55 protein-coding genes (2 of these 55 running past the window's edge) are annotated in these 56,224 nt (G+C 60.4%); 26 read left to right on the top strand and 29 right to left on the bottom strand.

Going from position 1 to position 56,224, the window contains the following annotated elements; translation table 11 throughout:
• The 4 genes from DBP26_RS04120 to DBP26_RS04105 form a co-directional block, all read right to left on the bottom strand.
• Positions 1–113 carry the start of an acyltransferase family protein gene (locus DBP26_RS04120; RefSeq protein WP_108236128.1) on the bottom strand. It extends 1,852 nt beyond the left edge of the window, so 113 of the gene's 1,965 nt are visible here — the first part of the coding sequence; the start codon lies at positions 111–113; the stop codon falls past the left edge of the window.
• Positions 114–223: 110 nt separating this feature from the next.
• Complete coding sequence (gene rho, locus DBP26_RS04115) at positions 224–1,483, bottom strand: transcription termination factor Rho (protein ID WP_108236129.1); 1,260 nt, start codon at positions 1,481–1,483, stop codon at positions 224–226.
• A gap of 227 nt (positions 1,484–1,710) precedes the next feature.
• On the bottom strand, positions 1,711–2,040 hold the full coding sequence (gene trxA / locus DBP26_RS04110) for a thioredoxin TrxA (RefSeq protein WP_081564805.1): 330 nt from the start codon (positions 2,038–2,040) through the stop codon (positions 1,711–1,713).
• Positions 2,041–2,207: 167 nt separating this feature from the next.
• A complete protein-coding gene (locus DBP26_RS04105) occupies positions 2,208–2,912 on the bottom strand; it encodes a FadR/GntR family transcriptional regulator (protein ID WP_108236130.1) in 705 nt (234 codons plus the stop codon).
• Between the two features lie 262 nt (positions 2,913–3,174).
• On the opposite strand from DBP26_RS04105, the gene DBP26_RS04100 reads away from it, so the two are divergent.
• The 5 genes from DBP26_RS04100 (at position 3,175) to ppx (ending at position 7,605) form a co-directional block, all read left to right on the top strand.
• The gene (locus DBP26_RS04100; RefSeq protein ID WP_108236131.1) at positions 3,175–3,960 is read left to right on the top strand and encodes a transporter substrate-binding domain-containing protein; all 786 of its coding nucleotides are present in this window, start codon (positions 3,175–3,177) and stop codon (positions 3,958–3,960) included.
• Between the two features lie 15 nt (positions 3,961–3,975).
• Entirely contained in the window at positions 3,976–4,641 is a 666-nt protein-coding gene (locus tag DBP26_RS04095) for an amino acid ABC transporter permease (RefSeq protein ID WP_108236132.1), read from the top strand.
• The gene (locus DBP26_RS04090) at positions 4,638–5,288 is read left to right on the top strand and encodes an amino acid ABC transporter permease (RefSeq protein ID WP_177411003.1); all 651 of its coding nucleotides are present in this window, start codon (positions 4,638–4,640) and stop codon (positions 5,286–5,288) included. Before DBP26_RS04095 ends, DBP26_RS04090 begins: the two co-directional genes overlap by 4 nt.
• Positions 5,275–6,009 (top strand): amino acid ABC transporter ATP-binding protein, encoded by a 735-nt coding sequence (locus DBP26_RS04085; RefSeq protein WP_108236134.1) that lies wholly within the window; start codon positions 5,275–5,277, stop codon positions 6,007–6,009. Before DBP26_RS04090 ends, DBP26_RS04085 begins: the two co-directional genes overlap by 14 nt.
• Before the next feature lie 93 nt (positions 6,010–6,102).
• Positions 6,103–7,605, top strand: coding sequence for an exopolyphosphatase (gene ppx / locus DBP26_RS04080; RefSeq protein WP_108236135.1), 1,503 nt, complete (start codon positions 6,103–6,105; stop codon positions 7,603–7,605).
• On the opposite strand, the gene ppk1 is transcribed toward ppx, so the two are convergent.
• Positions 7,592–9,814, bottom strand: a complete 2,223-nt coding sequence (gene ppk1, locus DBP26_RS04075; protein ID WP_108236136.1) for a polyphosphate kinase 1 — start codon at positions 9,812–9,814, stop codon at positions 7,592–7,594. The two genes, ppx and ppk1, sit on opposite strands and share 14 nt — an antisense overlap.
• Positions 9,815–10,143: 329 nt before the next feature.
• Here ppk1 and DBP26_RS04065 point away from each other — a divergent pair, with 329 nt between their 5' ends.
• Both DBP26_RS04065 and elbB read left to right on the top strand, forming a co-directional pair.
• Positions 10,144–10,770 carry a DedA family protein gene (locus tag DBP26_RS04065; protein ID WP_256601084.1) on the top strand — a complete coding sequence of 209 codons (627 nt, stop codon included), beginning with the start codon at positions 10,144–10,146 and terminating at the stop codon, positions 10,768–10,770.
• 321 nt (positions 10,771–11,091) lie between these two features.
• The gene (gene elbB, locus DBP26_RS04060; protein ID WP_108236138.1) at positions 11,092–11,763 is read left to right on the top strand and encodes an isoprenoid biosynthesis glyoxalase ElbB; all 672 of its coding nucleotides are present in this window, start codon (positions 11,092–11,094) and stop codon (positions 11,761–11,763) included.
• A 22-nt stretch (positions 11,764–11,785) separates the two neighbouring features.
• On the opposite strand, the gene DBP26_RS04055 is transcribed toward elbB, so the two are convergent.
• The 5 genes from DBP26_RS04055 to DBP26_RS04035 form a co-directional block, all read right to left on the bottom strand.
• A complete protein-coding gene (locus tag DBP26_RS04055) occupies positions 11,786–12,238 on the bottom strand; it encodes a YaiI/YqxD family protein (RefSeq protein ID WP_108236139.1) in 453 nt (150 codons plus the stop codon).
• 114 nt (positions 12,239–12,352) lie between these two features.
• A complete protein-coding gene (locus DBP26_RS04050; RefSeq protein WP_108236140.1) occupies positions 12,353–14,248 on the bottom strand; it encodes an FTR1 family protein in 1,896 nt (631 codons plus the stop codon).
• 153 nt (positions 14,249–14,401) lie between these two features.
• Positions 14,402–15,028, bottom strand: coding sequence for a LysE family transporter (locus DBP26_RS04045; RefSeq protein ID WP_108236141.1), 627 nt, complete (start codon positions 15,026–15,028; stop codon positions 14,402–14,404).
• Positions 15,029–15,133: 105 nt separating this feature from the next.
• On the bottom strand, positions 15,134–15,739 hold the full coding sequence (locus DBP26_RS04040; RefSeq protein WP_108236142.1) for a mechanosensitive ion channel family protein: 606 nt from the start codon (positions 15,737–15,739) through the stop codon (positions 15,134–15,136).
• On the bottom strand, positions 15,739–17,649 hold the full coding sequence (locus DBP26_RS04035) for an ATP-binding cassette domain-containing protein (RefSeq protein WP_108236143.1): 1,911 nt from the start codon (positions 17,647–17,649) through the stop codon (positions 15,739–15,741). Before DBP26_RS04035 ends, DBP26_RS04040 begins: the two co-directional genes overlap by 1 nt.
• A 46-nt stretch (positions 17,650–17,695) precedes the next feature.
• Between DBP26_RS04035 and DBP26_RS04030 the strand changes: the two genes are divergently transcribed.
• Positions 17,696–18,163: a TIGR02444 family protein gene (locus DBP26_RS04030; RefSeq protein WP_108236144.1), complete on the top strand. Its 468-nt coding sequence runs from the start codon at positions 17,696–17,698 to the stop codon at positions 18,161–18,163.
• On the opposite strand, the gene DBP26_RS04025 is transcribed toward DBP26_RS04030, so the two are convergent.
• The gene (locus DBP26_RS04025; protein ID WP_108236145.1) at positions 18,160–19,236 is read right to left on the bottom strand and encodes an AlgP family protein; all 1,077 of its coding nucleotides are present in this window, start codon (positions 19,234–19,236) and stop codon (positions 18,160–18,162) included. The genes DBP26_RS04030 and DBP26_RS04025 overlap by 4 nt on opposite strands.
• A 181-nt stretch (positions 19,237–19,417) precedes the next feature.
• Here DBP26_RS04025 and DBP26_RS04020 point away from each other — a divergent pair, with 181 nt between their 5' ends.
• Positions 19,418–20,095, top strand: a complete 678-nt coding sequence (locus DBP26_RS04020; RefSeq protein ID WP_108236146.1) for an FKBP-type peptidyl-prolyl cis-trans isomerase — start codon at positions 19,418–19,420, stop codon at positions 20,093–20,095.
• A 79-nt stretch (positions 20,096–20,174) separates the two neighbouring features.
• On the opposite strand, the gene rsd is transcribed toward DBP26_RS04020, so the two are convergent.
• From rsd to DBP26_RS03980, 8 genes are all read right to left on the bottom strand, one after another.
• Complete coding sequence (gene rsd, locus DBP26_RS04015; RefSeq protein ID WP_108236147.1) at positions 20,175–20,633, bottom strand: sigma D regulator; 459 nt, start codon at positions 20,631–20,633, stop codon at positions 20,175–20,177.
• A gap of 184 nt (positions 20,634–20,817) precedes the next feature.
• On the bottom strand, positions 20,818–21,345 hold the full coding sequence (locus tag DBP26_RS04010) for a disulfide bond formation protein B (protein ID WP_108236148.1): 528 nt from the start codon (positions 21,343–21,345) through the stop codon (positions 20,818–20,820).
• 250 nt (positions 21,346–21,595) lie between these two features.
• Positions 21,596–22,843, bottom strand: coding sequence for a heme biosynthesis HemY N-terminal domain-containing protein (locus DBP26_RS04005; protein WP_108236149.1), 1,248 nt, complete (start codon positions 22,841–22,843; stop codon positions 21,596–21,598).
• Entirely contained in the window at positions 22,840–23,982 is a 1,143-nt protein-coding gene (locus DBP26_RS04000) for a uroporphyrinogen-III C-methyltransferase (protein ID WP_108236150.1), read from the bottom strand. The genes DBP26_RS04005 and DBP26_RS04000 overlap by 4 nt, the downstream gene beginning before the upstream one ends.
• Positions 23,983–24,030: 48 nt before the next feature.
• On the bottom strand, positions 24,031–24,810 hold the full coding sequence (locus DBP26_RS03995) for a uroporphyrinogen-III synthase (protein ID WP_108236151.1): 780 nt from the start codon (positions 24,808–24,810) through the stop codon (positions 24,031–24,033).
• The gene (hemC, locus tag DBP26_RS03990; RefSeq protein ID WP_108236152.1) at positions 24,807–25,748 is read right to left on the bottom strand and encodes a hydroxymethylbilane synthase; all 942 of its coding nucleotides are present in this window, start codon (positions 25,746–25,748) and stop codon (positions 24,807–24,809) included. Before hemC ends, DBP26_RS03995 begins: the two co-directional genes overlap by 4 nt.
• A 300-nt stretch (positions 25,749–26,048) precedes the next feature.
• A complete protein-coding gene (locus DBP26_RS03985; RefSeq protein ID WP_108236153.1) occupies positions 26,049–26,795 on the bottom strand; it encodes a LytTR family DNA-binding domain-containing protein in 747 nt (248 codons plus the stop codon).
• Positions 26,792–27,874: a sensor histidine kinase gene (locus DBP26_RS03980; protein WP_108236154.1), complete on the bottom strand. Its 1,083-nt coding sequence runs from the start codon at positions 27,872–27,874 to the stop codon at positions 26,792–26,794. The genes DBP26_RS03985 and DBP26_RS03980 overlap by 4 nt, the downstream gene beginning before the upstream one ends.
• A gap of 139 nt (positions 27,875–28,013) precedes the next feature.
• On the opposite strand from DBP26_RS03980, the gene argH reads away from it, so the two are divergent.
• The 4 genes from argH (at position 28,014) to DBP26_RS03960 (ending at position 33,234) form a co-directional block, all read left to right on the top strand.
• Positions 28,014–29,408, top strand: coding sequence for an argininosuccinate lyase (gene argH / locus DBP26_RS03975; protein WP_108236155.1), 1,395 nt, complete (start codon positions 28,014–28,016; stop codon positions 29,406–29,408).
• A 66-nt stretch (positions 29,409–29,474) separates the two neighbouring features.
• A complete protein-coding gene (locus DBP26_RS03970) occupies positions 29,475–29,768 on the top strand; it encodes a hypothetical protein (protein WP_108236156.1) in 294 nt (97 codons plus the stop codon).
• Positions 29,769–29,949: 181 nt separating this feature from the next.
• Positions 29,950–30,198, top strand: a complete 249-nt coding sequence (locus tag DBP26_RS03965; RefSeq protein ID WP_108236157.1) for a TIGR02647 family protein — start codon at positions 29,950–29,952, stop codon at positions 30,196–30,198.
• 186 nt (positions 30,199–30,384) lie between these two features.
• The gene (locus DBP26_RS03960; protein WP_108236158.1) at positions 30,385–33,234 is read left to right on the top strand and encodes a class I adenylate cyclase; all 2,850 of its coding nucleotides are present in this window, start codon (positions 30,385–30,387) and stop codon (positions 33,232–33,234) included.
• A gap of 55 nt (positions 33,235–33,289) precedes the next feature.
• On the opposite strand, the gene DBP26_RS03955 is transcribed toward DBP26_RS03960, so the two are convergent.
• Together DBP26_RS03955 and cyaY are read right to left on the bottom strand one after the other, a co-directional pair.
• Complete coding sequence (locus DBP26_RS03955; RefSeq protein WP_108236159.1) at positions 33,290–33,511, bottom strand: DUF1289 domain-containing protein; 222 nt, start codon at positions 33,509–33,511, stop codon at positions 33,290–33,292.
• Between the two features lie 2 nt (positions 33,512–33,513).
• Positions 33,514–33,855: an iron donor protein CyaY gene (gene cyaY / locus DBP26_RS03950; protein WP_108236160.1), complete on the bottom strand. Its 342-nt coding sequence runs from the start codon at positions 33,853–33,855 to the stop codon at positions 33,514–33,516.
• Between the two features lie 238 nt (positions 33,856–34,093).
• On the opposite strand from cyaY, the gene DBP26_RS03945 reads away from it, so the two are divergent.
• The 6 genes from DBP26_RS03945 to DBP26_RS03920 are packed head-to-tail and all read left to right on the top strand — an operon-like array spanning position 34,094 to position 38,692.
• Positions 34,094–34,258, top strand: coding sequence for a lipoprotein (locus DBP26_RS03945; protein WP_108236161.1), 165 nt, complete (start codon positions 34,094–34,096; stop codon positions 34,256–34,258).
• Positions 34,259–34,267: 9 nt separating this feature from the next.
• Positions 34,268–35,515: a diaminopimelate decarboxylase gene (gene lysA, locus DBP26_RS03940; protein ID WP_108236162.1), complete on the top strand. Its 1,248-nt coding sequence runs from the start codon at positions 34,268–34,270 to the stop codon at positions 35,513–35,515.
• 4 nt (positions 35,516–35,519) lie between these two features.
• Positions 35,520–36,350, top strand: a complete 831-nt coding sequence (gene dapF / locus DBP26_RS03935) for a diaminopimelate epimerase (protein ID WP_108236163.1) — start codon at positions 35,520–35,522, stop codon at positions 36,348–36,350.
• A gap of 13 nt (positions 36,351–36,363) precedes the next feature.
• A complete protein-coding gene (locus DBP26_RS03930; protein WP_108236164.1) occupies positions 36,364–37,101 on the top strand; it encodes a DUF484 family protein in 738 nt (245 codons plus the stop codon).
• Positions 37,102–37,103: 2 nt separating this feature from the next.
• The gene (gene xerC / locus DBP26_RS03925; protein ID WP_108236165.1) at positions 37,104–38,000 is read left to right on the top strand and encodes a tyrosine recombinase XerC; all 897 of its coding nucleotides are present in this window, start codon (positions 37,104–37,106) and stop codon (positions 37,998–38,000) included.
• Positions 37,997–38,692, top strand: a complete 696-nt coding sequence (locus DBP26_RS03920; protein WP_108236166.1) for an HAD family hydrolase — start codon at positions 37,997–37,999, stop codon at positions 38,690–38,692. The genes xerC and DBP26_RS03920 overlap by 4 nt, the downstream gene beginning before the upstream one ends.
• A gap of 115 nt (positions 38,693–38,807) precedes the next feature.
• Here the strand turns inward: DBP26_RS03920 and sutA are convergent, their stop codons facing one another.
• From sutA to glnK, 4 genes are all read right to left on the bottom strand, one after another.
• Complete coding sequence (sutA, locus tag DBP26_RS03915; protein ID WP_108236167.1) at positions 38,808–39,140, bottom strand: transcriptional regulator SutA; 333 nt, start codon at positions 39,138–39,140, stop codon at positions 38,808–38,810.
• A 93-nt stretch (positions 39,141–39,233) separates the two neighbouring features.
• Positions 39,234–39,665, bottom strand: a complete 432-nt coding sequence (locus tag DBP26_RS03910) for a secondary thiamine-phosphate synthase enzyme YjbQ (protein ID WP_108236168.1) — start codon at positions 39,663–39,665, stop codon at positions 39,234–39,236.
• 252 nt (positions 39,666–39,917) lie between these two features.
• Positions 39,918–41,255: an ammonium transporter gene (locus DBP26_RS03905; protein WP_108236169.1), complete on the bottom strand. Its 1,338-nt coding sequence runs from the start codon at positions 41,253–41,255 to the stop codon at positions 39,918–39,920.
• Between the two features lie 33 nt (positions 41,256–41,288).
• Complete coding sequence (glnK, locus tag DBP26_RS03900; RefSeq protein ID WP_002555808.1) at positions 41,289–41,627, bottom strand: P-II family nitrogen regulator; 339 nt, start codon at positions 41,625–41,627, stop codon at positions 41,289–41,291.
• 419 nt (positions 41,628–42,046) lie between these two features.
• Between glnK and DBP26_RS03895 the strand changes: the two genes are divergently transcribed.
• Together DBP26_RS03895 and DBP26_RS03890 are read left to right on the top strand one after the other, a co-directional pair.
• On the top strand, positions 42,047–42,310 hold the full coding sequence (locus DBP26_RS03895) for an accessory factor UbiK family protein (protein ID WP_108236170.1): 264 nt from the start codon (positions 42,047–42,049) through the stop codon (positions 42,308–42,310).
• A 171-nt stretch (positions 42,311–42,481) separates the two neighbouring features.
• On the top strand, positions 42,482–43,975 hold the full coding sequence (locus DBP26_RS03890) for a YifB family Mg chelatase-like AAA ATPase (RefSeq protein WP_108236171.1): 1,494 nt from the start codon (positions 42,482–42,484) through the stop codon (positions 43,973–43,975).
• Positions 43,976–44,068: 93 nt separating this feature from the next.
• On the opposite strand, the gene DBP26_RS03885 is transcribed toward DBP26_RS03890, so the two are convergent.
• Entirely contained in the window at positions 44,069–46,042 is a 1,974-nt protein-coding gene (locus tag DBP26_RS03885; RefSeq protein WP_108236172.1) for a methyl-accepting chemotaxis protein, read from the bottom strand.
• Positions 46,043–46,236: 194 nt separating this feature from the next.
• Positions 46,237–47,157 carry a LysR substrate-binding domain-containing protein gene (locus DBP26_RS03880; RefSeq protein ID WP_108236173.1) on the bottom strand — a complete coding sequence of 307 codons (921 nt, stop codon included), beginning with the start codon at positions 47,155–47,157 and terminating at the stop codon, positions 46,237–46,239.
• A 162-nt stretch (positions 47,158–47,319) separates the two neighbouring features.
• Between DBP26_RS03880 and DBP26_RS03875 the strand changes: the two genes are divergently transcribed.
• Positions 47,320–48,702, top strand: coding sequence for a NorM family multidrug efflux MATE transporter (locus DBP26_RS03875; RefSeq protein ID WP_108236174.1), 1,383 nt, complete (start codon positions 47,320–47,322; stop codon positions 48,700–48,702).
• A 280-nt stretch (positions 48,703–48,982) separates the two neighbouring features.
• Here DBP26_RS03875 and DBP26_RS03870 read toward each other — a convergent pair whose 3' ends face one another.
• Positions 48,983–50,653, bottom strand: coding sequence for a bifunctional diguanylate cyclase/phosphodiesterase (locus DBP26_RS03870; protein WP_108236175.1), 1,671 nt, complete (start codon positions 50,651–50,653; stop codon positions 48,983–48,985).
• A 203-nt stretch (positions 50,654–50,856) separates the two neighbouring features.
• Here DBP26_RS03870 and rep point away from each other — a divergent pair, with 203 nt between their 5' ends.
• The 4 genes from rep to DBP26_RS03850 all read left to right on the top strand — a co-directional run bounded on the left by rep (position 50,857) and on the right by DBP26_RS03850 (position 55,352).
• Positions 50,857–52,866, top strand: a complete 2,010-nt coding sequence (gene rep / locus DBP26_RS03865) for a DNA helicase Rep (RefSeq protein ID WP_108236176.1) — start codon at positions 50,857–50,859, stop codon at positions 52,864–52,866.
• A 39-nt stretch (positions 52,867–52,905) separates the two neighbouring features.
• A complete protein-coding gene (locus DBP26_RS03860; protein WP_108236177.1) occupies positions 52,906–53,475 on the top strand; it encodes a xanthine phosphoribosyltransferase in 570 nt (189 codons plus the stop codon).
• A 180-nt stretch (positions 53,476–53,655) separates the two neighbouring features.
• Positions 53,656–54,540, top strand: a complete 885-nt coding sequence (locus DBP26_RS03855; protein ID WP_108236178.1) for an MBL fold metallo-hydrolase — start codon at positions 53,656–53,658, stop codon at positions 54,538–54,540.
• Positions 54,537–55,352 carry a sulfite exporter TauE/SafE family protein gene (locus DBP26_RS03850; protein ID WP_108236179.1) on the top strand — a complete coding sequence of 272 codons (816 nt, stop codon included), beginning with the start codon at positions 54,537–54,539 and terminating at the stop codon, positions 55,350–55,352. The genes DBP26_RS03855 and DBP26_RS03850 overlap by 4 nt, the downstream gene beginning before the upstream one ends.
• Before the next feature lie 32 nt (positions 55,353–55,384).
• Here DBP26_RS03850 and DBP26_RS03845 read toward each other — a convergent pair whose 3' ends face one another.
• A protein-coding gene (locus DBP26_RS03845) for an acetyl-CoA hydrolase/transferase C-terminal domain-containing protein (protein ID WP_108236180.1) crosses the window boundary here: on the bottom strand, positions 55,385–56,224 show its final stretch. It continues 1,083 nt past the right edge of the window; the window shows 840 of its 1,923 coding nt (coding positions 1,084–1,923); its start codon lies off the right edge, out of view — the gene reads right to left on this strand; its stop codon occupies positions 55,385–55,387.

Here is a 56,224-nt window from a genome sequence, read left to right as displayed (position 1 = left end):
ACACCCACGAAGCCGCCGCTGAATACGCCAAATCCGAAGTGATACAGCACCACTGGAATGACGGCCAAAGCCCGCAGCCCGTCGATATCCCGACGATTGCCAAACGTGTGCATGACGCTCCCTGTCTCGCGTTGTCGCAGTACGAAAAAAAAGGGTGCCCGAATGGACACCGCTCTCTCCCACCGCCCCGCGCGCGGCGGGCAATGGGTTGTTTACCCTGTCGTTACTTGCGCTTCATCGACAGGAAGAACTCATCGTTGGTCTTGGTCGTTTTCAGCTTGTCGACCAGGAATTCGATCGCAGCGACTTCATCCATCGGATGCAGGAGCTTGCGCAGGATCCACATGCGCTGCAGCTCGTCATCGGCGGTCAGCAACTCTTCGCGGCGAGTACCGGAGCGGTTGATGTTGATGGCCGGGAAGACGCGTTTTTCAGCGATCTTGCGATCCAGAGGCAACTCCATGTTGCCGGTGCCTTTGAATTCTTCGTAGATCACTTCGTCCATCTTCGAGCCGGTTTCTACCAGCGCGGTGGCGATGATGGTCAGCGAACCGCCTTCTTCGATGTTACGGGCCGCACCGAAGAAACGTTTCGGTTTTTCCAGCGCGTGGGCATCGACACCACCAGTCAGGACCTTGCCGGAGCTCGGAATGACGGTGTTGTAGGCGCGAGCCAGACGAGTGATGGAGTCAAGCAGGATGACCACGTCTTTCTTGTGCTCGACCAGACGCTTGGCCTTCTCGATCACCATTTCGGCGACTTGCACGTGACGGGTCGGCGGCTCGTCGAACGTAGAGGCAACCACTTCACCGCGAACGGTGCGCTGCATCTCGGTCACTTCTTCCGGACGCTCGTCGATCAGCAGGACGATCAGATGGCACTCTGGGTTGTTACGGGTGATGTTGGCTGCGATGTTCTGCAGCATGATGGTCTTGCCTGCCTTAGGCGGCGCGACGATCAGGCCACGCTGACCTTTGCCGATGGGAGCGCACAGGTCGATGACACGACCGGTCAAGTCCTCGGTGGAGCCGTTGCCAGCCTCCATCTTCAGACGCTCGTTGGGGAACAACGGCGTCAGGTTTTCGAACAGGATCTTGTTTTTCGCGTTTTCCGGACGGTCGAAGTTGATAGTGTCGACCTTGAGCAGCGCGAAATAACGCTCGCCTTCCTTAGGTGGGCGGATCTTGCCGACGATGGTGTCACCCGTGCGCAGGTTGAAGCGGCGGATCTGGCTAGGAGAAACGTAGATGTCGTCCGGGCCGGCGAGGTAGGAAGCGTCTGCAGAGCGAAGGAAGCCGAAGCCATCCTGGAGGATCTCCAGCACGCCATCACCCGAGATTTCCTCGCCGCTTTTAGCGTGCTTTTTCAGCAGGGAGAAAATCACATCCTGCTTGCGCGAACGGGCCATATTTTCTATGCCCATCTGTTCGGCCATTTCGAGCAGATCGGTAATAGGCTTTTGCTTGAGTTCAGTCAGGTTCATATAGGAATGACGTAATCATGTATGAGGGGAAATTAAGCTTTTGGCTTAATGAGGCCGCGCCGCAGAGAAGGCGACAGGATCGCGAGCAAATCGAAAGGAGAACGTCGGCGACGGCTATGCAGGGGGCAACGGAGAAGCCGTTGCGGGGCCGAATGTACCACTTGATTTTCTGAGCGTCTAGTGCAGTACCAGAAAAAAGCCCCGCGTTTTGCGGGGCTTTAGCGCCATCAGATGTTGGCGTCGAGGAAGGCTTGCAGTTGCGACTTGGACAATGCGCCGACCTTGGTCGCCGCGACTTCGCCGTCCTTGAACAGCATCAGGGTCGGAATGCCGCGCACGCCGTGCTTGGCCGGCGTCTCCTGGTTTTCGTCGATATTCAGCTTGGCAATGGTCAATTTGCCTTCGTAGGTACCGGCGATATCGTCCAGAACCGGGGCAATCATTTTGCAGGGGCCGCACCATTCAGCCCAGTAATCGACCAGCACAGGGCCACTCGCCTTCAGGACATCGGCTTCGAAGCTCGCGTCGCTGACGTGTTTGATAAGGTCGCTACTCATGAGATTTCTCCGAGGTCATAGGCAAAAAAACGTGGGTCATCATAACTGTGTCAACGCGTGACAGGAAGGCTGGAGCGATTGTCTCTTGCTATGGGACGCGATGACTAGCTTTATTGAAGTGACTCCCGCCCAGCGCCCAACATTCCGGCGTCGGGCGGACCCACGCGTTAAGGGGAAGGCGCCACGAACACAATGCCAGTCCGCAACGCAGCTCCGCGGATATGCTCCTGCATCGCCTTCTGCGCCGGGCCGGACGCGTTGCGCGCCAAGGCTCGGAGGATCTTGCGGTGTTCTTGCCACGTCTCCATGGCACGTCCCGCTCGGATGAACGGCAGCTTCTGACTTTCCAGAAAAATGTCGGCGCTGGCGGTGATGATGCCGAGGATGGCCTGATTGCCGCTGGCCACGAGGATGCGGCGATGGAAATCGAAATCCAGTTTTGCAGCGCTGTCGAAGTCACCGGCCTTCAATTCCAGGCGCATGGCCTCGACGTTGTCTTCGAGCACGTCGCGCTCGTCAGCGGTCAACGTCACTGCGGCCAGCCCCGCCGCAAACCCTTCCAGCGCATAACGCAGCTGGAAGGTCTCGGAAGGCGACGCATGGGCAGCGTATGGCCAGGAAAAACCGCTCGTGCTCGTTTGTGGTTCGGAAATCGCCTGGACAAACACCCCTTTTCCAGGCTGCACGCTCACCAGGCCCAAGGCGCTGAGAGACGACAGCGCCTCTCGTAATGAGGCACGACTGACCCCCAGTCGAAGGGCCAGATCCCGTTGCGAAGGCAGGCTGTCACCGGGCCCGTAGCCTTGTTCGGCGATCAGCTTACGGATCGCCTGAAAGGCCGCTTCAGGTACTGCAATCGAGTTGGAGTGCATAGGAACTCAGGCGCAAATCGGCGGAAAAAATCTCTTTTATCGTCATCGCGAACATTCGGCAAGTGACGCCCAAGCGAGGGGCGACGCGGCCTCCAAGCGCGCCAAAGCGGGGCGCGCATGGCTTCAACTGTTCAGACCAGTTAGACCGGAATGTCCGCCCAGCCCGCATTCCCCCGTCAGAAACGGATGGCTGGCATGGGCTGTGCACTGGCGGTGGAACACTACACATCCCTCGCCTACTCCTACGATTCGGAGACGTCATATGATCAAGCGTTACAGCGCACTGCTCGCCGCCCTGTTTGCCAGCCTGATGCTGGGCCAGGCCCCCGCCCAGGCCAATGGTCTGGATGACGTGACCGCCCGCGGCACCCTGAAAGTCGCCGTACCGCAAGACTTCCCACCTTTCGGCTCGGTAGGCCCCGACATGAAGCCACGCGGCCTGGACATCGATACCGCGCAGCTGATCGCTGACAAGCTGAAGGTCAAACTCGAACTGACCCCGGTCAACAGCACCAACCGCATTCCCTTTCTGACCACCGGCAAAGTGGATCTGGTGATTTCCAGCCTCGGCAAGAACCCCGATCGGGAGAAGGTCATCGACTTCTCCCGCGCTTACGCGCCGTTCTATCTGGCCGTGTTCGGGCCACCGGAAGCCACCATCAACAGCGTGGACGACCTGAAAGGTAAAACCATCAGCGTGACTCGCGGCGCCATCGAAGACATCGAGCTGACCGCCGTCGCGCCGAAGGAAGCCACTATCAAACGCTTCGAAGACAACAACTCCACCATCGCTGCCTACTTGGCGAACCAGACCGACCTGATCGCCAGCGGTAACGTGGTGATGGTCGCGATCAGCGAGAAAAATCCCAAACGCATCCCGGCGCTCAAAGTGAAACTCAAGGATTCGCCCGTCTACGTCGGCGTAAACAAAGGCCAGCCTGAGCTTCTGGCCAAGGTCAACGAGATTATCGAGGCGGCGAAGAAAGACGGTACGTTGGAGAAAAACGCCCAGACCTGGCTGAAACAGCCGTTGCCGGCCGATCTCTGATCGGAGCTCATTCAGATGGCCTATCAGTTCGACTTCATCCCGGTTCTGCAAAATGCTGACCTGCTGCTACGTGGTGCGCTGTTCACGCTGGAATTGACGGCCATCGGCACTTTGCTGGGTGTCAGCGTGGGCATCGTCGGCGCGATTGTCAGGGCCTGGAAGATCCAGCCGTTCTCAGCCGCGTTTGGGGTGTATGTCGAGCTGATACGCAATACGCCCTTCCTGGTGCAGCTGTTCTTCATCTTTTTCGGGCTGCCGTCGCTGGGGTTGCAGATTTCCGAATGGCAGGCAGCCGTGATGGCGATGGTCATCAACTTGGGCGCTTACTCCACGGAAATCATTCGCGCGGGCATTCAGGCGATTCCTCGGGGCCAACTGGAAGCTTCGGCAGCCCTGGCGATGACACGCTTCGAGACGTTCCGTTACGTCGTGTTGATTCCAGCCTTGGGCAAGGTCTGGCCCGCGCTGAGCAGTCAGATCATCATCGTGATGCTCGGCTCGGCAGTGTGTTCGCAGATCGCCACGGAAGAACTGAGCTTCGCGGCGAATTTCATCCAGTCGCGTAACTTCCGCGCCTTCGAGACGTACATCATTACCACACTGATCTACCTGTTCATGGCCCTGCTGATTCGTCAGTTGCTGGGATGGGTTGGCCAGCGTTACATCGCAAGGAGACGCTGATGGACTTCACCATATGGGACATCGTGCGCAACCTGCTTACCGGCCTGCAATGGACGCTGTTGCTGTCGCTGGTGGCGTTTCTCGGCGGTGGCGTCATCGGCCTGCTGGTGATGACCGCCCGCATTTCGCACACATCGGCAGTGCGCACGCTGGCTCGCGCCTACATCGAGCTGTTTCAGGGTACGCCATTGCTGATGCAGCTGTTTCTGGTGTTTTTCGGGGTGGCATTGCTGGGCGTGGACATCTCCCCGTGGCTGGCGGCGGCCTTGGCGCTGACGCTCTTCACCAGCGCCTATCTGGCCGAAATCTGGCGGGGTTGCGTGGAGTCCATTTCCAACGGCCAATGGGAAGCCTCGGCGAGCCTGGCACTGACCCGTTTCGAACAACTTCGCTACGTGATACTGCCGCAAGCCTTGCGCATCGCCGTGGCCCCCACCGTGGGATTTTCGGTGCAAGTGGTCAAAGGTACGGCAGTGACTTCGATCATCGGCTTTACCGAACTGACCAAAACCGGCGGCATGCTCGCCAATGCCACCTTTCAGCCTTTCATGGTCTATGGCTTCGTCGCCTTGGGCTACTTTCTGCTCTGCTACCCGTTGTCGCTCAGCGCGCGCTACCTGGAAAGGAGACTTCATGCCTCTGCTTAGAATTTCCGCCTTGCACAAGTACTACGGCGACCACCACGTGCTCAAAGGCATCGACCTGAGCGTGGAAGAAGGCCAGGTGGTAGCAATCATCGGCCGGAGCGGGTCGGGGAAAAGCACGCTGCTGCGCACGCTCAACGGCCTGGAGTCGATCAACGACGGGGTGATCGAAGTCGATGGCGAATATCTCGACGCCGCACGCGCGGATCTGCGCAGCCTGCGGCAGAAAGTCGGCATGGTGTTCCAGCAGTTCAACCTGTTTCCACACCTGACCGTCGGTGAGAACGTGATGCTGGCGCCGCAGGTGGTCAAAAAGACCTCGAAGTCCGACGCCGCCAGACTGGCAAAACAGATGCTCGATCGTGTGGGGCTCGGTGAGAAATTCGATGCCTTTCCTGACCGCTTGTCCGGTGGTCAGCAGCAGCGTGTGGCCATTGCCCGGGCGTTGGCGATGTCGCCAAAAGTGCTGCTATGCGATGAGATCACCTCGGCGCTGGACCCGGAGTTGGTCAACGAAGTACTCAGCGTGGTACGAGAACTGGCCAAAGACGGCATGACGCTGATTATGGTGACGCACGAGATGCGCTTCGCCCGGGAGGTGGGCGACAAACTGGTGTTCATGCATCAGGGCAAGGTGCATGAAGTGGGTGATCCGCGGGAGTTGATGGCCAATCCGAAGACGCCTGAACTGGCCAACTTCATAGGCTCGGTGGAGAGCGCCTGACGATCTCCGCGCGCCCAGCGAATGCATCGCGCTGTTTGGCGACAATGGCGGTTCGTGGCACGATGTCGGGGTTATCGACCGGGACCTTTGACCATGCCGCCAATCGCCGAAAAAAATCTCTCGCTGATCGCCGCGATCGATCTGGGCTCCAACAGCTTCCACATGGTGGTTGCCAAGGCCCACCAAGGTGAAATTCGCATCCTTGAGCGGCTCGGCGAGAAGGTGCAGTTGGCCGCCGGGATCAACGACGAGCGTCAACTCACCGAAGAATCCATGCAGCGCGGGCTCGATTGCCTCAAGCGCTTCGCCCAGTTGATCAACGGCATGCCCGCCGGTTCGGTGAGGATCGTCGGCACCAACGCCCTGCGCGAAGCCCGCAACCGCAACGAATTCATTCACCGCGCCGAGAAAATTCTCGGGCATCCGGTGGAAGTCATCTCCGGACGTGAAGAAGCCCGCCTGATTTACCTGGGCGTTTCCCACACGTTGGCCGACACCTCAGGCAAACGTCTGGTCGCCGACATCGGTGGCGGCAGTACTGAATTCATCATTGGCCAGCGCTTCGAACCCCTGCTGCGCGAAAGCCTGCAAATGGGCTGCGTGAGCTTTACCCAGCGTTATTTCAAGGACGGCAAGATCACCCCCGCGCGCTACGCGCAGGCGTACACGGCGGCGCGGCTGGAAATCATGAGCATCGAGCACGCCCTGCATCGCCTGACCTGGGACGAAGCCATCGGTTCGTCCGGTACCATTCGTGCCATCGGCCTGGCCCTGAAAGCCGGCGGCCATGGCAACGGCGAGGTCAACGCAGACGGATTGGCGTGGCTCAAACGCAAGCTGATGAAGCTGGGCGAGGTCGACAAGATCGATTTCGAAGGCATCAAACCAGATCGCCGGGCTATTTTTCCGGCCGGCCTGGCGATTCTCGAGGCCATCTTCGACGCCCTCGACCTGCAACGCATGGACCATTGCGAAGGGGCCCTGCGAGAGGGGGTGCTGTATGACCTGCTCGGCCGCTACCACCACGAAGACGTCCGCGAACGCACGCTCAGCTCGCTGATGGACCGTTATCACGTCGATCTGGAACAGGCTGCCCGCGTCGAACGCAAGGCACTCTCAGCACTGGATCAGGTCGCCCAGGCCTGGGAGCTCGAAGACGACCTTTACCGCGATCTGCTCAGTTGGGCCGCCAAAGTGCATGAGGTGGGCCTGGACATCGCTCACTACCACTACCACAAGCACGGCGCTTACCTCATCGAGCATTCGGACCTGGCAGGGTTTTCTCGGGAGGATCAACAAATGCTCGCCTTGCTGGTACGCGGACACCGTCGCAACATCCCGAAGGACAAGTTCGCCGAATTCGGGGATGAGGGAGTGAAACTGATTCGTCTGTGCGTGCTGCTGCGCTTTGCAATCCTGTTTCACCACATTCGCGGCACGCAGGAAATGCCGCAACCGGTGTTGACTGCAAACGACCATCAGCTCGACATCCAGTTTCCGCACGGCTGGCTGGAAAACAACCAGCTGACTCAGGCCGACTTCGCGCTGGAAGCGGAGTGGTTGACCCGAGTCGGAATCGTCCTCAGCGTACGCTGAGGACCGGGTTGCTGAGTTTTTCCAGCAGCGCTGCCTGCACATTGCGGGCGTTCTGGTTGCCGGTCGGCGTGCTGCGGATATAGCGCCCGTCCGGCTGCAGCAGCCAGGCGTGGGTGTTGTCGGTGAGATACCCCTCCAACTCCTTTTTCACCCGCAGAATCAGCTTCTTGCCTTCGACCGGGAAGCAGGTCTCGACACGCTTGTCGAGGTTGCGCTCCATCCAGTCGGCGCTGGACAGGAACATCTGCTCGTCGCCGCCGTTGAGGAAGTAGAAGACACGGGTGTGCTCCAGAAAGCGGCCCACGATCGAACGCACCTGAATGTTGTGTGACACGCCTGGAACGCCCGGCCGCAGACAGCACATGCCACGCACCACCAAGTCGATCTTCACGCCCATCTGGCTGGCCTTGTAAAGCGCACGGATGATCTTCGGGTCGGTGAGCGAGTTGAACTTGGCGATGATATGCGCAGGCTTGCCGTCCGTCGCGAATTGCGTCTCGCGAGCGATCATGTCGAGCATGCCTTTCTTGAGCGTGAACGGCGCATGCAGCAGCTTTTTCATGCGTAACGTCTTGCCCATGCCGATCAACTGGCTGAACAGTTTGCCGACGTCTTCGCACAATGCATCGTCAGAGGTCAGCAAGCTGTAGTCGGTGTACAGACGGGCGTTGCCGGCGTGGTAGTTTCCGGTACCCAGATGCGCATAGCGAACGATTTCGCCTGCCTCACGACGCAGGATCAGCATCATTTTGGCGTGGGTCTTGAAGCCAACCACACCGTAGATCACCACGGCACCGGCAGCTTGCAAGCGGCTGGCCAATTGCAGGTTGGACTCTTCGTCGAACCGCGCGCGCAGCTCGATGACGGCCGTCACTTCCTTGCCGTTACGCGCGGCGTCCACCAGCGCGTCGACGATCTCCGAGTTCGCGCCGCTGCGGTAGAGGGTCTGGCGCACCGCCAGGACGTGAGGGTCTTTGGCGGCCTGGCGCAGCAAATCCACGACCGGAGTGAAGGATTCGAAGGGGTGCAGCAGCAGAATGTCCTGCTTGCTGATCACGTTGAAGATGTTTTCGCTGTTCTGGAGAAGCTTCGGAATGGCGGGCGTGAACGGCGTGTATTGCAGCTCCGGATGGCTGTCCAGGCCGGTGATGCTGAACAGACGCGTCAGGTTGACCGGGCCATTGACCTGGTACAGCTCGGTTTCGCTCAGGTTGAACTGCTTGAGCAGGTAGTCCGACAGGTGTTTCGGGCAGGTGTCGGCCACTTCCAGCCGCACCGCATCGCCGTAGCGGCGTGAGAACAATTCACCCCGCAACGCGCGAGCCAAGTCTTCAACGTCTTCGGAATCCAGCGCCAGGTCCGCGTTACGGGTCAGACGGAACTGGTAGCAGCCCTTGACCTTCATGCCCTGAAACAAGTCATCGGCGTGAGCATGGATCATCGACGACAGGAACACATAGTTATCCCCCGGCCCCCCGACATCTTCCGGCACTTTGATGATCCGCGGCAGCAGACGCGGCGCCGGAATGATCGCCAGCCCCGAATCCCGACCGAAGGCGTCGATGCCCTCCAGCTCCACAATGAAGTTCAGGGATTTATTGACGAGCAGAGGGAACGGGTGCGTCGGGTCCAGACCGATGGGGGTGATGATCGGCGCGATCTCGTCGCGGAAATACCGACGCACCCAGGTTTTGAGCTTGGTGGTCCAGTAACGGCGGCGAATGAAGCGCACCTGATGCTTTTCCAGCTCGGGCAGCAGGATGTCGTTGAGAATCGCGTACTGACGGTCTACGTGACCATGAACCAGCTCACTGATGCGGGCCAGGGCCTGGTGAGGCTGCAGGCCGTCGGCACCAGCTTGCTCGCGGGCGAAGGTGATCTGCTTTTTCAGCCCCGCGACGCGGATTTCGAAGAATTCGTCCAGGTTGCTGGAAAAGATCAGCAGGAACTTGAGACGTTCGAGCAGCGGATAGGATTCATCCAGCGCCTGTTCCAAAACCCGGATGTTGAACTGCAGCTGTGACAGCTCGCGATGAATATACAGGCTGCTGTCATCCAGATTCGGGATGACGACGGCTGGCGCGGCGGGCGTGTGCGCTTCAGGAACGGGCACAACCTCGATGGTCGGCTCGACCACGGAGGTGACTTCCTGAGACATGACCGGGGGGTCGATTTCAATGGCTGCTTGGGATGTTCCTTCGGTACTCATGAATAATCCTGTAAGGCAATCGCCCTTATCACAGTTGGGCCGTGGGAACGGCTGAGGAGATCAACCTGCCGGTCCCGCCACAAAAAGGGGACGAACAGCGGCGAAGACCGGTCACACCGGGCTCCTGCGGACAAACGTGACAGTTATAAGCCAGCATTGTGACTCTTGCATGACAGTTGAAAGTTCACCATACCGGCCGCGACGCAAACCTGCTCGTTAGACGACAAATCTAGCGATGTCGTAAGAAACTTTAACGTGGAGACACATTTCGACACTTTCCTGAATGTGCCCGGCGCGTTAGGCTGCGCGTTCATTTCGCCAGCACCCATATGATGCTCCAGCATTTTTTACAAGAATTTGGCTACTTCGCCCTTTTCCTCGGCACCTTTTTCGAAGGTGAGACCATTCTGGTTCTCGCTGGATTTCTGGCGTTTCGTGGGTACATGGACATCAATCTGGTCGTGGTAGTTGCCTTCTTCGGCAGCTATGCCGGGGACCAGCTCTGGTATTTCATGGGGCGCAAGCACGGCCGCAAGCTTCTGGCACGCAAACCACGCTGGCAAATGCTCGGTGATCGTGCGCTGGAACATATTCGCAAGCACCCGGACATTTGGGTGTTGAGCTTCCGTTTCGTCTATGGCCTGCGCACCGTCATGCCTGTGGCCATCGGCTTGTCCGGTTATCCACCGGGGCGCTATCTGCTGCTCAACGGCATTGGCGCCGCCATCTGGGCCGCCGCGTTGGGCGCAGCGGCTTACAAATTCGGGGCCGTGCTTGAGGGCTTGCTGGGCAACGTGAAGAAATACGAACTCTGGGTATTGGGCGCCTTGCTAGTGATCGGTGGCCTGCTGTGGATCAGACGTCGCATCAAGAACGCTCGTATCGCACGCGAAGAAGCAAGGTTGGCGAAGTCGGCCGAGGCCGAGGCCGAGGCCAAGGACCGGCCAGACGAGTGACCCCACCCCGAGCGCAACGAACGCCATTGCGTCTCACAGGCCCTTACACGCGCCTTGATCCCAAACACAGTGAATGCCATTGCGGCACGTTCCCTGCCAGCGTCTTCCCGTCCAAGTTCAAAGTAACGCCCTCTAGAGCGCCGCATGGGCGCTTCACGATGATGGAATTTCCATAAACAGGCGTTCTCAAAACGAACGTCCTGTGGCAACCAATGACAAATTAAGAGACATTGGAAGACATCGCGGGTGTCGTCCACGCCACGGAGCACGACATATCTGGCGTACCCGGCTCGACCGGATCGCCCTGAAGGGGAAAATACGATGAGCAAAAAGGTAGCGGTCATTCTTTCCGGTTGTGGCGTGCAGGACGGCGCGGAAATTCATGAAAGCGTGCTCACCCTGCTGCGCCTCGACCAGCGCGGCGCCCAGGTCAAATGCTTCGCGCCGAACATCCCTCAACACCACGTCGTCAACCATCTCACCGGCGAAGAAATGCCCGAAACCCGCAACGTATTGGTGGAGTCGGCACGGATCGCCCGGGGAGCCATCGAAGACATTCGTGAGGCCGATATCAGTGAATTCGATGCCCTGATCATTCCTGGCGGATTTGGCGCAGCGAAAAACCTCTCGAATTTCGCGACAGAAGGATCGGGCTGCAGGGTTCAGGCGCAAGTGCTGGCCATGGCCGAAGCATTCGCCGAGGCGGGCAAGCCGATCGGCCTGATCTGCGTAGCCCCTGCCCTGGCCGCCAAGATCTACGGCCCAGGCGTAACCTGCACCATCGGCAACTGCGCCGAAACAGCCGCGAAGATCACCAAGATGGGCGGCCAGCATCAGACGTGTGACGTGGCCGATATTGTCGAAGACAAAGACCGCAAGCTGGTCAGCACCCCGGCGTACATGGTCGCCAAATCAATCAGCGAGGTGGCGACCGGTATCAACAAGCTGGTGGACCGGGTGTTGGAATTGGCGATGGAAGAACCGCAACCCTGAGCCCACGAGCGGCACGTGCGATTCAGCCTCGCGCCAAGCGCGTCAGGATTCGATCCAGCGCGTTGGCGAAGGCCTGTTTTTCACGATCTCCGTAGGCGCTTTGCCCTCCTCCCACTTGGCCCTGCTCACGCAAATCGGTGAATAGGTTACGCACAGCCAGGCGCTCGCCCATGTTCTGGGCATCGAACTCTTTGCCACGGGGATCCAGAGCAGCGACCCCCTTCTTGACCAGTCTGTCTGCCAAGGGAACATCGCTGCAAATCACCAATTCACCCGGCACCGAGTGCTCCACGAGATAATCGTCGGCGGCATCAGGCCCGCTTGGCACCACGATCAGCTTGACCAACGCGAAAGCGGGTCGAGGGACGGCCTGCCCGGCGACGAGCACCACTTCGAATTGCCGCTTGAGGGCAAACTTGACCACTTGATCCCGCGCGGCCTTGGGACAGGCATCGGCGTCGATCCAAACACGCATGATTGAAAAGTCCTGGTGACGATTTTCTAGTGAACCGTATGGGCCGAACCACGACGTGTGCGTCGCGATTTGCGTGACGGAAAGGGGCGCCATGCGGCAGCCCCTTAACAGGTTTCAAGCAGCTTCGATGCGACGCTTTTCCACCAGACGACTACGGCCATACAGTATGGCAATCGCGATCAAGGCGATGGCCTGAGCGCTCAGTGAGTACGCATCGGCGTGAATGCCCAGCCAGTCGAACTCGAAGAACGGCACCGGACGTGTTCCGAAGATGCCGGCCTCTTGCAACGCTTTGACACCATGCCCGGCAAATACGACGGAAAGCGCGCACAACAGCGCGGCGTTGATACCAAAGAACATGGCCAGAGGCAGCTTCGCCGAGCCGCGCAATATCACCCAGGCCAAGCCGACCAAAAGTACCAGCGCTGTGGCGCCCCCGGCCAACACAGCGTTATGCCCGGCCGGACCTGCCTGCAACCACAGGGTCTCGTAGAACAGGATCACTTCGAACAACTCGCGATAGACCGAGAAGAACGCGAGCACCGCGAAGCCGAAGCGGCCACCACCGCCGACCAGGCTGCTCTTGATGTAGTCCTGCCAGGCCGCTGCATGGCGACGGTCGTGCATCCAGACGCCCAGCCACAGCACCATGACGCTGGCGAACAGCGCAGTGGCGCCCTCCAACAATTCACGCTGCGAGCCACTGACGTCGATCACATACGCCGCCAGCGCCCAGGTTCCCAGCCCTGCGAGCAGCGCCAAGCCCCAGCCGGCGTTTACGCTGCGCACCGCCGATTGCTGCCCGGTGTTGCGCAGAAACGCCAGAATCGCCGCCAACACCAGAATCGCCTCCAGCCCCTCCCGCAGCAGAATCAGCAGACCGGAAATGAAGCTCAACGAGGTGCTCAGGCCATCGCTGCCAAGCAAGTCCGCCGATGCCTGCAATTTCAGCTTCGCCGCGTCGAGCCTCTCGGCGGCCTGGGCAGGTGGCAACCCATCCTGCAGGGCTTGCCGGTAAGCCATCAGCGCCTTTTCGGTATCCTTGCGCACGTTGGCGTCGACGTTATCCAACGAGCTTTCCACCAACTCGAAACCTTCGAGGTAGGCGGCCACCGAAAGGTCATACGCCTGTTCGCGATCACCGGCCTGATACGCGGCAAGGCTTTTGTCCAGCGTCGCACGGGTGTAGTCGAGCAACTGCGCCGGGCCACGCTGCACCTGCGGCGGCTGAGCACGCTGGGCTCGAAACGCGGCAGCCGCCTGTGCGCCTTCGGCTGACGCGATTTCGGCAGGCGTCTGGCGTGCGAGATCAGGGAGGTTGAACGTCTTGACCGGCTGAGCCTGTTTCTCAGCGCTGAAACCCGCGATGTAGGTCGCGACGTCCCAACGCTGACGCTCGTCCATCTGGTCGGCGAACGAGGGCATGTCAGTCCCCTCGATGCCCAGACCGAGGGTGTTGAAGATATCGTAGAGACTCAGTCGGTCCAGTCGCGCCGCGTCCCGCAGATTGGCCGGAGAGGGCGTCATGCCAATGCTCGCCGGGCCATCACCGCCGCCGACTTCGCCGTGGCACACGGAACAGTTCTGTGCATAGAGCGGCGCGCCACGGGAGGGGTCCGGCGTGATGACAGGCGCCTGACTCACCTCGTAGGACGCTGCCAGCTTCGCACCGAGCTGACGCGCCTGGCGTGCGACGACGGTCCCGTCCCGCTTCTGATCGACAGCACCTTGTAATGCCTTGACGCCTTGGGCCAGTTCGCCGCGCTCCGCCCGCGGAGGCAGCGCCTCGATCAAGCCAGCCAGTGCACCCAGAAACTCCACCTGCTCTTGGTATTCGGCCTCATCGACAACCTTTCCATCAGCCACCGTCGGCGGGTAATCGGCACTCACGTAATCGAGCAAGTGCAGCGCCTGGGCAGCGCCATCGACGGCACCTGCCGAGGCAGGCGTGCTCAATAGACTCACGAGCATCAAGCCCAGGCAGGCCAAATAGCGAGAAGCGGGAAACATGAGTGGATCTCAAATAGGAATGCGAAGGGTTGCTATTGTTCATGTTGAACGTCGCGCACTCAAGCGCTCTTCTTCGCAGGTATGATTTCCCGGTGTCGGCAGTCTCAATGACGCCCCACCGGGAAAGGTATGACTGCAGCAGCGCGGGTGCGATCAAGCCCGATGCAGGGTCGCCAGAAACGCCGCCGCGCTGACGAACAAACCGGCGAAGGTGCGGTTCATCCGCCGCTGCTGCCGTGGCGTCTTGAGGGCACGTAACACCTTCGCAGCCAGCCCCGTATAGCCCGCCATCACAATCAGATCGACACTGACCATCGTCGCGCCGATCGTGAGGTACTGCGGAAGCAGTGGAAGGTGGGGGTCGATGAACTGCGGCAGGATCGCCAGCATGAACACCAGCGCCTTCGGGTTACTGATATTGACCAGAAAGCCCCGTGTCACCAACGCCAGCGGCTTGCCCACCGGGCGAGCGGAATCGCTATCGGCAAGGTCGCTCGGCAAGGCACGCCACTGCTTGATGCCCAGGTACACCAGGTAGGCGACACCAAACCATTTGATCAGCGTAAAGGCCAGCGCCGACGTCGCAAGGACGGCACCCAGCCCCGCGGCAACGATCGCAATCTGGACAATGAGCGCCAGCTGCAAGCCCAGGGCGTTCCAGTAGCCGCGCAAAAACCCATATTGCAGGCCACTGGACATCGATGCGATCGCACCGGCGCCTGGAGACAGACTGATGACCCAACAAGCAGCGAAGAAGGCCAGCCACGTTTCAAGCGACATTGCACACCTCAGGGAGAACGAAAGCTGCGCCCTAAACTAGTGCCTGTGACGGACAAAAACCAATGGTTTGTAACTGTTACGCCGAGTTCGCAGGCAACTGTGAGGCTATTTCGGCACTGCGCCGTCGCTCGCCCGGTTTTCCCCGGAAATAATGGCTACCCCGTCAGTACCGCGCCAGCGGCGAATCGACTTCTGGAAAAACTGACTATTGGGCACCTGGACCAATGTGCCACCCAGCTCGGCGGACTCGACCAGTGTGGTAAACATCAGATTGATAGCGGTCACACGACCTTTGATACCCGGCTTGTCCGTCGTGTCCACCAGTTCAACCACATCACCGATGCGAAATGGACCCATGGTGAAGATGAACACCGCGCACAGCAGATTGGAGAGCACGCTCCACATGGCGAAAAAGGCGACAGCTGCAACGGCGACGAAGCCTGAAAGCGCCGCCCACAACACCGAGGCCGATACACCCAGGCGGCCCAGCACCGCCACCAAGGCCGTCCCCATGATCAGCCAGCGCAAACCACCTCGCACCATCACCAGCAACTCAGGCGGCAACAACGGATAGCGCTCGGCGATGCGGGTGAGAAAGCGCCCGACAAAGCGCTGCAGGGCGTAGCCGATCAACAGAATCAGCAGGATTTGCAAGCCAACCAGAATCGGTTCGATCCAATAAGCGGGCACCGGCAAGGCCAACGACTCCATCAGGACAGCGCTTCCAGTTCGGCCTGCATCGACTCGAGTAACTCGAGGGCTTCCATCCAGGCTTCTTCAAGCTCGGACTCGCGACTCTTTAACTTTGCCTGATCGGCGAGCAAATCGCGCAGCTTGTCCTTGTTGGCGGCATCGTAAACCGCACTGTCGCCCAACGCCGCTTCGATCTTCGCCAGTTTCTCGTGAACCGTACCCAATTCCTTTTCCAGCTTTTCTGCTTCTCGCTTGTGCGGCGCCAACTGCTGCCGAAGGGCCGCGGCCTGCTGGCGCTGAGCCTTCTTATCGGTTTTGTCAGGGTTGACCTGCGTGTTGCTCACCGGTGCGTTGCGCTGACGATAGTCCGCCAGCCAGCGGGTGTAATCGTCGAGATCGCCGTCGAATTCCTCGACCGCCCCGTCAGCGACCAGCAGGAAGTTGTCGGTCGTGCTCTTGAGCAGGTGACGATCGTGAGAGACCACCAGCACCGCCCCGCTGAACTCCTGCAACGCCAGGGTCAGCGCCAGACGCATTTCCAGGTCCAGGTGGTTGGTCGGCTCATCGAGCAGCAGCAGGTTCGGTTTGTCCCAGGCAATCAACGCCAATGCGAGACGGGCCTTTTCGCCGCCGGAGAAATTCAACACCGGCTCTTCCAGCCGCGCACCCCGGAAGTCAAAACCGCCCAGAAAATCGCGCAGTGCCTGTTCGCGCTCGGCAGGAGCGATGCGTTGCAGGTGCAGCAACGGACTGGCCTTGGCATCCAGCGAATCAAGCTGGTGTTGGGCGAAGTAGCCGACCACGGTGTTCTCACCCCGCAACAGCCGCCCGCTCAAGGGTGACAGCTCGCCAGAGAGGTTTTTGATCAGGGTGGACTTACCTGCCCCGTTGGGGCCCAGCAAGCCGATACGGGCTCCCGGCGTCAGCTGCAGCTTGACCTTCTGCAAAATGGTTTTGTCGCCATAGCCCAGACGCGCGTCTGACAAATCCAGCAAAGGGCTGGAAATCTTGTCGGATTCACGAAAAGTGAAATTGAACGGCGAGTCGACATGGGCGGCGGACAGCTCTTCCATACGCTCCAGTGCTTTGATCCGGCTCTGGGCCTGGCGGGCCTTGGTCGCCTGAGCCTTGAAGCGGGCGATGTACTTTTCCATGTGCGCGCGCTGGGCCTGTTGCTTCTCGTAGGCCTGTTGCTGCTGAGCCAGACGTTCGGCACGGGCGCGCTCGAAGGCGCTGTAGCCACCGCGGTAGAGCGTGATTTTCTTCTGCTCGACATGCGCGACGTGATCCACCACCGCGTCAAGGAAATCCCGGTCGTGGGAAATCAGCAGCAGGGTGCCTGGGTAGCCCTTGAGCCAGTCTTCGAGCCACAAAATCGCGTCGAGATCCAAGTGGTTGGTCGGCTCGTCGAGCAATAGCAGATCCGAGGGGCACATCAAGGCCTGCGCCAGGTTCAGCCGCATCCGCCAGCCGCCGGAAAAACTGCCCACCTGACGCTCCATCTGCTCGTTGGTGAACCCCAGGCCGGCGAGCAATTTGCGTGCGCGGGCATCGGCGGTGTAGCCGTCGGCGCTGTCCAGCTCCGAATGCAGGCGTGCTTGGGCAGCCCCGTCCTGGGCCGCTTCTGCCGCCGCAAGGTCGCGCTGGACCTGACGCAGCCGTACATCCCCATCGAGGACGTAGTCCACCGCCAGGCGTTCGAGGGTATCGACTTCCTGGCGCATATGGGCAATACGCCAATCCGCAGGCAGCGAACAATCGCCGTTGTCGGGAGACAATTCGCCACGAAGCAAGGCGAACAGGCTGGATTTACCGGCACCGTTGGCGCCGATCAGGCCGGCTTTCTGACCGGCGTGCAAGGTCATCTCGGCATCTTCTAGCAGACGCTGCGGACCACGCTGTAAGGTAAGGCTCTGAAGTCTGATCATAATGGCGGCGGAGTCTACCAGCTTCGCCCAAAACAGGTAGATGACGATGCCTTCCGACCTTTGGAGCTTTACCCTTGATTTCTACGCCAGACCCGGCGTTGAGCAGGCCTGCCTCGCGCTACAAACCAATGGGGGCAATGTGTGTGCGCTGTTGTGTGGCGTCTGGCTGGACCAACGGCGCATTCCCTTCGACCCGGAACGCGCCGAAGAAATCAGACAATTGGCGACCCCTTGGCACGACGACGTGGTAGGCCCGCTGAGAGCCATCCGGACGCGATGGAAAGCAGCGGCCGCCGCCGACGAAGAATTGGGCGCGTTACGGGAACGGTTGAAGGGATTGGAGCTGGACGCCGAACGCGAACTGCTGGTCAGGCTGCAGCGACTGGTGCAGAACTGGCCCAGGCAGGACGTGCAGGCAGCGGGGGCGTGGCTGAAGGCGCTGGCGGGAAAAGCGGGGACTCAATCGCCCGACGCGCTGCAAGTGCTGCAACGCGTCGGGCTGGACGCGGCTTAAGAAGCGCTGGTCGAGGACGAGCCGGTCGACGCAGTAGCCGGCGCGGTCGGCGCTGCTGGAGCAGGGGCCGAGGTCGATGCGGCTGGCGCGGGTGCCGCAGGTTTGGCCGCCGAGGCCGCGGGAGTTGAAGGTTTGGCCGACTTTGCCGCAGGCTTGGCAGCAGCAGGCTTGCGGGCAGCTTTTACGGCGGTTTTCGCCGCTGCTGGTTTGGCCGCCGTTTTTGCAGCGCTCGTCTGCTTCGTCACGGGCTTGGCCGCGACTGGCTTGGCCGCTGCGGTGGATGAAGCCTTGGCCGCGGACTTCGCGACTGGCTTGGCCGCGGGCTTGGCAGCAACGGGTGCAGGTTTGGCGGCGGTTTTGGCAGTGGCCGCTTTTGTCGAAGCTTTGGCGGCAGCCGGTGCTTTTACGGTTGGCTTGGCGGATGCCTTGGCGGCCGGTTTGGCCGCAACGGGGGCCTTAGCGGCAGCAGCTCTAGTACCGGCAGTTTTAGCAGCGGGCTTGGCCGCAGCCGTTTTAACAGGCGCTTTACCAGCCAGCTTGGTCGCAACCGGTTTTGCGGCAGCAGGCTTGGCCGCCGCTACTTTTGCAGGTGCCTTTGTCGGTGCTTTCGCCGCGGGCTTGGTTGCCAGCTTCGAAGGCGCCTTGGACGGGGCTTTTGCCGGAGCCTTGGCCGCACGGTCACTCAACGCCTTGGCCACCGCTTCTTTTACACGACCAATGCCTTGCGCCAGCTTAAGGCTCTCCTGTGCATCGCGCTTGAGGTTCTGGATGTACGTGCGGGTTTCGGTTTGACGGTCCTTCAAAGCATCGAGCAGGGCTTCGAGTTCGGCGACGGCGTCTTTGGCTTTGGCCTGTGCCTTGGCCTTACCGGCGCTGGCGGCGTCCTGCAATTTGGTGCGGGACTTGTGCAGTTTTTCTTGCGCCTTACCGCGTTGTTTTTCAAGTTTGGCGAGCAGCTTTTCCGCATCAGCCAGGGCTTGGGAGCAGGCGTCTTCAAGGTGTTCGAGCAAGCTGCTCGAGAGGTGTTGAAGCAAATGCAACGGAGTGTTTACTGGCTTCTTGGTGGCCGACATGACGTTCCTCCTAGCTGATTTGAATGCGGCTCATACTAGACCTCTGCCCGTTACGCCGCTAGGGCATCTTGACACTACAATCTTTGCTCTGTTGCACGGCCCGCAAAATCCTCCCACATCCGCCATCACATTCCCCGTTCGGCACTGGCATAATCGCCACTTCCCAGGCCGGAGAGCATTCATGTCGCGCTACCTGTTTATGTCGTTGTTCCTCTTGGTACCCCTTGCCCACGCGACCGATACCCCGCCCGCCGACAATGCTCATGATCTGGCCTATAGCTTGGGCGCAAGTCTGGGGGAACGCCTGCGCCAGGAGGCTCCGGACCTGCAATTGCCGGCCCTGATCGAAGGTTTGCAGCAGGCGTACCAAAACAAGCCGCTGGCGATCAAGCCCGAGCGCATGGAGCAGATCCTGAGCGACCATGATGCGGCCCTTGCTCAGGCTGAAAATTCAGGCCAGACGGAGCCGCAGACCGAAGCCGCACTCAAGGAGGAACGTCGCTTCATGGAGGCCGAGAAAGCCAAGCCAGGTGTTCGCCAATTGGCCGATGGCATCCTCATGACCGAGCTGACGCCGGGGAGCGGGCCGAAACCGGATATCAATGGCCGCGTTCAGGTGAAGTACGTCGGACGCCTGCCGGACGGCACGATTTTCGACCAGAGCCAGCAGCCCCAATGGTTTCGGCTCGACAGCGTGATCGCAGGCTGGACGACGGCGCTGGCCGACATGCCAGTGGGGGCGAAATGGCGGCTCGTGATTCCATCGGCACAGGCATACGGCGCAGAGGGTGCAGGTGACTTGATCGACCCTTACACACCGTTGGTTTTCGAAATCGAGCTGCTGGCAGTGTCGCAGTGATGCGTGAGGGCACTGCCTTCGCCGTGTGAGCGGCACAAAAAAGGGTGCCACAGGGCACCCTTTTTTGTTAGCGAGCCGCTCAAGCCTGAACGGCGTCCTGTGCCTGGTGCGCGTTGTGCAGCACCTCGATCAGGCAATCTTCGAGTTCGAAGCGTTCGTGTAACAAGCCGCCCAATTCCTTGAATTTTTCTGCGACGCATTTGCCTTCATCGCACAGATCATTGAACGCGAGCAGTTTCTCAGTGATGACGTCGATGCGTGGATAGAGCGTGTCGGCCAGTTCAAGGCCGCGTTGATCGTTAAACGCCTTGGCCTCGCCGGTCAGTTGTTCGTAGATTTCGAAGTGACCGGCCGATGCATAATCGACCAGCCTGCCGCAGAACTCCTGCAGTTGCTTTCGGGTTTCAGACAGCGCTTCGGGCTCTGCGCCCAGCACATCGTAAGCCTGAATCAGTTCGTTGCGCTCCTGCAGCCAACGGTCGATCAGCTTGTGAACCCCACCCCAGCGTTCCTGAGCATTCTGGCAACTTTCCAGCATGATGTTCTCTCTTCCTTTCAGGGCTCCTCGACTCCGGAGCCAAGGGGCGATCCGGCTCGTAGCCTATGAAAACCGGCTTTGAAAAAACGTCGACAGCAGCATGATCCGATGTTGCGTGCGGCCCAGATTATGCCCGCGCGACCAGGCCTTCAAGGTACGCAGTCGATAAAGTTCATACAAGCGTTTAATCCGCATTCCCAGTATTCATTGGCTTCGGCCTACGAAACTCGACGAAAAGGTAGTACAGCGCAAACAGCGTCATGCCTGAAAACGCCAGCAGACTCCACTCGGGCAAACTGATGCCGAACAGCGACCAGTTGATTTCAGAACAGCCAGCATTTCCGGCAATCACCAATGAAAACACCTTCAACCAGGGTTGAGTATCGAGCAGGAACAGCAAGTTCTGGGCGCACGCATCAAGATTCTCAGCCGGCGCCCCCTGCAACCAGACCTGCCGGGCGGCGACCGCCGCACCTGTCAGACTGACCGCAAGGATCAGCCCTGAATAAACGCGCCAGCCGGTATTACCGGGGGCATGCAAGGCGGCAATGAGGCAGGCAGCAGAACAGATCGACAGCAAAACACGCTGAGCCTGACACAAGGGACAAGGGAAGGAGCCCAGGTAATGCTGCAGATAGACAGCCACCCCCACGATCAACGCGCAAGCGAGAAACGCCAGAAAGAACAAAGAGCGCGTGCGAGCCAGATGCATGGAGAATCCGTAACAAAAGACGAGGGCCGTAACGGTAGAGGAAAGCGAGACTCGCTTTCAAGGCAGCCGGAGGAGGACGTTTCCGAGTGCGATTAAGGATCTATTGATTACACCGATGGGAAATTTACTCTAATCACTCGATGAGCAAGGAAGCCTCTTCCGCACTTTTCGGAAAAGCCCTACACGAAGAGGCGACACCATAACAAAAAAGGCCCTGTTTCAGGGCCTTTTCTAAACTGGGTCTGTCGCCTCAAGCGCGAGCAAGGGCCGGTAATGGACGGGCGAGTAAACGTTCGTCCAGCAACCCCAGGCCCTCTTGAAACAGCTGGTTACTTCGCTCTGTTTCGCCCAGCTGCCCTAGCAGGCGAGCCAATTCGGCGCAGGCCTCAGGGTTACGCTGGAGCTTCAGACTGGCATCCAGGTAATCGCGCGCCTTGCCCCATAGACTGTTTTGCAGACACAGACGACCCAGTGTCAGCAGCAAGCCCGGATCATCGGCGTGATGCTTGAGCCAGCCCTCCGCCGTTTGCAGTTGACGCTGGGGATCCTCCCCCCGAACCAGCCCGTACAGCCGTGACAGGTGGCTGTTGTATTCACGTTTGAGCGCGTTGCGTAGCACTTCTTCGGCCTGCGCATCAGCCCCGTGCCGACGCAGTTGGTCCGCGTAGGCAAGGATCAATGCAGGCTCCTGGCGTTGAGCCGACGTCAATTGCTGCCATGCCGCTTCCAACGCAGCCAAACCGGCCGGGCCGACATCACTTTCCGCATCGCGGTAAGCCGCCAACGAAAGATTTTCGCCCCACGCGCGCTTTTCCAGTTCAGCCAGTTCCTGTGCAGGCAGAACCTTGTCCTTGCGCAATTCCGGCATGAGTCGAATCAGCTCGGACCATTGCCCTCGCTGGCGATAGAGCCGTTGCAACTGCCGTAAGACCTGAGGGTTGTGGGGATGTCGCTCGTGCATGGCCTGCAAGGTCGTCAGCGCGCCCTCGCTGTCACCCCGATCCACCTGCAATTGTGCATGGCTCAACGCGATGGCCAGTTCGGCGTGAGGCTGGCGTTCGAGGGCGCGCTCCAAAAGCATGTCGCTGTCTTCGTAGCGGCCTTGCTCGTTCGCCGCCCGCGCGGCACCCAGGTAGTACAGCAATGGCTGGCGTTCAGCCTCGGCTGCACGGTGCAAATGTTTCTGAGCGCTGGCCCAACGGCCTTCCGCGAGGTCCAACTGGCCCTGTTCGATAGCCCTTTGCACACGACGGCTACGGTTGCGGCGCGACCAGGGATTAACGACCCCACCCGAGGTGGTCAACAGCCTGATCACCCCTCGCACAAGCCAGACCAGCAAAACGACGGCGACCAACAAGGCCAGCGCTGCCCACAAGCTCGATTCGTAGCGGAAGGTGTCGTAGGCGATCAGGACATAGCCCGAATGACGAGAAATGGCGAGCCCTGCGCCTGCCGCGATAATGATCAGAATAAAGACGATCAGGTACGCGCGCTTCATGGCTTGCTCCCCGGCTTGGCCTCTTCTGACGGCTGCTCGGCTGCTGCACCTACCGGTTTGTGGCGTTGCTCAAGGTAGGCTTGCAGCGCACTGAGGCTTTGAGTCAGATCCGGCGTCGCTACGGAAACCGGTTGCTTTGCCAGCGCATCCAGTCGCTCACCGAGCGACTTGCTCTGCGGATTATCCTGGTTGAAGTTGGCGTCGAGCACGCTCCGCGCCTCGTTGACGGCTTGGACATACACCTGCTGTTGGCCATTGAGCGCGGCCCATTGAGCCTGCTCGAGCGCCAGACTCAACGCAAGACGAACTTGAGTGAGGCTTTGCCCTGCCAGTAATGGGCGAATGTTCTTGTCAGCATGGAAATCGACGCGGAAGTACTGGGAAATCTTGTCCCACCACTTCGCCCATTCACTGTCTTCGGAGCCATCGGTGAGGCCGAGCAGCGATTCGCCCTTGTCCTTGTATTCCGGAGCAAGGGCATTGAGCTGAGCCGCTTGGTCGCGCAGGGCAGCCAACTGCAGGAAAAGGCCCGTCCGATCAGGCTGGTCGACGCTTTGCAGCGCGGCCATGCTTTTCGCCAACTGCTCGCGGGCGGCATAGGCTCCCGGGTCGTCCTGCTCGCGGAGGATCTCATCGGCCCCCTGGACCAAGGCCTGCGCGCTGCTGATGTCTTGCAGCGCGGACAGACGCAAGCTCGCCAGGCGTAGCAAATGCTCGGCTTCGGCCAAGCGCCAATCCTTGCGGCTGGCGCCCAGCACGGTTTCGAGGCGTTGGCTCAGACGTTGCTGATCTCCCTGCAACTGAGTGACCAGTCGACGACGGTCCTCCAGCTCTTCGGCCGGGGGCAGAGCAGCAAGACGGGCTGCCAACTGCTGCTCGCTCTGTTTGAGGACCTGGGTCTGCGCACCAATGTCCTGCAATTGCCCGGCCTGTTGCTGGTGGCCCGTCTGCATGGCCCTGAGTTGCCATACGCTCCAGCCACCCACCGCCACTCCGGCAGCGCCCAACAGCAAGGCCAGCACAGCCAGCCCGTTGCTTGAGCGGCGGTTGGAGGGTTCTTTTTGCACGGAATCCGGCAACGGCTCGGGTTTGACCACTACCGGTTCTGCGTCATCTTTTGGCAAGACTGTTTCGCTCACGTATCCATCCTTTGCATTTGGGCGTGATCACGTCATCCGACGGGTCGATCATGACGCCGGGGAGACAGGTGCGGGGTACGCCCGCAGCGCTGTCAGCAAGGCCGAAGCGCTGGCGCCACGGCAGTCCACTACGGTTTGGGCGCCGGCTTCACGCGCCAGTTCAGCGACCCGGGGGCTCGGTACGAATAATGGCATCTGCGACAACGCTGCCCAGGCATCGCCTGCCAGTTCACGCAGATGCTGAAAACCTTGTCCACTGCTGACCACCAGCCCGTTCAAGCGTTCCGCCTGCACCATCCCAGGCAACGCAAAAGCCGGGTATTGCGGCAGAAAGCGGCGGTACAACGGGAGGTAATCGACGCTAGCCCCCCGCTCGCGCAAACGATCGGCCAGCCACTCGCGGCCCTCTTCGCCGCGCATGATCAACACTTTGGGGTCGTAAACCGCCGCGAGGGTTTCTTGCAGTTGGGGCAAGTCGAGCAGCGCTTCGCTGTCGTCGCCGCGCTCGGGGAAAAACACTCGCAAGTTGTAGTCATCGAGAATCTGCGCAGTGGCGGCGCCGACGGCAAACCAATGCTGCATCGGCGGCTGCGGCCAGACCTCGTCTACCCATTCCAGACCCAATCGTGCCGCCGGTTTGCTGACGACGATCACGGCACAGTAAGTCGCAAGGTTGTAGACGATGGCGCGCCGTTCTTCGGTCATCGGCAACGGCTCGATTTCCAGCAACGGCAGGCTGGCACTGAACACCCCCGATTCGGCGAGCGTGCGGGCAAGGGCCTGCGACTCATCCGCAGGGCGGGTCAGCAGAAGCCGCCATCCCTTCACGCTTCGTCTGCCTCGCCATAAACCGCTTTCAGGATCTTCGCCGCGCCCTGTTCCAACAGTGCCTCGGCCACCTGAACACCCAACGCCTGAGCGTCGGCTTGCGGAGCACGCCCTTCGGCGTGCAATAACAGGCTGCCTGCCGGATCACCGACCAGTCCGCGCAGCCACAGCTGCTCATCCTCGAGCACGGCATAGCAGGCAATCGGTACCTGGCACCCACCGTTCAAATGCTTGTTCAATGCACGTTCGGCAGTGACACGCACCGCAGTCTCCGCGTGATGCAGAGGAGCCAGCAACGCGTGCAGGTCAATGTCCATGCTGCGGCATTCGATGCCGACCGCACCCTGCCCGCCCGCCGGCAGGCTGTGATCGATGCTGATCGCAGACGTAATACGATCTTCGAAACCCAGCCGGATCAGGCCCGCCGCGGCCAGGATGATGGCGTCGTATTCGCCGGCATCGAGCTTGGCCAACCGGGTGTTCACGTTGCCGCGCAAGAAATGGATGGTCAAATCAGGACGGCGCGCCAGCAGTTGGGCCTGACGGCGCAAGCTGGACGTGCCGACGATGCTGCCGGCAGGCAAGTCGTCGAGGCTGGCGTAGGTGTTGGAGACGAATGCATCGCGGGGGTCTTCACGCTCGCAGATACAGAACAGCCCCAGGCCCTGGGGGAAGTCCATGGGCACGTCCTTCATGGAGTGCACGGCGATGTCCGCTTCATTCTCCAGCAACGCAGTTTCCAGCTCTTTGACGAATAATCCTTTGCCACCGATTTTCGAAAGTGGCGAGTCGAGCAGTTTGTCGCCGCGACTGACCATGGGCACCAGCGTCACGATCAGGCCAGGATGAGCCTGCTCCAGACGAGCCTTGACGTATTCGGCTTGCCACAGCGCCAAAGCGCTTTTGCGGGTAGCGATGCGGATTTCGCGAGGAGACATGGAACGGTCCGTACTGAATGAATGCGCCAGATGATAACAGTTCGGCCCCGTGGGGCCGATGGCTGTCTACGACGCTTCATGATCTCGGATCGTCCGTGCACTGCCATGGGGTGGCGTGTCGCGCGCTCCGACTGTGGGACTCCCCCGTAGGAACGCGCTTGCCCGCGATGGCGGCGTGCCTGTGACAAAATTGCTGACTGACACGATGCGTTCGCGGGCAGGCCCGCTCCTGCTGTACTCAGATCCTCACCATCGCTGCCGCCGACAAGCCGCGCTGCTACGGGAGCAGCGCCAAGCCTGTCAGAGCTGCTGCATCATCTTGCGAACGCCCGCCACATGGCGGCGGCTGACGATCAGCGCATCACCGTTCAGGCCTTTGAGAAACAGTTGGAAGTGGCCCAATGGCGTGCGCTGCAGGCGTTCGATGCGATCACGGGCCACCAGGGCGTTGCGATGAATACGCACGAACCGATCGCCGAATTCGTCTTCCAATGCCTTCAACGGCTCATCGAGCAGCACCTCGCCGTCCTCATGACGCAACGTCACATACTTGTGGTCGGCGATGAAATAGATCACATGGTCCAACGGAATGAGCTCGATGCCCTTACGGGTACGGGCGCTGATGTGGGTGCGCGGGCCGCTGCCGCTCTCGGCAGCCGGACGCGTCATTGCCGCCAGTTGCACCCGATTGGGCCGCTCGGCCTTTTTCAGCGCCTCGAGCAGGTTTTCCGGACGCACCGGCTTGACCAGATAACCCACCGCGCTGACCTGAAAAGCCTCCAGGGCGAACTCGTCATGGGCGGTGCAGAACACCACCGCAGGCGGCGTGTCGCGCTCACACAATTTCGCTGCGACTTGCAGCCCGTCCAGCCCGGGCATGCGGATGTCGAGCAACACCACGTCGGGCTTCAAACTATCGATCAGCGTCAAGGCTTCTTCGCCATTGGTGGCGCTGGGTTCAAGGACCCGGTAGCCCTCCAGGTCGCCGACCAGACGGCTCAGGCGATCGCGGGCTAGGGGTTCGTCATCAACGATCAGGACATTCATATTGCACTGGCTTCCTGCGTGAGTCTCGCACAAGGATAGCGTAGACAGGTGAAGTGACGACCGTCACGGCGTTCCACGCTCAGACTCGCATGGGGCCCAAAAAGTGCCGTGATTCGAGCGCCGATGTTTGCCAAGGCCTGTTGAGTGCCGCTTGAAGTCTGCCGTCGGGCGACTTCGTCATAGGGATTACTGACGCGCAATATGAATACTCCCCGTTCGTAGTCCGCCTCGACTCTGACCACACCGCCTTCGACACGGGGCGCGATGCCATAAATCAACGCGTTCTCAAGTAATGGCTGCAAGGTTAGCTGGGGAATCGGCAAGTCGTCGGGAATTGCGCTGACGTCCCAGTCCAACTGTAGACGCTCGCCAAGTCGATATTGCTCAATCGATAGATATCGTTTAGCCAATTCCAGTTCTTCGCGCCACGTCGTGAGGCCGCCGGGCTTGCCCAGGCTGGCGCGAAACAGGTCCGAGAGGTCCAGCACCGCCTGCTCGGCCTTGGCCGGATCGCTGTTGACCAGGCTCGCAATGCTGTTGAGGGTGTTGAACAGAAAGTGCGGCCGGATGCGCGCTTGCAACGATTCGATCCGGGCACGCAGTTCTGCCTGTTGCTGTTTGCGCCACTGACTCTGCAGGTAAAAGTAGCGCAACATCAGCGCCGACATGATCAGCGCGATCAACGAATAGCGCACATAGCGTTCAACTGGGGCATCAAGGGATGTGGCGCCTGCCGGTTGGCAGTAGTCGGTCACGGCCGTGCACATCAGCGTCACGGTCATCACCAGCAGGCAGCCAGCGGCGCCGGCAACACCCGGCCTGAGCCGTGCGAGCCAAGGGCGCAGACCGCAGAGCAGGCCCGCCGAAAGCAAGACAATCCACTGTACGAACAGCGATATGAGTGCCAGACGCACCCAGTCGAACTGCGGGTACAGCGGTTCGATCAGCACCAGCACGAGGACCAACAGCTCGGCGAGCACGACCAACACCAGCAGCGCTTGGGGCAGGCACAGTTCCGGAAGGAAGAATTCTTTACCGGGTGAAGCGCTCCGGCCCGGTGGATTGCGCTCGTTCTCCATACATTCACTCTCTGCGTACCACTGCGCGCGAGCATGCTGCCGAGCCTAAAAAACCGGCAATCCTGTTATCATCGCCCGCGCCTTTCAAAATCGGCCTCTCTCCATCCGTACAGTCAACAGTAAAGCAGCGAGCGAATCCATGAGCACCGACAAGACCAACCAGTCCTGGGGCGGCCGCTTCAGTGAACCCGTCGACGCCTTCGTCGCACGCTTCACCGCGTCCGTCACGTTCGATCAGCGTCTCTATCGCCACGACATCATGGGCTCGATCGCCCACGCCACGATGCTGGCCAAGGTGGGCGTTCTGACCGATACCGAGCGCGACACCATCATCGACGGCCTGAAGACCATTCAGGGCGAGATCGAAGCGGGCTCGTTCGACTGGCGCGTGGACTTGGAAGACGTGCACATGAACATCGAAGCGCGCCTGACCGACCGCATCGGTATCACCGGCAAAAAACTGCACACCGGCCGCAGCCGCAACGATCAGGTCGCCACCGACATCCGCTTGTGGCTGCGTGACGAGATCGACCTGATCCTCGCAGAGATCACGCGTTTGCAGGAGGGTCTGCTGGGCCTGGCCGAGCGTGAAGCCGACACCATCATGCCTGGCTTCACGCACTTGCAGACCGCGCAACCGGTAACGTTCGGGCATCACATGCTGGCTTGGTTCGAAATGCTCAGCCGTGACCACGAGCGCCTGGTCGATTGCCGCAAACGCACTAACCGCATGCCGCTGGGCAGCGCCGCGCTGGCGGGCACCACCTACCCGATAGACCGCGAATTGACCTGTCAACTGCTGGGCTTCGAAGCCGTCGGCGGCAACTCGCTGGACAGTGTGTCCGACCGCGATTTCGCCATCGAATTCTGCTCGGCCGCCAGCGTCGCGATGATGCACCTGTCGCGCTTCTCCGAAGAACTGGTCCTGTGGACGAGCGCTCAATTCCAGTTCATCGACCTGCCGGACCGCTTCTGCACCGGCAGCTCGATCATGCCGCAAAAGAAAAACCCCGATGTGCCCGAGCTGGTACGTGGCAAAAGCGGCCGAGTGTTCGGCGCGCTGATGGGCCTGTTGACCTTGATGAAAGGCCAGCCTCTGGCCTACAACAAGGACAATCAGGAGGACAAGGAGCCGCTGTTCGACGCCGCCGACACCTTGCGCGATTCGCTGCGTGCCTTTGCCGACATGATCCCCGCCATCAAGCCAAGGCATACGATCATGCGTGAAGCGGCGCTGCGTGGATTCTCGACCGCCACTGACCTGGCTGATTATCTGGTTCGCCGCGGCCTGCCCTTCCGAGACTGCCACGAGATCGTTGGCCACGCCGTGAAATATGGCGTCGAAACCGGCAAGGACCTTGCCGAGATGACACTCGACGAACTTCGGCAATTCAGCGACCAGATCGAACAGGACGTGTTTGCGGTGCTGACGCTGGAGGGCTCGGTCAACGCCCGGAACCACATTGGCGGTACCGCTCCCGCACAAGTGAAGGCCGCTGTAGCGCGCGGCAAGCAATTGCTCGCCAGCCGCTGAGCGATCGATACGGGGGCCATTCCGTCTGAATGGCCCTGATTAAGCTTCAGCACACAGAGAACTGCCATGAGCGATCAAATCGACAACGATGACGAAGCATTTGCCGAGTCGACCCTGATTCAAGCCATTGAGAACCAGATCGAAAGCGGCAACCCACCCGCAGCCAAGGCCACGTTCAACAAACTGACCCTGGTGGGGTACGAGCGTGACGATATCCTCAACATGATGGCCCATGTGTTGGCCGTGGAAATCGACGGCATCCTGGAGGACGATCGCCCCTTCAACACCGAATGGTACGAGCAGGCCCTGCGCGCGCTGCCGGAATTGCCGCCAGGCGTCGCACTGGATGACGAGCAGTAACGCGGTCCATCCGCCTGAAATTCCGCGCGCCAAGGACCATCTGACGACTGGCCAGAGACTTCCTGCAAAACCTCCAGACGCTTACTACACTCCACTTGCCCCGACTGCCAGTCGTTCCACGGGGCGGCCACGCCTGCGATTCCTTCGCCGCGTCTTCCATTACAAAAAGTCTGGAGCACCTATGTCGTTTACCCCTGAATTGGTTGCCGAACTGGAAATCCTGTCGCTGTATAACCTGCGTAATACCCAGGAGGGTCTCAAGGTCCACCATGACGCGACGCCTACCGCGGTGGCCGCCGCCAAGCGGCTGTTCGATAAAGGCCTGACGACCCAGGTCGACGGCGGATACCTCACCAGCCTTGGCCTGGACGCTGCCGAGCATGCCCAATCGCTGCTGATCATTCTGTCCACTCAGCAAGAAGCGGCCTGAGCCCGCCCCATCGCGAAATCTTTATGGACCCCTCGAAATAAAGGTTTCGCGAACCCTACTTTTATAAGATGCTGCGCCGATAGAATTTTGGCGCCAGAAAAAGAAACAGCCGCCTGCAATCGCTGAACCCTTCTTGCCTGCGCCTTGCCCCTTACCCAGCAGTGCCGCCACCCGGCTTGAGTCGAGATGATTCGCAGTTTCGAAATCCGCCCCGATCTGGATGAGGGCATAGACCGCAAGGTCCTCAGCCAGCTGCGCAACCGTTTTCTCACCCTCAACGCAGGGCGGCTCTCTCGCGCCATCGAAGGCCTGTCCACACGCCAGCAGTCAGTGTTGGCACTGCTGCCGCTGTTTTTTCATGTCAATCATCCGTTGCTGCCCGGCTACGTATCGGGTGCCACGCCTGCTGGCGTCTCGCACTACGAACCCGATCCCTCGACGCTGGCCGAAGCCCAGCGGCTCACACGGTCGTTTTCCTATAAGCCACGCCGCGGTAATCCACCTCAGCCCATCCACGGCATTTTCTTGATGGGCAGTCTTGGCACGCTGGCTCAGGCCGATCAAAGCGATATGGATGTGTGGATCTGCCATGACAGCCTTCTGTCGGCAGATGATGTCGCGGAATTGCGTAGAAAATGTCAGGCATTGGAGGCGTGGGCCGCAACCATGGGGGCCGAAGCGCATTTTTTCCTGATCGACCCCGAACGTTTCGTGCAAGGCGAACGCGATGCGCAACTCAGCGGCGAAGATTGCGGAACCACTCAACACTATCTGCTGCTTGACGAGTTTTATCGCACGGCCATCTGGCTGGCGGGTCGGACACCGATCTGGTGGCTGGTGCCCGTCTACGAAGAGTCCCGCTACGCCGAATACACCCACACGCTGCTCTCCAAGCGTTTCATCCGCGAAGACGAAGTGCTCGACCTGGGTAACCTGTCTCACATTCCGCCCGGAGAATTCCTCGGTGCCGGACTCTGGCAACTGTTCAAAGGGATCGAGTCGCCTTACAAATCGGTGCTCAAGCTGCTGCTGACCGAGGCTTATGCCAGCGAGCATCCGCACGTGCAGTGCCTGAGCTTGCGGATGAAGCAAGAGGTATTCGCCAGTCGAGTGGACCTCGACGAGCTCGACCCCTACATGATGGTTTATCGCCGAATCGAGGAGTATCTGCGGGCCCGTGGCGAACCCGAGCGATTGGAGCTGGTGCGCCGGTGCCTGTACCTCAAAGTGAACAAGAAGCTGACGGGCTCGCTTCGTCAGCGCGCCCCTGGCTGGCAGCGTCTGTTGCTGGAGCGGCTGGCCCAGGAGTGGAAGTGGGACGAGCGTCAATTGGCCCTGCTCGACAGCCGCAGTCAGTGGAAAGTCCGACAGGTTGCCAGTGAACGGCGTGCGCTGGTGAGCGAACTCAACTTCAGCTACCGCTTCCTGACGCAGTTCGCACGGACTCAGAACACCGTCAATTCGATCAACAAGCGCGACCTCAATCTGCTGGGGCGTCGCCTCTATGCCGCGTTCGAACGCAAGGCGGGCAAGGTCGAGTTCGTCAACCCGGGCATCGCGCCGGACCTGGCCGAAGACACGCTCACGCTGGTGCAATCACCCAACAAGCGCGAACCGGGCAAATACCAATGGGGCCTGTACAACGGCAACCTGGGTGTCCACGAGTGGGAATCCTTCGCCCCCATCAAGCGCAGCCGTGAACTCCTGGAATTGCTGACGTGGTGCCATCGGAACAACGTGATCGACATCAGTACGCGCCTTGCCCTGCATCCCGGCAACAGCGACCTGACCGAATTCGAACTGTTCAACCTGCAGGGCGCACTGCAACAAATTCTGCCCATGCCACTGGGTCGGGTGTCCGATGAGGCACTGCTGCGCCCCAGCGTGCCCCGCCAGATGCTGCTGCTGGTCAATGTCGGCGTCGATCCGCTCAAGCATCACAAGGACCTGAACATCCTGATGACCACCGAGCGTACCGACTCGTTGAGCTACGCAGGGGTGAGGGAAAATCTGGTGCTGACGTTCGACCAAATCACGCTCAACAGTTGGAACGAGTTGCTGGTCAATCGCTTCGACGGGCCGCATGCGTTGTTCGACTGCCTGACCGAGTTGCTGAACAGCCTGCCTGACGCCTCTCCCCCGCCCGCCATCCACGTCCGTTGCTTCTGCCATAACCGCGCGCCGGCCATCGCGCAACGGGTCGAGGAGCTGGTAAATACTGCCAAGTTGCTGTTGAGCCGACGGCTGAATCATCGCTACCTGATCCAGGTCCAGCATCGTTACCACGTTCTGGAAATGACGCCTGGCCAAGTGGGGCACGTCGCGTTGGACGATCTGGCCGAACTGTATGACTACCTGGCCGAGGAGCTACCGGCCTACAGCCCGATACATCTGGACCCTCAGGCGCTGGATGACAGTGACTTATCGTTGGTGATTCCCCACGGCCAGCCTGAATGCATTCAGGTGTTTTACCGAATCAACGAGCCCAATGCCGACCTCTATGTGTTGGACGAGCACAACGCGCTCTGGCATCAGCGGCTGCCGTACCATGACGAGCCGAGCTTGCTCACGCCGTTGCAGCGCTTCCTGCAATCATTGATGTACCGAAGGGGTGCCCTGCTGCCGCTGGATAACCCCCTCGACCCTTCGGCGCTGGAAACCCTGTATTACCGAATTACGCCGGACGGCGCGGGTCGAGCGCGACGGATCGAGCAACGGCTCGGACCGGTCACACCTACCGACAAGCCCTTCTACGACGTGCAAGCCATCGTCGAAGAAGCGGCCCCAGGGCAAGTCAGCGTTACGCTGTATTGCGACGGAAGAGAGTTTTCGGAGCTTGAATACGGTGAACAGCTTTACAGCGTCGTCGCGCGGCAGATCCTCGACCAGCGCCGCGAACCCCAGCGCTATCGGTGCTACATCACTGACCTGGATCTGTCGGGGTTGCTGGCGGACACACGCGGCGAAACCATCTTGTTCCTGCGCTATAAGGCCGAGCTGGAAAAGTCGCTGAATGCGGCCATGGACGAGGCTTGACGGCGCAACTCACGGGCTGCGGCCAAGCTCCAAAAGATTCGCCAATCGCAAAACCTCAGGATTGCACTCGGCGCTGATCGGCCTGATGCACGATTTCGCGACGCCGCTCATCCGTTGCCGCCCGCCACTCGCGGATGTCTTCGACATGGCGGAAACAGCCGGTGCAAATTCGCTGCTCATCCAACCTGCAGACACTGATACAGGGTGACGGCACCGCCGGGCTGACGTTGCTGAACAGAGGTTTCGGCGGCCGCGCCGACGTCGTGCTCGCCGTCACGATCAGTTGCCGTCGATTGCATCGAAATCCAGTTCGACGCCGGCCTGCGCCTGCGCCAGACGCGTCAGCATTTCACCCAGCAATTCTTCGGTCTTGTCGCAAACCCAGCGCTTTTCCTCTTCGTCGTAATCGAAGTGGAAACCACCGGCGACTGCTGCAAGCCAAAGCTGGCGCAGCGGCTCCTGACGGCTGAAGATGAATTGAGTACCGTTTTCGAATTTCACGGTCAGAACACCGGCCGAACTCTCGAGGTCCAGATCCAGGTCACTCTCGTCGAAGATGTCCTCAAGTTTTTCTTGCGTGGCATCGACCAGATCGTGAAAGCGGGCTTCGGTCAAACTCATTGCGGGAACCTCGAAAGTGTCTACGAATGGCGCAGCGACGCAAGATACGGTCGCTTCCGGTCAATTGCAAAGCTTACCCGCCCATTAGCACGTTGCCGCGCCAAAAAAACGCCCGTCGTGCCCTTCCCTGCCGCACGATCCGTCAAACCCCCGCCGGACGGGAGCCGTAGCGCATAGGCAATCTGTCGGGTGGTCGGTATACTCGGGCGCAATTAATGCTTATACAAAGGATTTCGCCATGAAGCGCCTGATTTCCTCCCTGGCCGCGCTCCTCGCCGTTGCGTGCCTGGTCTCTGCCTGCGGTCAGAAAGGCCCGCTGTATCTGCCCGACGGCGAAACGTCCAGTGCACCTGGCGCCGAGAATTCTTCGCACTCGCACAAGCACCAGACCTCGACTTACTAGGGATTGACCATGGACGCCTTCAACTACCGCGGCGGTGAGCTGTTCGCGGAGGGAGTTGCATTGTCTGCCATCGCCGAGCGTTTCGGCACGCCGACCTATGTTTATTCCCGAGCCCATATCGAAGCCCAGTACCGCGCCTACGCCGACGCGCTGGATGGCATGCCGCATCTGGTGTGTTTCGCTGTCAAGGCCAACTCGAACCTGGGCGTGCTCAACGTCCTGGCCCGTCTGGGCGCCGGTTTCGATATCGTGTCCCGAGGCGAACTGGAGCGCGTTCTGGCCGCGGGCGGTCAGGCCGACCGCATCGTCTTTTCCGGTGTCGGCAAGACCCGTGACGACATGCGTCGCGCCCTTGAGGTCGGCGTGCATTGCTTCAACGTAGAGTCCACCGACGAGCTGGAGCGCCTGCAAGTCGTGGCCGCCGAAATGGGCGTGCGCGCGCCGGTGTCCCTGCGGGTGAACCCGGACGTGGATGCCGGCACTCACCCTTACATTTCCACCGGTCTGAAAGAAAACAAGTTCGGCATCGCGATCGCCGACGCCGAAGACGTATACGTGCGCGCCTCACAACTGCCCAACCTGGAAGTCATCGGCGTCGACTGCCACATCGGCTCGCAACTGACCACACTGGCGCCATTCGTCGACGCTCTGGATCGGCTGCTGGACCTCATCGATCGCCTCGGCGATTGCGGCATTCATCTGCGTCACCTGGACCTGGGTGGCGGTCTTGGGGTGCGCTACCGCGATGAAGAACCCCCTCTGGCCGGCGACTACATCAAAGCCGTGCGCGAGCGCCTCGAAGGTCGGGACCTGGCGCTGATGTTCGAACCCGGTCGTTTCATCGTCGCCAACGCGGGCGTACTGCTGACTCGGGTCGAGTACCTCAAGCACACCGAGCACAAGGATTTCGCCATCGTCGACGCCGCGATGAACGACCTGATCCGTCCCGCCTTGTATCAAGCCTGGATGGACGTCAAGGCCGTCAAACCTCGCGACGGCGTAGCACGCACCTACGACGTCGTCGGCCCGATTTGCGAGACCGGTGACTTCCTGGCCAAGGATCGCGACCTGGCGCTGGCCGAGGGTGATCTGCTGACCGTGCACTCGGCGGGTGCCTATGGCTTCGTCATGAGTTCGAACTACAACACCCGTGGCCGCAGCGCCGAAGTGTTGGTCGACGGCGACCAGGCATTCGAAGTACGCCGTCGCGAAACCCTCACCGAGCTGTTCGCTGGCGAAAGCCTGTTGCCGGAGTAATCCCATGCTGCTGCGTTTTACCAAGATGCACGGCCTGGGCAATGACTTCATGGTGCTGGACCTCGTGAGCCAGCACGCGCACATCCTGCCCAAGCACGCCAAACAGTGGGGCGATCGGCACACCGGCATTGGTTTCGATCAACTGTTGCTGGTCGAAGCGCCCAGCAACCCGGACGTGGACTTTCGCTATCGGATCTTCAATTCGGACGGTTCGGAGGTCGAGCAGTGCGGCAACGGCGCGCGCTGCTTTGCCCGCTTCGTGCTGGACAAGCGGCTGACCGCCAAGAAACAGATCCGCGTCGAAACCAAAGGCGGCATCATCGAGCTGGACATCCGCAGCGACGGCCAGATCAGTGTCGACATGGGCGCGCCACGCCTGGTCCCTGCTGACATCCCTTTCGATGCGCCTCAGCAGGCGCTCAGCTACACGCTTGAGGTGGATGGCGAACCTGTCGAGCTGGCCGCCGTTTCGATGGGTAATCCCCATGCGGTCCTGCGGGTGTACGACATCAACAATGCACCGGTTCACAGCCTGGGCCCGAAGATTGAACACCATCCGCGCTTCCCGGCCCGAGTGAACGTGGGTTTCCTGCACGTCGTCGATCGCCAGCGCGCGCAGTTGCGGGTGTGGGAGCGGGGTGCGGGAGAAACCCAGGCCTGCGGTACCGGCGCGTGCGCCGCCGCCGTGGCGGCCATCAGTCAAGGCTGGATGGACTCGCCATTGCTGATCGACCTGCCGGGCGGACGCCTGTCCATCGAATGGGCAGGGCCGGGTCACCCGGTAGTGATGACCGGCCCGGCCGTCAGGGTCTACGAAGGCCAAGTTCGTTTATGAGTGAGAGCATGCAATGACCGACAAGCCTCAGACTTCAACCGACACGCCCGGTGAATCGTTCACCGACCAGTCAGTGCCTGCCCTTGAAGCCGAGGCTGTCGCGGCTTGGCTGCACAAACATCCGGATTTCTTCGCTGAGCACGATGAGTTGCTCACGACAATGCGCATTCCTCACCAACGCGGCGACACCGTTTCGCTGGTCGAGCGCCAGTTGAAACTGCTGCGTGAGCGCAATATCGAGATGCGCCATCGCCTCTCCCAACTGATGGATGTTGCACGCGACAACGACCGCCTGTTCGAGAAAACCCGTCGCCTGATTCTGGCGCTGATGGATGCCACCAGCCTGGAAGAGATTGTCATGGCCGTCGAAGACAGCCTGCGTCAAGAGTTCCAGGTGCCATTCGTGAGCCTGATTCTGTTCAGCGACAACCCCATGGTCGTGGGCCGCTGGGTCAGCAGCGCAGACGCGCAGAAAGCCATCGGCGGTCTGCTCTCAGGCGGCAAGACCGTCTGCGGAGCCTTGCGGGAGCACGAACTGGAGTTTCTGTTTGGCGCCGATCAGAGCAAGGAAGTGGGCTCCACCGCGATCGTTGCGCTGAGTCACCAAGGCCTGCACGGCGTACTGGCTATTGGCAGCCGTGACCCGCAGCATTACAAAAGCTCGGTGGGTACCTTGTTCCTCAGCTACATCGCTGACGTGCTTAGCCGCCTGCTGCCGCGTTTCACCAACGCTTTGCGCTCGGTGCGCTAGCCATGGAACGGCAACTGGACGCCTACTGCACTCACCTTCGCAGTGAGCGTCAAGTGTCGAGCCATACGCTTGAAGCCTATCGTCGCGACCTGAGCAAAGTGCTGAGTTTTTGCGAGAAACAGCACATCACCGATTGGGCAGCACTGGACGCTCCGACGATGCGCGCGCTGGTGGCGCGGCTGCACCAACAGGGCCAATCCTCACGCAGCATTGCAAGGCTGCTTTCCGCCGTCCGCGGGTTCTATCACTACTTGAACCGCGAAGGCCTGTGCAACCACGATCCTGCGAACGGGCTTTCTCCGCCCAAAGGCGAGCGTCGGCTGCCAAAAACCCTTGATGCCGATCGTACGCTGCAGTTGCTGGAGGGCGGCGTCGAAGACGAGTTTCTCGCGCGTCGTGACCATGCGATTCTTGAACTGTTCTATTCGTCCGGCTTGCGCTTGTCCGAGCTGACCGGCCTGAATTGCGAGCAACTGGATCTGGCCGACGGTCTGGTTCAAGTGCTGGGCAAAGGCAGCAAGACACGCGTGCTCCCTGTGGGTCGAAAAGCCCGCGAAGCGTTGGCAGCCTGGCTGAAACAACGGGCGCTGGCCAACCCTCGCGACGACGCCGTGTTCATCAGCCAGCAGGGGCGCCGTCTCGGACCGCGCTCGATTCAACTTCGGGTCAAGGCAGCGGGTGAGCGCGAATTGGGGCAGAACCTGCACCCCCACATGTTACGGCACTCGTTCGCCAGCCATTTGCTGGAATCGTCCCAAGACCTGCGCGGCGTTCAGGAGTTGCTTGGCCACGCCGATATCACCACGACCCAGATCTACACACACTTGGACTTTCAGCATCTGGCGACCGTGTACGACAGCGCCCACCCGCGGGCCAAACGCAAGGATCCTTCCGAATGAGCGTCAAGCTGATTACCTTCGATCTGGACGACACCCTATGGGAAACGGCGCCCGCCATCGTCAGCGCAGAAGCCATGTTGCGCGACTGGCTGGGTGAGAATGCCCCGAAACTGGGTGCGGTTCCGGTGGAGCATCTGTGGGAAATCCGCTCGCGGCTGGTGGAGGCCGATCCCAGCTTCAAGCATCGGATCAGCGCATTGCGCCGCCGTGTGCTGTTCCACGCGCTGGAGGACGCCGGTTACAGCGCCACCGAGGCGCAGGATCTGGCCGAACAGAGTTTCGAAGTGTTTCTCAAAGGCCGCCACCAGTTGGATATCTTCCCGGAAGTGGTGCCCACGCTGGAGATCCTCACCAAGTCTTACACCTTGGGGGTCGTAACCAACGGCAACGCCGATGTACGTCGACTGGGCTTGGCAGACTATTTCGCCTTTGCGCTGTGCGCGGAAGATCTGGGCATCGGCAAGCCCGATCCAGCGCCTTTCCTCGAAGCCCTCAAACGAGGCAAGGCAGACGCTGCCCATGCCGTCCACGTGGGGGATCACCCGGGCGATGACATCGCAGGCGCCCAGCAGGCCGGATTGCGCGCGATCTGGTACAACCCCGGCGGCAAGGCGTGGGAGGCAGATAAATTGCCGGATGCCGAGATCCGCAGCCTGACGCAGTTGCCAGAGGTGTTGGCGCGGTGGGGGTGAGGGTGTTTGGCGATAAATCGCTACATCGATGCCCGAAGGGCGTCGGTGTTGCGATCTAAAGCCAAAAAAAAGCCCGCAGCGACAGCGGGCTTTTTCTCAGCGGCGCCAGACGTCCTCAGATAGGACGGCTGCCGTACTTGTTGTCAGGCTTTTTGGGAGGGTCGGCGACCACATTGGCTTCGACCTCCTGAATCTTGCCACCGCGGGCAAGGAACTCTTCCATCGCGCGGGCCAGAGCATCGCGCTCTTTGTTCTTGGCTTCCACGCTGGGCAGCTCATCGACCGAGACCGCAGCCTTGGCTTTACCTTTGGCAGGGGCCGCCGGAGCGTCGGGGCTGTCTTCTATCTCCGCGCCGTCGTCTTCAGGAGCAGCCGCAAGCTCCTCACCCTCGTCCTCACCTTCCAGATCATCGTCAAGACTCTCGTTATCGATGTCGTCGTCGCTCATGTTCTACCTCATGACTTGCGAAAGCAGATTAGTTATAGCCCAGTTGCGCTTAATTTCTAAGACAGCCGGAAAAAATTCAACTACCGCCGACAATCAGCGGTCGTGCCCCTCTCCCTGAAGGGTGGCGAGGACTTTACGCGCACCGCCTGTATCGCGATGCTCTCCTAAATAGACACCTTGCCAGGTTCCCATCGCCAGTCGCCCGTCCGTAATCGGAATGAGCAACTGGCAGCCCAGCAAACTGGCTTTGAAGTGCGCTGGCAGGTCGTCCGGGCCTTCGTCATCGTGCTCGTAATCGCCGCGTCCTTGTGGGATCAGGCGATTGAAAAAACGTTCGAAGTCGCGTCGCACTGCCGGGTCGGCATTTTCGTTGATGGTCAACGAAGCCGAGGTATGCTGCAGCCACAGATGCAACAAACCGACTCGGCAGTCGCGCAGCTGTGGAAGTTGCGCAACGATTTCATCCGTCACCAGATGGAATCCTCGAGGCCGTGCCCGCAGGGTGATTCTGGTCTGTTGCCACATACGGTTCTCCGCCCTTCGGCGCGCATTCTAACGCGCTGAAAAAAAAAGCAAAGCGCGTAATGAGTGGCGTTTTCTGCAAGCCTGAAACCCGCCCGCGCAAGCTGTCTTGATCGCTCGCACGCCGACTTTCGAACCTGCATTGAACCGGATCGAGATTGCAAATTGGCGTCATCGGCCGAGCGTCCTGCCTATCGACAAACGCCAGACAAAAAAATGCCCGGAAACCCGGGCATTTTTTCGCAACCGCAGTGATTACAAGTTGTAGCCACGCTCGTTGTGTTGCGCAAGGTCCAGGCCAACCGCTTCTTCTTCCTCGGTGACACGCAGACCCATGACAGCGTCCAGCACCTTGAGAATGATGAAGGTCACGATCGCGGTGTAGATGATCGTGAAGCCCACGCCTTTGCACTGAATCCAGACCTGAGCCGCGATGTCGGTCACGGTGCCGAAGCCGCCCAGCGAAGGTGCAGCGAAAACACCGGTCAGGATTGCGCCGAGGATACCGCCGATGCCGTGAACGCCGAAGGCATCCAGCGAGTCGTCGTAGCCCAGTTTGCGTTTCAGGCTGGTGGCGCAGAAGAAGCAGACCACGCCGGCCGCCAGACCGATGATCAAGCCGCCCATCGGGCCGACAGTACCGGCCGCAGGGGTGATGGCTACCAGACCGGCAACCACGCCCGAAGCGATGCCCAGCGCGCTTGGCTTACCGTGGGTCAGCCACTCGGCGAACATCCAGCCCAGCGCCGCAGCAGCAGTGGCAATCTGAGTGACCAGCATTGCCATACCGGCAGTGCCGTTGGCCGCAGCGGCGGAACCGGCGTTGAAGCCGAACCAGCCCACCCACAGCATCGCGGCGCCGACCAGGGTGTAACCCAGATTGTGCGGAGCCATTGGGGTGGTCGGGAAGCCTTTACGCTTGCCCAGCACCAGGCACGCCACCAGGCCAGCCACACCGGCGTTGATGTGAACAACGGTGCCGCCTGCGAAATCGAGGACGCCCCAGTCCCACAGCAGACCACCCACGCCACTCCAGACCATGTGCGCGATTGGCGCGTAGACCAGCGTGAACCAGATCGCCATGAAAATCAGCATCGCGGAGAACTTCATGCGTTCCGCGAAAGCACCGACGATCAGGGCGGGGGTGATGATGGCGAATGTCATCTGGAAGGTAACGAATACGGCTTCCGGGAACAGCGCCGCTGCACCCGTGATGCTGGAAGGCGTGATGCCTGCCAGGAACGCCTTCGACAGACCGCCGACGAAGGAGTTGAAATTAACGACGTTGGCTTCCATACCGGTGGTGTCGAACGCCATGCTGTAGCCGTAGATGCACCACAGAATGCTGATCAGGCCAGTGATGGCGAAACATTGCATCATCACCGACAGCACGTTTTTCGAACGAACCATGCCACCGTAGAACAGCGCCAGGCCGGGAACGGTCATGAACAGCACGAGAGCGGTAGAGGTCAGCATCCAGGCGGTGTCGCCTGAGTTCAGTACGGGGGCTGCCACTTCGTCTGCCGCCATGGCCAGGCCAGGGGTTACGAGGGACAACAGGGCTCCTAGCCCTGCGATTTGACGCAGAGTCATATTGTTTACTCCTGGGGCGTTGGGTTTGGCGGCTTAGATTGCGTCGGTATCGGTTTCGCCGGTACGGATGCGAATAGCCTGTTCCAGATTGACCACGAAGATCTTCCCGTCACCGATCTTGCCGGTGTTGGCCGCTTTGGTTATCGCTTCGATAACGCGGTCCAGATCCTTGTCGTCAATTGCAACATCGATCTTCACCTTGGGAAGGAAGTCGACTACATATTCCGCACCGCGATACAGCTCGGTGTGGCCTTTCTGACGTCCGAAGCCTTTGACTTCAGTAACCGTGATGCCCTGCACGCCGATTTCAGACAACGACTCGCGTACGTCGTCGAGCTTGAACGGCTTGATGATGGCAGTGACTAGCTTCATGAAACTTTCTCCCGAATTGGTGGACTTGCCCCAGGAAAACAAACCCGACTCAAGTCTAAGCGCAGTGTCTGGCTTTGTAACGCGTCGATGGCCCGAAACAGACCTGACCAACTCCAGAAAACCGCTTCTGACGAAACACTTCCCCGCTCCGCCTGCCGCACTGCATTCGTCACAGCGACTGCATCAGTGCATGGGTCATAAGCCACTAAGCAGAAACCTTGCCATATCGGCAAGTGCCTCGAATTCCGCTGCTTTCGGCGGCGAAGGGAGAGGTCAGATCGCCATCACCCAGGGCGCTCGCACAACAACAGTGCGTGCGTGCACGGCGTCATGCGCGAAAACCGTGCAACGCGCGCCCGATCAAAAGAGGTTGTGCACCCCGTGTTACACTGCGGCCCACCTGATTCAGGAAGACCATCATGCTCGCACCCAAAGCTTTTCTGGACGCCCTGAGCGGCCACGCCTCCCGCCTGTTGGACGGCGAGACCCCACTCCCGCGCAACGAATTCGAAACTCAGTTCAGGGCCCTCCTGCAAAGCGGCTTCAGCAAGCTGGATCTGGTCAGCCGGGAAGAATTCGACAGCCAGATGGTCGTCCTGGCCCGCACCCGTGCCCGCCTTGAAGCACTGGAAGCGAAGATGGCAGAGCTTGAGGCGCAGTTGGCGGGGCCCGCGAAGGATTGAATCGATTGCGTGTAGTTGCCCCATGCAGGAGCAAAACTGCTCATGAATGGGGCCATTGCACGTAATCATTCCACGGCGACACACCTCGTAGAACTTGTCCCGTCCTCCCCTGCTACCCCATGACTATCCTTGAGCACGCCGCAGGACGCGGTGCCGCTATCAAGGATCTTCATGTCCCTCGCCATCGTTCTCAGCCGCGCTCAAGTGGGCGTCGAAGCCCCCGCCGTCACCGTCGAAACCCATCTGGCCAACGGGCTGCCGAGCCTGACGTTGGTCGGCTTGCCGGAAGGTGCGGTGAAGGAGAGTAAAGATCGGGTACGTAGTGCGATTCTTAACTGTCGGCTCGAATTTCCGGCGCGGCGCATCACGCTGAATCTCGCGCCTGCGGACCTGCCCAAAGATGGCGGACGATTTGACCTGGCAATTGCGCTGGGCTTGCTCGCCGCCAGTGCGCAGATTCCCATGCAGGCACTGGATAATGTGGAGTGCTTGGGCGAGTTGGCATTGTCAGGGGCAATACGGCCCGTGCAGGGCGTTTTACCTGCGGCTCTGGCCGCTCGGGATGCCGGACATACATTGATCGTCCCTGCCGTGAATGCCGAGGAAGCCTGCCTGGCGTCAGGTTTGAAAGTGATCGCGGTCAGTCATCTGCTGGAGTTGGTGTCGCATCTCAACGGCCATACGACGATTGAGCCTTACGCATCCAACGGGCTGATCCTACAGACTCGGCCTTACCCCGATTTAAGTGAGGTACAGGGCCAGACCGCCGCCAAACGTGCGCTGCTGGTGGCCGCAGCCGGAGCCCATAACCTGCTTTTTAGTGGACCGCCAGGCACCGGAAAGACGCTACTGGCCAGCCGTCTGCCGGGTCTTCTACCGCCGCTGGATGAGCGGGAGGCGCTGGAGGTGGCGGCCATTCAGTCGGTCGCCAGCCATGCGCCGCTGACCAGTTGGCCGCAGCGCCCTTTCAGACAACCCCATCACTCCGCGTCGGGCCCCGCATTGGTCGGCGGCGGCAGTCGACCGCAGCCTGGCGAAATCACGTTGGCGCATCACGGCGTTCTGTTTTTAGATGAGCTTCCGGAGTTTGACCGGCGTGTTCTGGAGGTCTTGAGGGAGCCGCTGGAGTCCGGTTATATCGTGATTTCGAGGGCCCGCGACAGGGTACGCTTTCCCGCACGGTTCCAGTTGGTGGCCGCCATGAATCCCTGCCCATGCGGCTACCACGGCGAGCCAACCGGACGCTGCCGATGCTCGACCGACCAGATTCAGCGCTATCGCAACAAACTGTCCGGTCCGCTGCTGGACCGTATTGATCTGCACCTGACCGTCGCCCGGGAAACGACCTCACTGGCGGCACCTACGCATACTGGCGAAACCAGCGCGGATGCTGCGCTTGTGGTCTCCGAGGCCCGGGAACGCCAGCAAAGACGACAAGGTTGCGCGAACGCCTTTCTCGACTTGCCCGCCCTGCGCCAACATTGCGTGTTGCTGCCTGAAGATGAAGCCTGGCTCGAAACGGCGTGTGAGCGTTTGAACCTGTCGTTGCGCGCAGCCCATCGTTTGCTGAAGGTGGCGCGCACGCTGGCGGATCTGGAGCGGGAGCACGCGATATCGAGAGCACACATTGCCGAAGCGTTGCAGTACCGGCCGTCCTTGGGGTGATGCGCTCACGCCTCTGGCCGCAGCCTGCAGGATCAGCGTGCTACGCCATTCGCAGAATCAAAAGCGGACTCCTGCCGACACGTCGAGCCCGCGTCACCTGAACCGATCCACTTCCTTGCGCAGGTCCGCCGCCAGCGCATTCAGTTCCTGCGCCGTCACGGCCAGGTTCGAGACCACTTCCCGTTGTTCGCTGTTGGCCAATGCAATGCTTTGCAGGTTGGCACTGAGCAGCGTCGCAGTATTGCTTTGCTCCTGGGTCGCGGTGGTGATCGAGGCGAACTGGTCGCCTGCCGAGCGGCTTTGCTCGTCAATCTGGGCCAACGCCGCAGCAACTTTGGCGTTACGTGACAAACCCTCCTGCATCAGCGCATTGCCGTGTTCCATGGTGCTGATCGCGTTACTGGTTTCCTGCTGGATGCTGGCGATCATGCCCGAAATTTCATCGGTGGCCTGACGGGTGCGCGACGCCAGGTTACGCACTTCGTCGGCCACCACGGCAAACCCTCGACCCTGCTCGCCTGCGCGCGCCGCCTCGATGGCAGCGTTGAGTGCCAGAAGGTTGGTCTGTTCGGCGATGGATGTAATGACGCTGACAATGCCGCCAATTTCCTGGGAGCGTTGGCCCAACGTGTTGATCACCGCTGCGGTACTGCCCAAGGAACCGGCGATCTGCTCCAGCGAAGCTGAAGCCTCCTCCATGGAGGTGCGTCCGATACGAGTCTGCTGAGCGTTACCCTGGGCCAGCCGCTCGGTACTGCCCATGTTGTCGGCGATCGTCAGTGCCGTGGCGCTGAACTCTTCGACCGCCCCCGCCATGCTGGTGATTTCCCCGGACTGCTGCTCCATGCCCTCATAAGCCCCACCGGAGAGCCCGGACAACGCTTGCGCACGCCCACTGACCTCCTGCGCCGCGGTGCGAATGTGCGACACCATGAGCTCCAACGCCTGCCCCATTTTGTTGAAGCTGCCAGCCAACTGACCGATTTCGTCATGACTCGTGATGTGCAGACGCACGCTCAAATCGCCGGCGCCCAATGCTTCGGCCTGGTTGACGAGCGCTGACAGAGGCTGCAACTTGCTACGCAGCAACCAGATTGCCGAGCCCACTGCAATCAGCATCGCCAGCAGGCTGCCAATGGCCAGCTGCATGCCGACGTTCCAGGTCACTGCGCTGATTTCATCTTTCGGCATGATGGCCAGGATCGACCAAGGCCCACCGGTGAACGGCTCGGCCACCGCATAAAAATCCTCCCCTGCGTCCTGCCAGAAACGTCCTACATTGGGCGTCTTGACGAAATCGGCCAGGGTTTTGCGCGCCTGATCCAAATCCTTCACGCCAGCGGGGGGGACCAGCCAATTGTTTTGCTCATCCAGCACGGCGAGAGAACCGGTGTCGCCAATACGAAAGCTTTTGAGGTTTTCGAACTGCGCCTTTTGCGCGTCGGTGTAATCGAAGCCCACGAACAACACCGCAATGACCTTGCCGCTGCTGTCGCGTACCGGGGAGTACTGAGTCATGTACAAGCGATCGAACAGCAAGGCGCGCCCCACATAGCCTTGCCCGGCCAGCAGTTTGTCGTAGGCGGGGTGTTTGTGGTCAAGCGCGGTGCCGATGGCGCGCGAGCCGTCCTGCTTGCTCAGCGAAGTGCTGATGCGGATGAAATCGTCCCCGCTGCGCACGAAAACGGTCGCCACGCCCGCGGTCATCTTTTTGAAGTCGTCGACCTCAGTGAAGTCGTTGTTCAACACAGTGCCATGCAGCAATAACGCCGGCGTTTGCACGCCCGCTACAGCGACGGACTGATCAGCCTGGATCGTCAGGCCATTGAACCGCTTTTCGAACAGGCCACTCAGGCGTTGGGTGCTGTCGCGCAGCGTACTGTGGAAGGTGTTGAGCTGGTCGGCCAGTAACCGCGCCTCGCTGCCCATGTGCTCCTCGCGAATGGTCAGGTTGGCCGAATCGAGCGAACGCAGGGCGAAAAGCGTACTGCCGCTGATAACGATAGCCAGGATGACGGCCAGGGCAATCCCGAGTTGCGATGCAATGCGGGCACGGGGCTTGGGCATGAAAACTCCTTGCCGAACGACCGGACCATCCTGATCGCGGGCAAACCATTCGGACTGTTTCTAATAGAGGGGATCGATGAGTCGATAGATGCGAACCGACCCTGTACTTAGGAATCGGCTGACAGCCGGAATACTTGAGTCTGACGCCGGGTTTTAGGCTTGGCAGCAGGTGCGTCTGCGAACGGGCTGCGTGCCTATTCGAGGATCGTCACCTGCGGCAATTCCATCGCCTGCACTTCGCTTTTGAGAAAGTCGCTCAATCTGCGCAGCCGCTCGCCTCCGGGTCGGGTCTTGGGCCAGACCAGGTAATAGTTTTCCCCGCTGAACACCGCCGTGCGCCACGGCAGGCTCAAGCGGCCTTGAAGGACGTCTTCGGCCACCATCAGCAAATCACCCATGGAAACCCCATAGCCCCGCGCCGCGGCGATCATGCCCAGCTCGAGCGTGTCGAACACCTGACCGCCCTTGAGCGACACCTGATCCGACAACCCCATGCGCTCCAGCCAACTGCGCCAGTCCCGGCGATCAGGTGTGGGATGCAGCAGCTCGGTGCTGGCCAACCGTGCTACATCCCAGGGCCCATCATCGAGCAAATTGGGCGAGCCGACGGGAATGAGTAACTCCGGAAACAGGTAGGTCGCTTCCCAATCAGGAGGAAAGTGACCTCGGCTGAGCAGGACAGCGCAGTCGAACGGCTCCTGGGTGAAATCCACATGGTCGATGTCCATCCAGGCGCTGGTCAGTTGGACCTCGTTTCCCACCTGCAAATGACGAAACCGACTCAGCCGCGCCAACAGCCACCGCATGGTCAGCGTCGATGGCGCTTTCATGCGCAGGATGCCCTCTTCTGCCATCAACGCGCTGCAGGCTCGCTCCAGCGCTGAAAAGCCTTCGCGTACACCCGGCAGCAGTTCGCGCGCCGCCTCGGTCAATTGAAGGTTGCGTCCCTGGCGGCGAAACAGTCGGCAGGCGAAATGCTGTTCCAGTGTATGGATATGGCGACTCACCGCACTTTGAGTGATGGACAGCTCCTCTGCCGCGCGGGTGAACGAGCTGTGCCGTGCGGCGGCTTCGAATGCGCGCAGCGCATACAGCGGCGGGAGACTACGAGGCATGAGGCGCTTCCTGTTTAAGTAGTGGCGACGCAAGAAGCGCTAATGTAAAACAGTCAGGATGAGTTTTACTCATGCCAATGATCGTATTTATCCCTTTGTGAAATGCGTGCCGAATCAACACAATGGGCTGCTCATCCCTGCCTCTCCCTTCGAGCCCCGACCATGCAACAGCACGCCTTCAAAGAACTGTGGATCATCCTGCGGCTGGCTGGGCCGCTGATCGCTTCCCAGATGGCACACATGCTGATGGTCTTCACCGACACGGTGATGATGGGCAAACTCGGCCCGGAATCCCTCGCCGGCGGCGGGCTGGGCGCCGCCAGCTACAACTTTGTGTCTTTCTTCTGCGTCGGTGTAATGGCGGCGGTTGGCACGCTGGTGGCCATTCGCAAGGGTGCCAATGATGACGCAGGCGCCACCCGCCTGACTCAGGCGGGGCTATGGTTGGCGTGGGGCATGGCGCTGATCGCCGCGCTCGTTTTGTGGAACCTTGCACCGATTTTGGCGCACTTCGGCCAAGACGAAGCCAACGTGCTCATGGCCAGCCAATTTCTGACCACCTTGCCGCTGGCGCTGCCGGGACTGCTGAGTTTCATGGCATTGCGCGGCTTCACCAGCGCTCTTGGCCGGGCCACTCCCGTCATGGTCATCAGCCTGGCGGGCGTGGTGGTCAACTTCGGTCTGAACTACGCCTTCATCCATGGCCTGTTCGGCCTGCCGCACTGGGGCCTGATGGGCATCGGCCTGGTCACCGCGATTGTCACCAACGGCATGGCGCTGACTCTGTGGCTGCACATTCGTTATCACCGTGCGTATTCGGCGTATCCGATTCACAAAGACCTGATGTGCCTTTCGCGCACCTGTCTCAAGGAACTCTGGCGGCTGGGCCTGCCCATCGGCGGGACTTACGCGGTCGAAGTCGGCCTGTTCACCTTCGCAGCGTTCTGCATGGGCGCAATGGGCAGCACGCAAATGGCGGCGCACCAGATCGCCCTGCAATCGGTGTCGATGGCCTTCATGATTCCCGTCGGGATTTCCTACGCCGTGACCATGCGCATCGGCCTGCATTACGGCGCCGGAAACCTGCTGCTGGCGCGCACGGCGGGCCGCATGGGTATCGCGTTCGGCGGCCTGCTGATGCTGACGTTCGGCATTCTGTTCTGGGTGGCGCCGCATGCGGTCATCGGGCTGTTCGTTGACCTGCGAGATCCCACCTACCAGGGCGTCGTCGAGCTGGCGGTGAAGTTGCTGGCGATAGCGGCCTGGTTCGAAATCCTCGATGGCACGCAAACCATTGCGATGGGAGCGATTCGCGGCTTCAAGGACGCCAAGACCACCTTTCTCATTGGTCTGATCAGCTATTGGCTGGTCGGTGCGCCGTTGGCGTGGGGGTTCGGTTTCCTCGGGCACTACGGTGCAGAAGGCGTCTGGTGGGGGCTGGCGCTGGGGCTGTTGTGCTCGGCGGTGGCGTTGACCCTGGCATTCGAGCGCAAGACGACCAAGCTGTTGCGCAAAGAGGCGACGGGTGTCGTTGTGATGGGCTGACGCTGAATATGTGTAGGACCCAGCTTGCCCGCGATCGCGTTGTGTCATTCAAGGTATGCGCGACTGACCGAACGCAATCGCGGGCAAGCGCGCTCCTACGAGAGAGGTGTGGTCATATCTCGGCCATCTCCCTGAAAAGAGGCAACGGGCGTCGTTGTGATGGGCTGACGCCGAATATGCGTAGGAGCGCGCTTGCCCGCGACAGCGTTGTGTCAGGCAACATATTTGTCGTAGATACACCGCAATCGCGGGTAAGCGCGCTCCTACGAGAGAGGTATGGTCATATCCGCTGCACCACCCGGCCATCTCCCTGATCGGACATCAGGTGATCGATCAGTTCCGGCAGCGCCAGCGGATGACTGATCAGATACCCCTGTGCCTGGTCGCAATCGAAGCTGCGCAGCAACGCCAGTTGTGCCGGGGTTTCGACGCCTTCGGCCACGACTTCCAGACTGAGGTTGTGCGCCAGGTTGATCATGGCGTGCACCAGCTTGCGGTTTTCTTCACGTTGTTCCATTTCGCCGACAAAGCTTTTGTCGATTTTGAGCAGTGTGATCGGCAAGCTGTTCAGGTGCACGAACGACGAGAACCCGGTACCGAAGTCGTCCAGCGAGAAGCGCACACCCAAGCGCCCCAGGGCGTCCATGGTCTGTTTGACCAAGTCACTGCGCCGCATGACCGCAGTCTCGGTGAGTTCGAATTCCAGCCACTGCGCATCGATGCCACGGTCCACGATCAGCCGGCTCAGGGTTGGCAGCAACTGGTTGTCTTGAAACTGCCGAAAGGACAGGTTGATTGCCATGTGCAGCGGCGGCAGGCCCTTTTGACGCAGGGTTTGCATGTCGCGCAATGCGCGGGAAATGACCCAATAGCCCAACGGTACGATCAAGCCGCTCTGCTCTGCCAGCGGAACGAATTCGCTGGGCGGCAGCAACCCACGCTCGGTATGCCGCCAGCGCACCAAGGCCTCCAACCCGAGAATCTTGCCTGAGTTCAGACACAGGCGCGGCTGGTAATGCAGTTCCAGCTCATCACGACGCAGGGCCCGCCGTAGCTCGCTTTCCAGATCGGCCAGACTGCGGGCATTGCGGTTGATGCGTTCATTGAAGACATGGAAGGTGCAGCCTTGGGTGCTTTTGGCCTGCTGCATGGCGATGTGCGCATGCCACATCAAGGGGTCGGCGCCGGCGTCGGCGCGGGCATGGGCGATGCCCAGGCTGCAACCGATCAACAAGCTCTCACCGTCGATCCAGTAAGGCTCGGATAGCGCCTCGGTGATGCGCTCGGCCATCCATTCAGCCCGCTGGGGCGCGCGCCGCGTGTCGATCAGCAAGGCGAACTCGTCGCTGCCCAGTCGGGCCAGTTGGTCGCACGCCTCAAGCTGACCCTTGAGCCGCGCAACCACCTGCAGAATGAGACGGTCCCCGGCCTGGTGCCCCAGGGCATCGTTGGCGCGCCGGAAGTTGTCCAGGTCCAGATGCCCCAGCGCCAGTCCGCGCCCGTCGAACTCGGCCAGGCGTGCTGCCAGCAACGTCTGGAAACCCTGCCGGTTGGCGATGCCGGTCAGCGGATCTTGCTCGGCCAGGCGCTGTAACGTGTTTTCCAGCAGCCCGCGCTCGCGCACATGGCGCAAGCAACGCCGCAGGCTCTGGGGTGTCAGCGCGTCCCGCACCAGCCAGTCGGCGACGCCGATCGGGTCGGCATCAGGCTCGACATCGAACAGCAACACGGTCGGCCAGTTGCATTGGCTTGCGAGGGGTTGCAAGTGCGGGGGTGTAAAGAGAATGAACGTGTGGGCAGGATCGACAGCATCACCCACCGCCTCCCAGCCCGGCGCACAGTCGAGATGCACGGCGCCTCCCAGCAGTGCCAGAGACTCGCGCAATAACGTCGGCCATTCCGGCGTATCCGCCAGCAGCAGCAAACGCAAGGGTTCGACAGGCGTAGACAAGCTAGCTCCCTACACAAACAAAAGGCTTCGTCGCCCACTCGATCGAATGGCGTCAAACGCGGTGATCATCGCGTGATGCGCAAATGTAACAAAACGGGGAAATATAGATAGCGTGACGCATCACAGTGTCGGACGGTCGCTGCACAATCCTCGGACCCTGTTAAAATGCCCGCCCATTTTTCTGGCTATCTCCTTTTTTCCCCATGTCCCGACTCAATCCCCGGCAACAAGAAGCCGTGAACTACGTCGGCGGCCCTCTTTTGGTGCTCGCCGGCGCGGGTTCCGGCAAGACCAGCGTGATCACCCGCAAGATTGCCCACCTCATTCAGAACTGCGGCATCCGTGCGCAGTACATTGTCGCCATGACCTTCACCAACAAGGCGGCGCGGGAAATGAAGGAACGGGTCGGCACTCTGCTGCGCAGCGGCGAAGGGCGTGGCCTGACGGTCTCGACGTTCCACAACCTGGGCTTGAACATCATCCGCAAGGAGCACGTCCGCCTGGGGTACAAGCCGGGGTTCTCGATTTTCGACGAGACAGACGTCAAAGCGCTGATGACCGACATCATGCAGAAGGAATACTCGGGAGACGACGGCGTCGACGAGATCAAGAACATGATCGGCGCTTGGAAGAATGACCTGATTCTGCCGTCCGAAGCGCTGGCCAACGCACGCAACCCCAAGGAGCAGACGGCCGCAATCGTCTACACCCATTATCAGCGCACGCTGAAAGCGTACAACGCGGTGGACTTCGACGACTTGATCCTGCTGCCGGTGAAGCTGTTCGAGGAACACAAGGACATTCTCGAAAAATGGCAGAACAAGGTGCGTTACCTCTTGGTAGACGAATACCAGGACACCAACGCCAGCCAGTACCTGCTGGTGAAAATGCTCATCGGTACGCGCTGCCAGTTCACCGTGGTGGGCGACGATGACCAGTCGATCTACGCCTGGCGCGGCGCGCGGCCAGAGAACCTGATGCTGCTCAAGGAAGATTACCCATCGCTGAAGGTGGTGATGCTCGAGCAGAATTATCGCTCGACCAGCCGCATCCTGCGCTGCGCCAACGTGCTGATCGCCAACAACCCCCATGCTTTCGAAAAGCAGCTGTGGAGTGAAATGGGGCACGGCGACGAAATCCGCGTGATCCGCTGCAAGAACGAAGACGCCGAAGCCGAGCGCGTGGCAGTGGAAATTCTCAGCCTGCACCTGCGCACCGACCGCCCCTACAGTGACTTCGCCATCCTGTACCGCGGCAACTACCAGGCCAAACTGATCGAGCTGAAGCTTCAGCACCATCAGATCCCGTATCGGCTGTCGGGCGGAAGCAGTTTCTTCGGTCGCCAGGAGGTGAAAGACCTCATGGCCTATTTCCGGCTGCTGGTAAACCCGGACGATGACAACGCCTTTCTGCGCGTGATCAACGTGCCGCGTCGGGAAATCGGCTCGACCACGTTGGAAAAGCTAGGCAACTATGCCACGGAGCGCGGCGTCTCGATGTACGCCGCGACCGACGAACTCGGGCTGGGCGAACATCTGGACAGCCGCTTCACCGATCGCCTCAAGCGCTTCAAACACTGGATGGACGGTGTGCGTCAGCAGTGTGCGCTCAATGATCCGATCGCCGCCCTGCGCAGCATGGTCATGGACATCGACTACGAGAACTGGATTCGTCAGAACAGCTCGAGCGACAAAGCCGCCGACTACCGAATGGGCAACGTGTGGTTCTTGATCGAAGCGTTGAAAAACACGCTGGAGAAGGACGAAGAAGGGGGCATGACCATCGAGGAGGCCATCGGCAAGCTTGTCTTACGGGACATGCTCGAACGTCAGCAGGAAGAGGAAGACGGCGCCGAAGGCGTGCAGATGATGACCTTGCACGCCTCCAAGGGCCTTGAATTTCCCTACGTCTTCATCATGGGCATGGAAGAAGAGATCCTTCCGCATCGTTCCAGCATCGAAGCCGATACCATCGAGGAAGAACGGCGCCTGGCCTACGTGGGCATTACCCGCGCCCGTCAGACATTGGCGTTCACCTTTGCAGCCAAGCGCAAGCAGTACGGCGAGGTCATCGACTGCTTGCCGAGCCGCTTCCTCGACGAGCTGCCGCCGGACGACCTGGCCTGGGAAGGCAACGACGACACACCGACCGAAGTGAAGGCCGTTCGCGGCAATACGGCATTGGCGGATATCCGCGCCATGCTGAAAAGATAAACCGACATTTCGCGCACTGGCGCACCGAGGACCACCCACGTGGAAGCACTGCACAAGAAAATTCGCGAGGAAGGCATCGTACTTTCCGACCAGGTATTGAAGGTCGACGCGTTTCTCAACCATCAGATCGATCCGGTTCTGATGCAGCAGATCGGAGACGAGTTCGCCACGCTGTTCGCCCACTCGGGTATCACCAAGATCGTCACCATCGAGGCCTCCGGCATCGCACCTGCCGTCATGACCGGTCTGAAACTGGGCATTCCCGTGATTTTCGCGCGCAAGCACCAGTCGCTGACACTGACGGAGAACCTGTTTTCGGCAAACGTTTTCTCGTTCACCAAGCAGACCGAAAGCACGATCGCCATCTCCACACGCCACCTGACCAGCAGCGACCGTGTGCTGATCATCGATGACTTCCTGGCCAACGGTAAGGCCTCCCAGGCGCTGATCTCGATCATCAAGCAGGCCGGTGCCACCGTGGCAGGCCTGGGGATCGTGATCGAGAAGTCATTTCAGGGCGGCCGCGCGGAACTGGACGCGCAAGGCTATCGTGTAGAGTCGTTGGCACGGGTCAAATCGCTGACCGGCGGCGTGGTTACATTCGTCTGACCTATCGACGCACGCTGTAGGAGCGTGGCTTGTCCCGCGATCGGCGACGAAGTCGTCGTAAAATCAAGCGCTGCGATAACCAGGTATACCGCGGAGGCAAGATTTGCTGCCGCTTCGCGCCAGATCGTCCAATTGCCGCCCAGAGACAAGCCACGCTCCCACAGAGAATGGAGACATCTTATGATCATTGGCGAAAAACTGAGCATCGAAGCCTTCTTCGACTCGCAGACATCGACCATCAGCTATTTGGTCGTAGACCGCTCGACCGCAAAGGCCGCCCTCATCGACAGCGTGCTGGACTACGACCCCAAATCCGGCCGCACCAGGACCGAGTCCGCCGACAAGCTGATCGCCCGAGTCCGCGAGCGGAATGTGTCCGTGGAATGGATTCTGGAAACCCACGTCCATGCCGATCATATCTCCGCCGCGGCGTACCTCAAGGAGCAACTCGGCGGCACGGTCGCCATCGGCAGCCACATCACTCGGGTGCAAAAGGTGTTTGGCACGCTGTTCAATGCCAAAGGCGAGTTCGCGCGCGACGGCAGCCAGTTCGACCGGCTGCTGGACGATGATGCGCACTTCCGGATCGGTTCCCTGAACGCCCGGGCGATGCACACGCCCGGCCACACCCCGGCCTGCATGACGTATCTGATCGAAGGGGGCGACGAGACGGTGGCCTTCGTCGGCGACACCCTGTTCATGCCCGATTATGGAACGGCGCGCTGCGACTTCCCTGGCGCCGATGCGCGTGTGCTCTACCGTTCGATTGGTCGGATTCTCAGCCTGCCGCCGCAAACTCGCCTGTTCATGTGCCATGACTACCTGCCCAATGGCCGGGAGCTGATGTACATGACGACCGTCGCCGAACAGCGCGCCAACAACATCCATATCCGCGAAGGCATCGATGAGGACGCCTTCGTCGAGATGCGTGAAAAGCGCGATGCGACATTGGACATGCCGGTGTTGATCCTGCCGTCGGTGCAGATCAACATGCGCGGCGGGCAGATGCCGGAGCCGGAGGACAACGGTGTGAGCTATCTGAAGGTGCCGATCAACGCCCTATGACAGAACACGAACTGATCGGAGCCGGCCTCGGTACGATCATGGGTGCCGTACTTGCCCTGACAGGCGCAGGCGGCGGGATTCTCGCGGTGCCGCTGCTGGTTTTTGGGCTGGGACTTTCGATGGTCGAAGCCGCGCCGGTGGGTCTGCTGGCGGTAGGCCTGGCTGCGGCCGTGGGCGCATTGCTGGGCTTGCGGCAGGGCATCGTGCGTTACCGAGCCGCGCTGTTCATCGCCAGCATCGGCATCTGTTTCACGCCACTGGGCTTGTGGCTGGCGCATCAACTGCCTAATACACCGCTGGCAGTGGGTTTTTCGCTGATGTTGGTTTACGCCTGCACCCGCATCTACCGCAAGGCCGCGCACGAACTGCATCACGGCAAGCCGCCAGCGCGGGCTGACTTTTTGCCGTGCGTGCTCAATCCTTTGGAAGGTCGGCTGCGCTGGACCCTGCCCTGTGCCCGCGCGCTCGCCATTACCGGTGTGCTATCAGGGTTGTTGTCGGGCTTGCTGGGAGTGGGTGGAGGTTTCGTGATCATCCCGGCCCTGACCCGTTACACCGATCTGGACATGAAAAGCATCGTCGCAACGTCACTGGCCGTGATTGCGCTGGTGTCCATGGGCAGCGTCATCAGCGCCAGTGTGAGCGGGCTGATGCACTGGGCTGTGGGCGTGCCGTTTGCGGCAGGTGCGGTGGTGGGGTTGATTGCAGGACGGCAGGTGGCGCGGTTTCTCGCCGGGCCAAGGTTGCAGCAGCTGTTCGCGGTGACCGGGTTTGTGGCGGCAGGGCTGTTGATCGTCAAAACCCTGTCCTGACGTTAATGCCTTTCCTTGCAGCAGCGCCTTGGTCAAGTCGTCGCGTGCAATCCCGCCAACAACAAGCGCTGATACAACTCCTCGCGCAACCCTTGCGGCTCGCTCAACCCCATACGCTTAAGGTGTTCCGGGAACGCCCCCGGCTCCGGCGCTTCCAGTGTCGCCTTGCCCAAGTCGAGGAGTTCACTGAGCTTGAATTTGCTCTTCAGCCAGTTCAGCGCCCGTAGCAGGTCACGTTCTTCGGCAGTGAAATCACTGCCTAACGGATACTCCACGAACAGCGATGGAAACTCATCACGGATCACCTTGAGCCGCTCAGGGGTGTTCTGGCTGAACAACGGGTCGAGACGAAAGCTCTTGGGCAATTTGCCCGCTTTCTGCGCCTGGTCGATCAACCCCTGCTGAAAGCGTGAATCGGTGATATTCAGCAGCGCCTCAATCACGCCTGCATCCGTCTTGCCTCGCAAGTCGGCAATGCCGTATTCGGTAATGACAATGTCGCGCAAATGCCGGGGAATCGTCGCATGACCGTATTCCCATACAATGTTCGAACTGACCTCCCCGCCCGACTCACGCCAACTGCGCAAGATCAGAATCGAACGCGCGCCCTCCAGCGCATGGCCTTGCGCGACGAAGTTGTACTGCCCACCCACACCACTGACCACCCGGCCGTCTTCAAGCTGATCCGACACCGCGGCGCCGAGCAACGTGACCGTAAATGCACTGTTGATGAACCGCGCGTCCCGCCGTTGCAGGCGTTTCAACGTTTCATCGCCATACAACTCGTTGATGTAGCTGATCGCCGTCATGTCGATCTGGGCTTTTTGCTCGGAAGAAAGCTCCCGAAGCCGCTCGTAAAAGCTGCGCGGCCC

It is taken from the genome of Pseudomonas sp. RIT409 (assembly GCF_003052515.2).
In the GTDB taxonomy this organism is placed as follows: Bacteria; Pseudomonadota; Gammaproteobacteria; order Pseudomonadales; family Pseudomonadaceae; genus Aquipseudomonas.
This window is presented reverse-complemented; position numbering and strand designations above follow the sequence as displayed.

Bases quoted from the DNA above. Each gene is read 5' to 3' on its own strand.
- rho (WP_108236129.1), bottom strand. From the start codon at position 1,483: ATGAACCTGACTGAACTCAAGCAAAAGCCTATTACCGATCTGCTCGAA.
- trxA (WP_081564805.1), bottom strand. From the start codon at position 2,040: ATGAGTAGCGACCTTATCAAACACGTCAGCGACGCGAGCTTCGAAGCC.
- DBP26_RS04105 (WP_108236130.1), bottom strand. From the start codon at position 2,912: ATGCACTCCAACTCGATTGCAGTACCTGAAGCGGCCTTTCAGGCGATC.
- DBP26_RS04100 (WP_108236131.1), top strand. From the start codon at position 3,175: ATGATCAAGCGTTACAGCGCACTGCTCGCCGCCCTGTTTGCCAGCCTG.
- DBP26_RS04095 (WP_108236132.1), top strand. From the start codon at position 3,976: ATGGCCTATCAGTTCGACTTCATCCCGGTTCTGCAAAATGCTGACCTG.
- DBP26_RS04085 (WP_108236134.1), top strand. From the start codon at position 5,275: ATGCCTCTGCTTAGAATTTCCGCCTTGCACAAGTACTACGGCGACCAC.
- ppx (WP_108236135.1), top strand. From the start codon at position 6,103: ATGCCGCCAATCGCCGAAAAAAATCTCTCGCTGATCGCCGCGATCGAT.
- ppk1 (WP_108236136.1), bottom strand. From the start codon at position 9,814: ATGAGTACCGAAGGAACATCCCAAGCAGCCATTGAAATCGACCCCCCG.
- DBP26_RS04065 (WP_256601084.1), top strand. From the start codon at position 10,144: ATGATGCTCCAGCATTTTTTACAAGAATTTGGCTACTTCGCCCTTTTC.
- elbB (WP_108236138.1), top strand. From the start codon at position 11,092: ATGAGCAAAAAGGTAGCGGTCATTCTTTCCGGTTGTGGCGTGCAGGAC.
- DBP26_RS04055 (WP_108236139.1), bottom strand. From the start codon at position 12,238: ATGCGTGTTTGGATCGACGCCGATGCCTGTCCCAAGGCCGCGCGGGAT.
- DBP26_RS04050 (WP_108236140.1), bottom strand. From the start codon at position 14,248: ATGTTTCCCGCTTCTCGCTATTTGGCCTGCCTGGGCTTGATGCTCGTG.
- DBP26_RS04045 (WP_108236141.1), bottom strand. From the start codon at position 15,028: ATGTCGCTTGAAACGTGGCTGGCCTTCTTCGCTGCTTGTTGGGTCATC.
- DBP26_RS04040 (WP_108236142.1), bottom strand. From the start codon at position 15,739: ATGGAGTCGTTGGCCTTGCCGGTGCCCGCTTATTGGATCGAACCGATT.
- DBP26_RS04035 (WP_108236143.1), bottom strand. From the start codon at position 17,649: ATGATCAGACTTCAGAGCCTTACCTTACAGCGTGGTCCGCAGCGTCTG.
- DBP26_RS04030 (WP_108236144.1), top strand. From the start codon at position 17,696: ATGCCTTCCGACCTTTGGAGCTTTACCCTTGATTTCTACGCCAGACCC.
- DBP26_RS04025 (WP_108236145.1), bottom strand. From the start codon at position 19,236: ATGTCGGCCACCAAGAAGCCAGTAAACACTCCGTTGCATTTGCTTCAA.
- DBP26_RS04020 (WP_108236146.1), top strand. From the start codon at position 19,418: ATGTCGCGCTACCTGTTTATGTCGTTGTTCCTCTTGGTACCCCTTGCC.
- rsd (WP_108236147.1), bottom strand. From the start codon at position 20,633: ATGCTGGAAAGTTGCCAGAATGCTCAGGAACGCTGGGGTGGGGTTCAC.
- DBP26_RS04010 (WP_108236148.1), bottom strand. From the start codon at position 21,345: ATGCATCTGGCTCGCACGCGCTCTTTGTTCTTTCTGGCGTTTCTCGCT.
- DBP26_RS04005 (WP_108236149.1), bottom strand. From the start codon at position 22,843: ATGAAGCGCGCGTACCTGATCGTCTTTATTCTGATCATTATCGCGGCA.
- hemC (WP_108236152.1), bottom strand. From the start codon at position 25,748: ATGTCTCCTCGCGAAATCCGCATCGCTACCCGCAAAAGCGCTTTGGCG.
- DBP26_RS03985 (WP_108236153.1), bottom strand. From the start codon at position 26,795: ATGAATGTCCTGATCGTTGATGACGAACCCCTAGCCCGCGATCGCCTG.
- DBP26_RS03980 (WP_108236154.1), bottom strand. From the start codon at position 27,874: ATGGAGAACGAGCGCAATCCACCGGGCCGGAGCGCTTCACCCGGTAAA.
- argH (WP_108236155.1), top strand. From the start codon at position 28,014: ATGAGCACCGACAAGACCAACCAGTCCTGGGGCGGCCGCTTCAGTGAA.
- DBP26_RS03970 (WP_108236156.1), top strand. From the start codon at position 29,475: ATGAGCGATCAAATCGACAACGATGACGAAGCATTTGCCGAGTCGACC.
- DBP26_RS03965 (WP_108236157.1), top strand. From the start codon at position 29,950: ATGTCGTTTACCCCTGAATTGGTTGCCGAACTGGAAATCCTGTCGCTG.
- DBP26_RS03960 (WP_108236158.1), top strand. From the start codon at position 30,385: ATGATTCGCAGTTTCGAAATCCGCCCCGATCTGGATGAGGGCATAGAC.
- cyaY (WP_108236160.1), bottom strand. From the start codon at position 33,855: ATGAGTTTGACCGAAGCCCGCTTTCACGATCTGGTCGATGCCACGCAA.
- DBP26_RS03945 (WP_108236161.1), top strand. From the start codon at position 34,094: ATGAAGCGCCTGATTTCCTCCCTGGCCGCGCTCCTCGCCGTTGCGTGC.
- lysA (WP_108236162.1), top strand. From the start codon at position 34,268: ATGGACGCCTTCAACTACCGCGGCGGTGAGCTGTTCGCGGAGGGAGTT.
- dapF (WP_108236163.1), top strand. From the start codon at position 35,520: ATGCTGCTGCGTTTTACCAAGATGCACGGCCTGGGCAATGACTTCATG.
- DBP26_RS03930 (WP_108236164.1), top strand. From the start codon at position 36,364: ATGACCGACAAGCCTCAGACTTCAACCGACACGCCCGGTGAATCGTTC.
- xerC (WP_108236165.1), top strand. From the start codon at position 37,104: ATGGAACGGCAACTGGACGCCTACTGCACTCACCTTCGCAGTGAGCGT.
- DBP26_RS03920 (WP_108236166.1), top strand. From the start codon at position 37,997: ATGAGCGTCAAGCTGATTACCTTCGATCTGGACGACACCCTATGGGAA.
- sutA (WP_108236167.1), bottom strand. From the start codon at position 39,140: ATGAGCGACGACGACATCGATAACGAGAGTCTTGACGATGATCTGGAA.
- DBP26_RS03910 (WP_108236168.1), bottom strand. From the start codon at position 39,665: ATGTGGCAACAGACCAGAATCACCCTGCGGGCACGGCCTCGAGGATTC.
- DBP26_RS03905 (WP_108236169.1), bottom strand. From the start codon at position 41,255: ATGACTCTGCGTCAAATCGCAGGGCTAGGAGCCCTGTTGTCCCTCGTA.
- glnK (WP_002555808.1), bottom strand. From the start codon at position 41,627: ATGAAGCTAGTCACTGCCATCATCAAGCCGTTCAAGCTCGACGACGTA.
- DBP26_RS03895 (WP_108236170.1), top strand. From the start codon at position 42,047: ATGCTCGCACCCAAAGCTTTTCTGGACGCCCTGAGCGGCCACGCCTCC.
- DBP26_RS03890 (WP_108236171.1), top strand. From the start codon at position 42,482: ATGTCCCTCGCCATCGTTCTCAGCCGCGCTCAAGTGGGCGTCGAAGCC.
- DBP26_RS03885 (WP_108236172.1), bottom strand. From the start codon at position 46,042: ATGCCCAAGCCCCGTGCCCGCATTGCATCGCAACTCGGGATTGCCCTG.
- DBP26_RS03880 (WP_108236173.1), bottom strand. From the start codon at position 47,157: ATGCCTCGTAGTCTCCCGCCGCTGTATGCGCTGCGCGCATTCGAAGCC.
- DBP26_RS03875 (WP_108236174.1), top strand. From the start codon at position 47,320: ATGCAACAGCACGCCTTCAAAGAACTGTGGATCATCCTGCGGCTGGCT.
- rep (WP_108236176.1), top strand. From the start codon at position 50,857: ATGTCCCGACTCAATCCCCGGCAACAAGAAGCCGTGAACTACGTCGGC.
- DBP26_RS03855 (WP_108236178.1), top strand. From the start codon at position 53,656: ATGATCATTGGCGAAAAACTGAGCATCGAAGCCTTCTTCGACTCGCAG.
- DBP26_RS03850 (WP_108236179.1), top strand. From the start codon at position 54,537: ATGACAGAACACGAACTGATCGGAGCCGGCCTCGGTACGATCATGGGT.